The organism is Collinsella sp. TF07-1, assembly GCF_003437235.1.
In the GTDB taxonomy this organism is placed as follows: domain Bacteria; phylum Actinomycetota; class Coriobacteriia; order Coriobacteriales; family Coriobacteriaceae; genus Collinsella.
Genome location: NZ_QSRV01000021.1, coordinates 1 through 40,899 on the forward strand (window position 1 = coordinate 1; position 40,899 = coordinate 40,899).

40 protein-coding genes, 2 pseudogenes and 1 riboswitch are annotated in these 40,899 nt (G+C 61.0%); of the genes and pseudogenes, 12 read left to right on the forward strand and 30 right to left on the reverse strand.

Annotated features, from left to right (window positions below; translation table 11 throughout):
- Window positions 1–79 precede the first annotated feature (79 nt).
- A complete protein-coding gene (gene dpaL, locus DXC67_RS08040) occupies window positions 80–1,294 on the reverse strand; it encodes a diaminopropionate ammonia-lyase (protein ID WP_117583046.1) in 1,215 nt (404 codons plus the stop codon).
- Between the two features lie 277 nt (window positions 1,295–1,571).
- Between dpaL and DXC67_RS08045 the strand changes: the two genes are divergently transcribed.
- Both DXC67_RS08045 and DXC67_RS08050 read left to right on the forward strand, forming a co-directional pair.
- Entirely contained in the window at window positions 1,572–2,225 is a 654-nt protein-coding gene (locus tag DXC67_RS08045) for a transcriptional regulator (RefSeq protein ID WP_022094290.1), read from the forward strand.
- A 123-nt stretch (window positions 2,226–2,348) separates the two neighbouring features.
- On the forward strand, window positions 2,349–3,323 hold the full coding sequence (locus DXC67_RS08050) for a hypothetical protein (RefSeq protein WP_089573551.1): 975 nt from the start codon (window positions 2,349–2,351) through the stop codon (window positions 3,321–3,323).
- 37 nt (window positions 3,324–3,360) lie between these two features.
- Here the strand turns inward: DXC67_RS08050 and DXC67_RS08055 are convergent, their stop codons facing one another.
- Window positions 3,361–4,683 carry an ATP-binding protein gene (locus DXC67_RS08055; protein ID WP_117635330.1) on the reverse strand — a complete coding sequence of 441 codons (1,323 nt, stop codon included), beginning with the start codon at window positions 4,681–4,683 and terminating at the stop codon, window positions 3,361–3,363.
- A gap of 269 nt (window positions 4,684–4,952) precedes the next feature.
- Window positions 4,953–5,043, forward strand: a riboswitch (SAM riboswitch).
- Window positions 5,044–5,051: 8 nt separating this feature from the next.
- Here DXC67_RS08055 and DXC67_RS08060 point away from each other — a divergent pair.
- From DXC67_RS08060 to DXC67_RS08075, 4 genes are all read left to right on the forward strand, one after another.
- Entirely contained in the window at window positions 5,052–5,474 is a 423-nt protein-coding gene (locus tag DXC67_RS08060; RefSeq protein ID WP_117564170.1) for a hypothetical protein, read from the forward strand.
- Between the two features lie 572 nt (window positions 5,475–6,046).
- Complete coding sequence (locus tag DXC67_RS08065) at window positions 6,047–6,502, forward strand: helix-turn-helix transcriptional regulator (RefSeq protein WP_117564169.1); 456 nt, start codon at window positions 6,047–6,049, stop codon at window positions 6,500–6,502.
- A gap of 12 nt (window positions 6,503–6,514) precedes the next feature.
- A complete protein-coding gene (locus tag DXC67_RS08070) occupies window positions 6,515–7,033 on the forward strand; it encodes a hypothetical protein (protein WP_117638016.1) in 519 nt (172 codons plus the stop codon).
- Between the two features lie 59 nt (window positions 7,034–7,092).
- The gene (locus DXC67_RS08075; protein WP_117564167.1) at window positions 7,093–7,311 is read left to right on the forward strand and encodes a hypothetical protein; all 219 of its coding nucleotides are present in this window, start codon (window positions 7,093–7,095) and stop codon (window positions 7,309–7,311) included.
- Between the two features lie 537 nt (window positions 7,312–7,848).
- Here DXC67_RS08075 and xdh read toward each other — a convergent pair.
- From xdh to DXC67_RS08100, 5 genes are all read right to left on the reverse strand, one after another.
- Window positions 7,849–10,626 carry a selenium-dependent xanthine dehydrogenase gene (gene xdh, locus DXC67_RS08080; protein ID WP_117638017.1) on the reverse strand — a complete coding sequence of 926 codons (2,778 nt, stop codon included), beginning with the start codon at window positions 10,624–10,626 and terminating at the stop codon, window positions 7,849–7,851.
- 12 nt (window positions 10,627–10,638) lie between these two features.
- Entirely contained in the window at window positions 10,639–11,118 is a 480-nt protein-coding gene (locus DXC67_RS08085; protein ID WP_055252516.1) for a 4Fe-4S binding protein, read from the reverse strand.
- An 11-nt stretch (window positions 11,119–11,129) separates the two neighbouring features.
- Entirely contained in the window at window positions 11,130–14,129 is a 3,000-nt protein-coding gene (ygfK, locus tag DXC67_RS08090) for a putative selenate reductase subunit YgfK (RefSeq protein WP_117638018.1), read from the reverse strand.
- Between the two features lie 148 nt (window positions 14,130–14,277).
- Window positions 14,278–15,633, reverse strand: coding sequence for a putative aminohydrolase SsnA (ssnA, locus tag DXC67_RS08095; protein WP_117564164.1), 1,356 nt, complete (start codon window positions 15,631–15,633; stop codon window positions 14,278–14,280).
- Between the two features lie 195 nt (window positions 15,634–15,828).
- A complete protein-coding gene (locus DXC67_RS08100) occupies window positions 15,829–17,223 on the reverse strand; it encodes a uracil-xanthine permease family protein (RefSeq protein ID WP_117638019.1) in 1,395 nt (464 codons plus the stop codon).
- A gap of 351 nt (window positions 17,224–17,574) precedes the next feature.
- Between DXC67_RS08100 and DXC67_RS08105 the strand changes: the two genes are divergently transcribed.
- Window positions 17,575–18,231, forward strand: coding sequence for a transcriptional regulator (locus DXC67_RS08105; RefSeq protein WP_233502309.1), 657 nt, complete (start codon window positions 17,575–17,577; stop codon window positions 18,229–18,231).
- 122 nt (window positions 18,232–18,353) lie between these two features.
- On the opposite strand, the gene DXC67_RS08110 is transcribed toward DXC67_RS08105, so the two are convergent.
- Window positions 18,354–18,731, reverse strand: coding sequence for a RidA family protein (locus DXC67_RS08110; RefSeq protein WP_089572469.1), 378 nt, complete (start codon window positions 18,729–18,731; stop codon window positions 18,354–18,356).
- A gap of 375 nt (window positions 18,732–19,106) precedes the next feature.
- Here DXC67_RS08110 and DXC67_RS08115 point away from each other — a divergent pair, with 375 nt between their 5' ends.
- Together DXC67_RS08115 and DXC67_RS08120 are read left to right on the forward strand one after the other, a co-directional pair.
- Window positions 19,107–21,599: a U32 family peptidase gene (locus DXC67_RS08115; protein ID WP_117638020.1), complete on the forward strand. Its 2,493-nt coding sequence runs from the start codon at window positions 19,107–19,109 to the stop codon at window positions 21,597–21,599.
- Window positions 21,600–21,614: 15 nt separating this feature from the next.
- Window positions 21,615–22,274 carry an RluA family pseudouridine synthase gene (locus DXC67_RS08120; protein ID WP_233503210.1) on the forward strand — a complete coding sequence of 220 codons (660 nt, stop codon included), beginning with the start codon at window positions 21,615–21,617 and terminating at the stop codon, window positions 22,272–22,274.
- Between the two features lie 430 nt (window positions 22,275–22,704).
- On the opposite strand, the gene DXC67_RS08125 is transcribed toward DXC67_RS08120, so the two are convergent.
- Together DXC67_RS08125 and DXC67_RS08130 are read right to left on the reverse strand one after the other, a co-directional pair.
- Complete coding sequence (locus DXC67_RS08125) at window positions 22,705–23,451, reverse strand: DeoR/GlpR family DNA-binding transcription regulator (protein WP_117638021.1); 747 nt, start codon at window positions 23,449–23,451, stop codon at window positions 22,705–22,707.
- 3 nt (window positions 23,452–23,454) lie between these two features.
- Window positions 23,455–24,534, reverse strand: coding sequence for a Gfo/Idh/MocA family protein (locus DXC67_RS08130; RefSeq protein ID WP_117638022.1), 1,080 nt, complete (start codon window positions 24,532–24,534; stop codon window positions 23,455–23,457).
- A gap of 658 nt (window positions 24,535–25,192) precedes the next feature.
- Here DXC67_RS08130 and DXC67_RS08135 point away from each other — a divergent pair.
- Window positions 25,193–25,429, forward strand: a complete 237-nt coding sequence (locus tag DXC67_RS08135) for a hypothetical protein (protein ID WP_089572473.1) — start codon at window positions 25,193–25,195, stop codon at window positions 25,427–25,429.
- Between the two features lie 116 nt (window positions 25,430–25,545).
- On the opposite strand, the gene DXC67_RS08140 is transcribed toward DXC67_RS08135, so the two are convergent.
- From DXC67_RS08140 to DXC67_RS08175, 8 genes are all read right to left on the reverse strand, one after another.
- Window positions 25,546–26,430: an ROK family protein gene (locus tag DXC67_RS08140; RefSeq protein WP_199410693.1), complete on the reverse strand. Its 885-nt coding sequence runs from the start codon at window positions 26,428–26,430 to the stop codon at window positions 25,546–25,548.
- A 79-nt stretch (window positions 26,431–26,509) separates the two neighbouring features.
- The gene (locus DXC67_RS08145) at window positions 26,510–27,634 is read right to left on the reverse strand and encodes a glycoside hydrolase family 172 protein (RefSeq protein WP_172676343.1); all 1,125 of its coding nucleotides are present in this window, start codon (window positions 27,632–27,634) and stop codon (window positions 26,510–26,512) included.
- Window positions 27,635–27,646: 12 nt separating this feature from the next.
- Window positions 27,647–28,045: a PTS sugar transporter subunit IIA gene (locus tag DXC67_RS08150; RefSeq protein ID WP_117638023.1), complete on the reverse strand. Its 399-nt coding sequence runs from the start codon at window positions 28,043–28,045 to the stop codon at window positions 27,647–27,649.
- 26 nt (window positions 28,046–28,071) lie between these two features.
- Window positions 28,072–28,905, reverse strand: coding sequence for a PTS system mannose/fructose/sorbose family transporter subunit IID (locus DXC67_RS08155; protein ID WP_117638024.1), 834 nt, complete (start codon window positions 28,903–28,905; stop codon window positions 28,072–28,074).
- 2 nt (window positions 28,906–28,907) lie between these two features.
- On the reverse strand, window positions 28,908–29,693 hold the full coding sequence (locus DXC67_RS08160) for a PTS sugar transporter subunit IIC (protein ID WP_089572477.1): 786 nt from the start codon (window positions 29,691–29,693) through the stop codon (window positions 28,908–28,910).
- Window positions 29,694–29,702: 9 nt separating this feature from the next.
- Window positions 29,703–30,176, reverse strand: a complete 474-nt coding sequence (locus tag DXC67_RS08165; RefSeq protein ID WP_089572478.1) for a PTS sugar transporter subunit IIB — start codon at window positions 30,174–30,176, stop codon at window positions 29,703–29,705.
- A gap of 123 nt (window positions 30,177–30,299) precedes the next feature.
- Window positions 30,300–33,041, reverse strand: coding sequence for a PRD domain-containing protein (locus tag DXC67_RS08170; protein WP_117638025.1), 2,742 nt, complete (start codon window positions 33,039–33,041; stop codon window positions 30,300–30,302).
- 227 nt (window positions 33,042–33,268) lie between these two features.
- Entirely contained in the window at window positions 33,269–33,586 is a 318-nt protein-coding gene (locus DXC67_RS08175; RefSeq protein ID WP_197032764.1) for a hypothetical protein, read from the reverse strand.
- Between DXC67_RS08175 and DXC67_RS10665 the strand changes: the two are divergent.
- Together DXC67_RS10665 and DXC67_RS10670 are read left to right on the forward strand one after the other, a co-directional pair.
- A pseudogene (locus DXC67_RS10665) lies at window positions 33,543–33,650 on the forward strand (hypothetical protein); the annotation flags it as partial. The gene DXC67_RS08175 and the pseudogene DXC67_RS10665 overlap by 44 nt on opposite strands.
- Before the next feature lie 292 nt (window positions 33,651–33,942).
- Window positions 33,943–34,044 (forward strand): IS3 family transposase, encoded by a 102-nt coding sequence (locus tag DXC67_RS10670; protein WP_231501554.1) that lies wholly within the window; start codon window positions 33,943–33,945, stop codon window positions 34,042–34,044.
- 767 nt (window positions 34,045–34,811) lie between these two features.
- On the opposite strand, the gene rplX is transcribed toward DXC67_RS10670, so the two are convergent.
- The 12 genes and pseudogenes from rplX to rplC form a co-directional block, all read right to left on the reverse strand.
- Window positions 34,812–35,117, reverse strand: a complete 306-nt coding sequence (rplX, locus tag DXC67_RS08185; protein ID WP_006235043.1) for a 50S ribosomal protein L24 — start codon at window positions 35,115–35,117, stop codon at window positions 34,812–34,814.
- 13 nt (window positions 35,118–35,130) lie between these two features.
- A complete protein-coding gene (rplN, locus tag DXC67_RS08190; RefSeq protein WP_006235041.1) occupies window positions 35,131–35,499 on the reverse strand; it encodes a 50S ribosomal protein L14 in 369 nt (122 codons plus the stop codon).
- Between the two features lie 118 nt (window positions 35,500–35,617).
- Window positions 35,618–35,878 carry a 30S ribosomal protein S17 gene (gene rpsQ, locus DXC67_RS08195; RefSeq protein ID WP_006235040.1) on the reverse strand — a complete coding sequence of 87 codons (261 nt, stop codon included), beginning with the start codon at window positions 35,876–35,878 and terminating at the stop codon, window positions 35,618–35,620.
- Window positions 35,879–35,894: 16 nt separating this feature from the next.
- On the reverse strand, window positions 35,895–36,110 hold the full coding sequence (rpmC, locus tag DXC67_RS08200) for a 50S ribosomal protein L29 (protein ID WP_006235039.1): 216 nt from the start codon (window positions 36,108–36,110) through the stop codon (window positions 35,895–35,897).
- Window positions 36,111–36,217: 107 nt separating this feature from the next.
- Window positions 36,218–36,613, reverse strand: a pseudogene (gene rplP, locus DXC67_RS08205) (50S ribosomal protein L16); the annotation flags it as partial.
- Window positions 36,613–37,323: a 30S ribosomal protein S3 gene (gene rpsC, locus DXC67_RS08210; RefSeq protein WP_117638027.1), complete on the reverse strand. Its 711-nt coding sequence runs from the start codon at window positions 37,321–37,323 to the stop codon at window positions 36,613–36,615. The pseudogene rplP and the gene rpsC, both read right to left, overlap by 1 nt.
- A gap of 6 nt (window positions 37,324–37,329) precedes the next feature.
- Window positions 37,330–37,701, reverse strand: a complete 372-nt coding sequence (gene rplV, locus DXC67_RS08215; protein WP_006235036.1) for a 50S ribosomal protein L22 — start codon at window positions 37,699–37,701, stop codon at window positions 37,330–37,332.
- Window positions 37,702–37,715: 14 nt separating this feature from the next.
- Entirely contained in the window at window positions 37,716–37,976 is a 261-nt protein-coding gene (gene rpsS / locus DXC67_RS08220) for a 30S ribosomal protein S19 (protein WP_006235035.1), read from the reverse strand.
- 32 nt (window positions 37,977–38,008) lie between these two features.
- Window positions 38,009–38,839: a 50S ribosomal protein L2 gene (gene rplB, locus DXC67_RS08225; RefSeq protein ID WP_117638028.1), complete on the reverse strand. Its 831-nt coding sequence runs from the start codon at window positions 38,837–38,839 to the stop codon at window positions 38,009–38,011.
- A gap of 179 nt (window positions 38,840–39,018) precedes the next feature.
- On the reverse strand, window positions 39,019–39,306 hold the full coding sequence (gene rplW / locus DXC67_RS08230; RefSeq protein WP_022094197.1) for a 50S ribosomal protein L23: 288 nt from the start codon (window positions 39,304–39,306) through the stop codon (window positions 39,019–39,021).
- Window positions 39,307–39,933 carry a 50S ribosomal protein L4 gene (gene rplD, locus DXC67_RS08235; protein ID WP_006235032.1) on the reverse strand — a complete coding sequence of 209 codons (627 nt, stop codon included), beginning with the start codon at window positions 39,931–39,933 and terminating at the stop codon, window positions 39,307–39,309.
- Window positions 39,934–39,979: 46 nt separating this feature from the next.
- Complete coding sequence (rplC, locus tag DXC67_RS08240; RefSeq protein ID WP_035137484.1) at window positions 39,980–40,600, reverse strand: 50S ribosomal protein L3; 621 nt, start codon at window positions 40,598–40,600, stop codon at window positions 39,980–39,982.
- Window positions 40,601–40,899 lie beyond the last annotated feature (299 nt).

A 40,899-nucleotide genomic window follows, 5' to 3' on the forward strand; every position in this document is an offset into this window, starting at 1 on the left:
CTTAATGTGCTCTCCGTGCGAGCAGGACTGTCCGAGCAGGGAGTAAAGTCCTCCGGCTGCCTCCGGACAGGTCAGTCTGCTAGCAGGTCGGATACTCGCCTTCCCAGACGATGCGACGGTACTGATCCGGATCGGTGTCGCCCTCGGTGGAGAAGCAGAGCACGGAGCTCGTCTTGTCCAGGCCGATGAGCTCCTTGAGCTCGGCGTACTCGGGATCGAGCATGAGGGTCTCGACCAGGCCGGTGGTCACTGCGCCGGACTCGCCGGAGATGACGCGCGGGTCGCCCTTCTCGGGAGCGCCCAGGGTGCGCATGCCGCGAGCGGTGACCCAGTCGGGGCAGGACACGAAGGCGGTGGTGTGGTTGCGCAGGATATCCCAGCCCAGAATGTTGGGCTCGCCGCAGCACAGGCCGGCCATGATGGAGGGCATGTCGCCGTCCACGATGCGCGGATCGCCGTCGCCGGCGGCAGCGCCCTTGTACAGGCAGGCGGCAGGTGCGCACTCGACCACGACGAAGGTGGGCGGGTTATCGGGATACAGGTTGGTGAAGTAGCCCACCACGGCGCCGGCGAGCGAGCCTACGCCAGCCTGGACAAAGACGTGCGTCGGGCGGTTGATGGCCATCTCGCGCAGCTGCTCGGCAGCCTCGGAAGCCATGGTGCCGTAGCCCTCCATGATCCAAGACGGGATTTTCTCGTAGCCCTCCCAGGCGGTGTCCTGAACGATGACGCCGCGCTCGCAGGCGTCGGCCTCGGCGGCGGCCATGCGCACGCACTCGTCGTAGTTGACCTCTTCGATGGTCACCGTGGCGCCCTCGGCGGCGATGTTATCGAAGCGGGGCTTGGTAGAACCCTTGGGCATGTGCACGACGGCCTTCTGGCCCAGCTTGTTGGCAGCCCACGCCACGCCGCGGCCATGGTTGCCATCGGTGGCGGTAAAGAAGGTAGCCTGGCCAAAGTCCTCGGCCAGCTGATCGGAGGTCAGGTAATCGAAGGTGCAGTCGGCAACGTCCTTGCCGGTCTCGTCGGCAATATAGTTGGCCATGGCAAACGAGCCGCCCAGGACCTTAAAGGCGTTGAGGCCAAAGCGATAGCTCTCGTCCTTAACGCACAGGTTGGACAGGCCCAGGCGCGCGGCCTGGCCGTCCAGGCGGGCAAGCGGAGTAACGGTGTACTGGGGGAACGACTGGTGGAAGGCGCGGGCCTTCTTCACGTGGTCGAGGCTCATGATTCCCAAGTGCTTGTCATCGCTCTTGGGCATCGTGTTGCCCGCCCACTGGATCTTATCGGCCATACGGTGAACTCCTTAAGTTCTCTCTTGCCGGCCCCCGCATACGCGTTTCAGCCCGATCCCATTCACACGGCTGAACTTTTATGTGGATGCCAAACAAAAAGTTTGTTAGCACTGTTCTATCACACTTTTTGATTGGAAAACCTAACAAATTGTTTGTTGCCGTAATCGGTACCTTTTCGCCGCCGAACGGTCACATAACACAGCGACGATTTCGTTATTTGCGAACAAGTGGGGTTTATGGCACAGTGAGCCCAAACTAATTTTTAGGAAGGCACCCATGACCCCCGCACAGATTGAGTTCTACAAGCGCCTTGCACACGGCCTGGCGCTCCAATTTGGCCCCAACTGCGAAGTCGTCGTCCACGATCTGGAGACCGAGGACGTGGACCACTCCATCGTGGTGATCGAAAACGGCCACGTCAGCGGGCGCAAACTGGGTGACGGCCCCAGCCATATTGTGTTTGAGTCCATGCACGAGGGCACCACCGACGTGCACGACCGCGAGCCGTACCTCACCAAAACCACCGACGGCAAGCTGCTCAAGTCCTCGACCATCTTTATCCGCAACGACGAGGGCAAGCCCGTCGGCATTTTGGGCATCAACTTTGACATTACGCTCATGAAGGCTTTTGAGCGCTCGCTCGATGCCTTTACCGGCACCGGCGGCACGGGCTACACCGAGCCCGAGCCCATTACCAAGAACATCGGCGACCTGCTCGAGGACCTGCTGCACGAGTGCGAGCAGTTTGTGGGCAAGCCCGCGGCGCTCATGACCAAAGACGAGCGCATTCGTGCCATCGGCTACCTCGACCGTCGCGGCGCCTTCCTCATTTCCAAGTCGAGCGAGCGCGCCTGCGAGTTCTTTGGCATCTCCAAATACAGCTTCTATAGCTACCTCAATGAGGCCAAGGCGGCAGCAGGCGACAAGTAGGCACTCACCTGGATTGCCCCTCCCCTTTTGGGCGCGAGTTCTGGAAAGCATGAATCCAAGACCGAGCCGCTTGGAAAGTTCCATATAATCGATGTCATTAGTATTTCGAAAGGGTGGAACAGAATGGCGTTGAGCAAGGCATCATGCACCGGTCGCGGATTGATTCCGGCAATTGGTGGACATGTGCACCGCATGTTCGATGAGGGTGAAGACGACCTGTTTTCGCTGAGCCTTGACGACGTGATGAATGATCGCCCGTGGACCGCCGACGAACTCATGGGCGGCGGGGCTCGTCCGTCAAGCCTCAATCCCGCACTTGCGCCTAAGCCCGCATCTGCGCCGACTCCTGCGCAGTCGCCTGTTTCGACGCCCGCACTCACTTCGGCGACCACGCCCGCTCCCCGCCCCGCAAGCGACCCGTCCGAAACGGCGGCATTTCTCGCTGCAGCGACGCAGGGCAAATCGGCCGACAGCACCGTTATGTACAGCGCCCAGCAGTTGCCTGTTCCTGCGGCACGCAAGCCTCCGGTCACAAGGCTCGATGAGCCCGTTGCCCATCAGGTTGCCTACGATTCCTGGGCTGCAACCGATCTGGATGAGACCTCTACCGGCATGCCGGCGCTCGACGTTCCAGTTAACCCGCTTTTTGCCGCCAACACGAGTGCCGCGGACTATGAGAGCGGTACGGCATTTTCCGATTATTCCGATGGCTATGCTGGCAACGGTCGCATCGAGACCGAGGATTATGGCACCGCATCGAGCGATTATCTCAACGATCCGTACGCTGCCACGCCTGCACCGGAATATGACCCGGAGGCCGCGTCCGCGCCGGTGTATACCAAAAGCACAGGCGAAGAACGCTTCGCCGATTATTACGCCGAGGAAAAGGCGCTGCGTTTCTCGGAATTTCCGCAGGCAGTCAAGGTTGCCTTTATCGCCATTGTCATTGCCCTGCTCGGTGTCATTGCGTTTGAGGGATTCCGGCTGTTCTCCGGCCCCACCCAAGCGGAGTCGGAGACCCAGCAAAAAGAGGACGATAACGAGTATCTGGACATCAACACCCTCAAGGGCGACCCCAACGACGGGGACGACGAGTAGCGAGGGCTAAGGGAGGGTCGGAAGAGTCGGCGGCACGTTACGGCTCCAAAAGCCCTGCCATAAAGATGGGCAGATACAGCACGTCACCATCGCGGTGAAGATTACATTCCGCAAGTACCAGGGCGCGATCGATTCCGTAGCCCTTCGTTGCCAGTGCGTTATCGAGCGCCGCGTGGGACTTAAAACTCTTGCCCGATTTGACCTCGATGGCGAGCACTTCCCCATCGAACGTCTCTTCCACAAAATCGAGCTCACCGACCTTTTTGGACGTAAAGTAGCGCAATCTAAATCCGTGGGCTTTGAGCTCTTGGGCAACGAAGCCCTCGAATGCCGCCCCCATATTCATGCCAAAGGGGCCTTCTGCCTCCCCATCAAAAACGCCTTGGGCGACCCTTTTGGAATACGACGACATAAGCATTCCGGTGTCCAAGTAAAACAGCTTAAACAGATTTCGTTGCTCCCCCAATAAAAGGGGTGCCACGGGCGCCGTTACGTTATACACAGGAAGCGCGACACCCGCCTCCGATAGCCAGAGGAAATGATCTGTCACCTGCGAAAAACGTTTGACACCGTTAATCGATGACAGTTTGAATCGCTTGTTTTTGGAACCGGCCTCGCTGGGAATCAGATCATAGATATCGCGAATAACCAAGCGCAGCTCGGGCGGAGCGTACTTTGCGATGTCATCGCGATACAGGGCGTGAAGATCGCGGTGGATGTTTCGAACCTCGTCGACATTGCGCGTCGCCAAGAAGGAATTGACCGCGTCGGGCATGCCTCCCACCACCACATACTGATGGAACAGATCGAGCAAGCGGTCATACAGATAGCCGGGAAGCTCCCCCTCATTCTTTAGACAGCCCCTGAGCATGTCAAACACGCTGGCACCAACGCCATTTGCCCAGCAAAACTCCTCAAAGTCGAGCGGGTACATCTGGACCTGCTCGACATACCCCACCGGCAGGGAATCGATGCCCTCGAGCTCAACGCCAAGGAGCGATCCGGTAAGGATGTATCGAAAGTCGCCGCGCTGGACCAGATATTTGATAAACGTCACCACGTTGGGGCATCGCTGCACCTCGTCGATAACCACAACGGTCTTGTTCGCAACCATCGGCTGCGTTGCAGCAATAGACATACGCATAAGCAGATCATCCGCACTTTTCGCCGCCAAAAACGAATCGCGCACGGACGCGTCGGCGATAAGGTCGAACGTCACGACATTTTCGAACGATTCATTTGCAAAGACGTTGACCAAATATGACTTTCCTACCTGTCGGGCGCCCTTGACCAAAAGAGCCTTGTTAGGCGACGAGGCAAGCCAAGATTCAAACTGTGCTTTCGCTTTTCTCTGTAGCATAAGCGCACCCCTTATTACGTGCTGTTTTAGCACTAGGATACACTTTTCCGTGGTTGCTAGATGCTCATTTCGACACTTTTTCGAGATTTTGAAGTGTGTATTACGACACTTTTCCGTACTTTTACACGGGATATTTCGACACTTTTTCGGATTTAAGCCTAACAGCAGCCGGCGAAATCAAGCGCCGTCTGCACATCATTTCGCAGGCGGCGCTTGATTTGTGTCCGCGCGCGCTGATAGACTCCATCGTGCCAGCAAGGAGCGGGCGCGTTTTATCCAGAGTCGGGGTAGAGAGTTGGCTCCACGATCCCGACGCCAACCGGCCAAGAGGCACGGTGGCCCTGCCAACATCGATGAAAGGAGTCCGTATGGACAATTTCTCCGTGCGCAGTGAGCGCAACTTCCACAACCTGGTAGCCAAGCCAAAACGAATGCATCTTCTGGACAAGCCGAACGGCTATGCCTCGGCCATGGTCAAGAGCAGCCTCTCCCACCAGATGCGCTTTACCGTGCAGGTGCTCGAGGAAGAGCTCTGCGTTGCCGGCGACCCGCACGTGCTACAGATCAAGCTGCTCGGAGACGACTCGCGCGAGTCGTCCAGCTGGAAGCTCTTTGCCGACGGCTCGTGCGTCGCAAGCGGCTCGGGTGACTTTGCCCGTGAGTGCTTCTGCGAGGGCGCCGAGGTGTTTTTGGACTTGTGTCGTGATGCCGTCGAGGCTGCCAAGCTGCACCAGTGGAGCCAGAGGGAGTATGAGCTGCTGAGTGCCGCGCGCGGGATTGCGGGGGTGTAAACAGGCGGAGCGCTCCTGAAGCCTTATTCCACACGATCGGGTGTACTCATCTGCAACTCGACTTGCTACCAGATGGTGCAATCACGTTCCACGTCGGTTAAGCCAGACCCCGGCCGGTCGTTGGCAAGTGAAACAACATCTCCCACCCATAGGCCTCTAAGACCGACCGTCCACTATAATCCAAGCGGTTAGCGTCTCCCAAAATCGCCATGGACACGTCTTCCAAGATGCCCTCTCAACTGTGCAGAAATAACAGCCGCCCATACGGTCGATGTGCTCCTTGCACGTCTCGCTGACCACGCAACGATGGAAAACAGGTTCCTGGACGGATGACCCCTGAGGGGATGCATGAAATCGGCATCGAGGCCATCGTCTGTCGAACAATACCTGCCCATACCTTTAAAACATGAGAACAAGACGCCGGCGTCGGTATCGTTTTCAATTCAGTTTAAAACTGAGGAGATTCAGGAGCCAACCGAATAAACTAAGACTCACTTAGTAATTGCTAAATTTCTGACTGGGTATATAATATCTGACAGTAATAAGGATTCTTTACTATATGTGAGGCAGAAATGACTTCAACGGATGATGAACTAGTCAGCAGGCTCCAAGCTCACCTGTCAACCATTCGCAAGGCGGCGGGCTGGAGTGGCGAACGGCTTGCGAACGAACTAGGCATAACAAAGCAAACCGTCAGCAGCCTTGAGACGGGTAAAACGCAGATGACGAAGATGCACTATCTCGCCATCAGGGCGGTATTCAACAACGAAATCGCCGTCAGCGGAAACGAGGATCTGGCAAAAATAATTCAGCTATTCGTTGACCAACCAGTAGCACCCAAACTAGAGAAGATGCAAAATGCCCTTAAAGAAGGGGATGAGAAGGGGACACAACAAGAGGCAGCTACTAAGCAGAGCGCCATAGTTGGAGCAACCGCTCTCACCGCCGCCCTAATCCCCGCTTCATCGGCATTGATTCCGGCATTGGGCTCTCTTGCATATCAACTTGCAAAATCAATCAAGAAATGAGGTGTACAGAAATTGGAGTCGGAAAACACTGATCTGCCCGCAAAGAACAAAGGCCTCGTGTGGCTCGAGCAGCACAAAGTCCAGATTGGCATCGGTGTATTTGTGGCAATCAGTTCAATCGTTAGCATTACGATTGCCGCGAAAACGGGCCATACGCCTAAATTCAAAACTATTTGCAACGGCGCAGACAAAGGTGTTGCCACGATTGCTAAGGCAGCAGAAAAGGCCTCCTTGCCAGTGGTCAACCTTACCGGAGTCAAGAAGACTGCAACGGGACTCGGACATGACTTGCTTCTTTCGAATCAGGCAGTTAACAAGCGTCTCGTCTCCAGCGGAATGATGACAAAAGAGCCCTGGGGTTACAAGCTCACAGAAGTCGGCAAACTCTTTGGGAAAGAAACAGTCAAAGTAACGCGCGCCGGTTATACCTTCTCAAATATCGAATGGGATGAAGCGGTTGTCCCGTTTGTTTTTACTTCCGACGAACTTGCGAGCATTAACGCCAAAAAACTCACATTGCGCAAGTCATAGCCCAGTAGTCAAATCTGATACACCGTGCGCCCCGCGTACGCAAACGAAAAGGAGACACCATGGTCATATACAGAACTCAAGAATGGAACGGATACGGAAAGCAAAACTACTACTGGAATGAATACCGCCGTGAGGGCGACACGGTTGTCAAATACAAGTGTAATAGGCGCAAGTTCTTCGATGGGGACGAAAGCAACTGGGAAGAAAGCGAGCATGAAGAAGATTCGTGGAGCATTGACGATCCCAATATGCCCGATTGGCTGAACGGCTACCTCTAATAACTATTAACTAGCAGCCCTTGAAAGCCCCACTTCCCACAGGGAACGTGGGGCTTGATATTGCCCTCCTGTCCGAAAGCACTTTCCATCTCAGCTTTCAATCTAGGCAACCACAATGGTATGGGCCATGGCCGTCAGTTCACCAATCTCAATAAACCTGTCTTTTGTAATGCGATTGACCAATGCGCCGACTCTCTGGTCGGTCGCATCGACATCACAAGCGATGCGCAGCCCGGGAGAGCCGCCAAAAGCAGCTGCTTGCCTGATGCACAAAAGCGCAGAAACCCGCATCCCGAATATGGTGGGATGCGGGCACGGACAATCGTGTGTCCCATTCCAGGCGCGGATTCTGGGATGCAATCTCCGCCGAGGGCTCCAAGGGGAAAGCGCATCCCATTCTGAGCGCCTATTCCGGGACACAGTTTCCGCTCCAAACAAAAGGCTCCGGCTCGCGATGGAGCCGGGGCCAAAGGCGCAGCATATACAGTTGATGTTGAGCGCGAACAGCCCGTCAGCAATGGGCGTCCGCGTTCTACCCTACCCGCGGTGACGGGCGCGGCTGTACGGCGTATCCACCATGGGCAGATCTGGACGCAACTTGCCGTCAAACGCGCGGTAGGCGTTCTGCACGGCGGGCGCCGTGGGGATCGTTGCGATCTCGCCGATGCCCTTGCCGCCGTATGCCACGGGCAGCAGCTCGTCCTTCTCCACGTAAATGGCGTGGATATCCGGGATCTCGGGCGCACGGAACAGCCCGAGCGTGCCGTACCTTGCCTGGGGCACGCAGTCCTTGAGCGGCCAATCCTCGGTAAGCGCATAGCCCATACCCATGAGCACGCCGCCTTCGATCTGACCCTGGATGGAGATGGGGTTGACCACCTTGCCGGAATCGTGCGCGGCATAGACCTCGCTTACGCGACCATCATCGTCCAAAATGACCACATGCGTCGCGAAGCCGTAGCAGATGTGGCTCTTGGGGTTGGGAACGTCGGCACCCAGCTTGTCGGTTGGCTCCAGGTACACGTAGCCAAACTCGCATCCCTCGAGCGCCTTGATGGCGGCCGTGGGATCCTGAGGATGCATGCCCTGGCCGGCGACGAGTTCCTGCGTGCGCAGCTGATAGGCGCGACCGTCGTCGTACTCGATCTTGACGCCGTCGCCATGCGCACTCACGGGAGTATCGGGTGCAGGCTTGCCGGCCTCGATGCCAACCATGGCATCGCGCAGCAGGAAGGCGGCACCGCGCACGGCCTCGCCGGTCACGACCGTCTGACGCGAGCCAGACGTGGTGCCGGAGTCGGGAGCGTTTTCGGTGGAGCACTCGCCGTTGGCAATGCAGCTCAGCGGCAGACCGCAGGCCTCGGCAACGTCCTGCAAAAAGACCGTGTTGCAGCCCTGGCCGATGTCGGACGTGGCGGCGTAGACCACGGCGCGGCCATCCTCGACGCGAATCTTGCAGCGGCCGGCATCGGGCAGGCCCACGCCCACACCGGCGTTCTTCATGGCGCAGGCGATACCGGCGTGTCCGGGATGCGCATAGTAGGCATCCTTGACCTCAAGCAGCGTCTCCTTAAGCGCCGTTGAGCAGTCGGCAATCTGACCGTTGGGCAAAACCTCGCCCGGCTCGATGGCGTTGCGGTAGCGAATCTCCCACGGATCCAGGCCGACCTTCTCTGCCAGCAGGTCGATGAGGCTCTCGAGTGCAAACTCGGACTGGCAAACGCCAAAGCCGCGGTACGCGCCGGCAGGCGGGTTGTTGGTGTAGTAGCCAAAGCCGCGAATGTCGGTGTTCTGGTACTTGTAGGGACCGACGGCATGCGTGCAGGCGCGCTCGAGCACCGGGCCGCACAGCGATGCGTAGGCACCGGTATCAAAGTTGATCTCGCAGTCCAGGCCGGTAAAGTTGCCCTCGGCGTCGCAACCCAGTGTAAAGGTGCCGTCCATGGCATGGCGCTTGGGATGGAAAGCGAGCGACTCGGCACGCGTGAGCTTGCACTTCACAGGACGTTGGAGCTTATAGGCAGCAAGCGCGGCCAGGTGCTGGATCGAAACGTCCTCCTTACCGCCAAAGCCGCCGCCCACGAGCATGGTCTCGACGACCACGCGCTCGGGCTCGTTGTCCCAGCCAAACATGTGGGCGCACTCTTTGCGCGTGTCGTAGGCACCCTGGTCGGTCGACTGCACCTTGACGCCGTTCTTGTACGGGAAGGCAACGGCGCACTCGGGCTCCAAGAAGGCATGCTCGGTAAAGGGCGTGGTAAAGCGCTGCGTCACGGTGAACGCGCTCTCTGCCAGCGCCTTGGCGGCGTCGCCGCGCGTCACGTGACGGCTCTGGCACACGTTGTCCTTGAGCTCCACCGTGTTGCCAAAGGCAAAGAAGCTGTCGTGCAGACGCGGGGCGTCGGCAGCCCTGGCCTCGACAATGTTGCGCACGGGCTTCAGCGGCTCGTAATCGATCTTTACGAGCTTCTTGGCCTTCTCGAGCGTCGCCTCGTCCTCGGCAACCACCAGCACGATGGCGTCACCCACGCAGCGGGTGATATCGCCCTGGGCGATCATGACGTCCCAATCCTGGATAAGGTGGCCGACCTGGTTGACCGGCACATCCTCGGCGCGCAGGATGCCCACCACACCGGGCAGGGCCTCGGCCTTGGAGGTGTCGATGGAAAGCACACGGGCGCGCGGATACTTGGAGCGCACGGCGCTGGCATAGGTCAGGCCCGGCTGATCGAGCTCGTCGATGTCATCGGGGTACTTGCCCTCGCCGAGCACCTTCTTGCGCACGTCGATACGGAAGGCGCGCTTGCCCACGCCGTAGTCGTCGCCGCGCTCCAGGTCCTCGTCGATCTGCTTTTCGCCGCGGAGCACCGCAGCTGCCAGCGAAATGCCCTCGATGATCTTCTTGTAGCCGGTGCAGCGGCAGACGTTACCGCGGATGGCGTACTTGATCTGCTCCTCGGTGGGCTCGGGATCCTCGGCTATGAGCGCGGCACCCGCCATGACCATGCCGGGGATGCAAAAACCGCACTGCACGGCACCCACGGCGCCAAAGGCGTACACAAAGGCCTCGCGCACGTCCTCGGGCAGGCCCTCGACGGTCACGATGTTGCGGCCGGCGGCAAGGGCGGTGGTCAGCACGCACGCCTTGACGGCCGCACCGTCCACGTGGATGGTGCAGGTACCGCACGCGCCCTCGGAGCAGCCGTCCTTGGCGGAGTGAATGTGCAGGTCGTCGCGCAGGTAGCGCAGCAACGGTTTGTTTTGGGTCGTCGTGCGCTCGACGCCGTTAACGGTAAAAGTGAATTCCTGTGCCATGGTGATTCCCTTCTACACGCCGGCGGCTATGCCGGTGCGGTCGTGGATGGCGCCATGCGGGCAGACGACGGCGCACATGCCGCACGACAGACAATCCGCGCCATCAATATGGGCGCAGTTGTCCTCGATGCGGATAGCGCCGGCAGGGCACTTTTTGGCGCACATGCCGCAACCGATGCAGCTCGTGTCGCAGATCTTGCGGGCGATGGCGCCCTTATCGGTGTTGTTGCAGCGCACCAGGATGTTCTGGTAGCCGGGAACGAAGGCAATCACGCGCTGCGGGCACGCCATGCCGCACAGGCCACAGCCCGTACACTTGGAGCGATCCACGCGGGCGATGCCATCGACCAGCGCAATGGCGCCGTGGGGGCAGGCCGTGACGCAGGCGCCACAGCCAATGCAGCCTTCGCTGCAGCGGGCGTCGCCGCCTGCGGAAGCACAGCCGCTTCCGCAGGCAACGTAGGCCACGTTATGTTGAATGGATTTGGCCATAAGAGACTCGCCTATTTCTTAAGAAGGTACGGATAGCTGTCGCGCACGGCCTTGATGGTCAGGCGGACGGCCTCGGGCAGACCGGTGTTGACGGCATCGACCGAGACGGTACGGACCGTGCCGGCAACACGGACCTTAAAGTGATCCTCGTCCACGGCCAGGAAGCCCTCGTTCTCGGAGTTCTCCATGTCCTGCTCGCTCCAAAACAGGGTGAGCTTGTCTTTGTAGGGACGACCCTCCTGGTAGGGGCAGAACACGGCGCAGTTGCCGCACTCGTTGCACATGCCATCGACATGTACCACCTGATGCTTGGCCAGGCCCGGCACCTTAATAGCAACGTTGGCGCGGTTGGGGCACACGTCGCAGCAAACCTCGCACACCGAACCGCAGCCCAGGCAGCGGGTCTTGGTGCAGTTGCGCTTGTCGCGGCACAGCGACCCCTTGCGCTCGTAGCAGGTGTCCTCGCGGCCGGCCTGCTCGTTGCAGTCGGCGTACTTGTTAAAGTCCACGCCGGCGATGGCACGGGCGACCTCGGCGGCGTCGGCAATAGCCTCGACCACGGTGGCAGGACCGCGGCGGCAGTCGCCCGCAGCCCAGACGCCCTCGACGCCGGTGGAGGTGGCGGCAAGGCGACCGCGACGGTCGTGCTCGACGCCCGCGGCATCGTACAGGCTGGCATCGATGCCCTCGCCCACGGCGCAGATCACCGTGGTGGCGGAAAGCTCGACGGTCTCGCCCGTGGCGACGGGGCTGCGACGGCCGCTTGCATCCGGCTCGCCAAGCTCCATAACATCGCAGGTCAGCACGGCACCGTTGAGCGCCTTGGGCGCCAGCAGCTCGCAGAACTCAACGCCGTCGGCAAGAGCAAGATCGAGCTCTTCCTCGTCGGCGGGCATCTGCTTCTTGGTGCGGCGATACACCAGGCGCACGTTCTTCACACCTGCCAGGCGTTTGGCCACGCGGGCAGCGTCCATGGCGGTGTTGCCGGCGCCAATGACCACGACGTCCTCGCCCAGCTCGAGCTTCTCGCCCTTCTTGGCGGCCTCGAGGAACTCCAACACATCGAGCTCGGCGCCCTCGCCCAGGCCCGCAGAGCCGGGCATCCAGGCACCGGTGGCCACGACCACGTCGGTAAAGCCCTGGGCCTTGAGCTCGTCAATGGACTCCACGCGGGCGTTGAGCTGAACCTTGGCGCCAAAGGCCAGGCAGAGCTCGGCATCGTGGGAGATATCGTCGCTGGCGATACGGAACTCGGGGATTACGTGACGGACCACGCCGCCGAGCGAGTCGCGGGCCTCGAAGATGGTGACGGGCACGCCGGCGCGCGTCAGGAAGAACGCCGTCGCCAGGCCGGCCGGGCCGCCGCCGATAACGGCAACGTTGCGCTCGGCGTCGTTGGCGATGGCCTGGGCGCGCAGCTTGGGCAGCACGGTGGTCATGGCCTCGCGGGCGGCCTTGAGCTTGCTGGCGCGAATCTGGGCGCCCTCGGGCTCGTAGAAGGCACGCTCGCAGGCACGGCCGCAGGGATGCGGGCAGATGGTACCGGTAATGAACGGCAGGGCGTTGCGCTCGATGATGATGTTAAGCGCGTCCTCGTAGCGGCCCTCGTCAACAGCCGCCAGGTAGGCGGGAATATCCTGCTGGATGGGGCAGCTCGTGCGGCACGGCGTGGTAAAGCAGTCGGAAAGCGGGCTCTTGCCGGCGACCTTGCGGTCGGGCAGCGGGCGCAGCGGCTTCTTGTAGAGCGGGTTGGTGAGCGAGTCGGCCTGGATCGCGGTCACGGCCTCGAGCGAGACACCCGCGAACGGCTTGCCGTCCAGGTCGGCAAACTCGCCGGCCATCTGGCTAAAGCGCTCGTAGCCACCGGGCTTGAGCACGTCAGTCGCCAGGGTGACGGGCCAAATGCCGGCGTCATACAGGGCACGGATGTTGTAGACCGTGGCGCCGCCGGAGTAGCTGATGCGCAGCTTGCCATCGAACTGCTCGGTAATGCGACGGGCGGCCTCGATGGTCAGCGAGAACAGCGAACGGCCCGACATGTACATCTCGGTGGAGGGCAGCTCGTTCCTCGTCACGTCGACGGGGAAGGTGTTGGTGAGCTTGACGCCAAACTCCAGGCCGCGCTCGGCGCACAGGGCAATCAGGCGCTCGAACATGGGCACGGCGTCAGCCCACTGCAGGTCCTCGCGGAAGTGCGTGTCATCGAAGACGATGTAGTCAAAGCCCAGCTCGTTCAGGCGCTGGCGGGCAAACTCATAGCCCAGCAGCGTGGGGTTGCACTTGATGTAGGTGTTGAGGCCCTTCTCGGTGATCAGATAGGTCGCGATGCGCTCGATCTCCGCTGGCGGGCAACCGTGCAGGGTAGACTCGGTGATAGAGTTGGAGACGCGCGCCGGGATGGACTCGACAAACGCGGCGTCGACATGCTCAAACTTGTCCAGGTTGGCGAGCGCCCATGCGCGGCACTCATTCCAGACGTCAGAGCCGCTGGCGTCCTTCATACCCTCGATGTAGGCGTCGACCTTGGGGCTCTTAATACCCTCGAGGTCATAACCCACGGACATGTTGAAGACAAAGCCGTCCGGGCTGCCCAGACCGTACTCGCGAGCGATCAGGTGGCAGGCAAACCATGCCTTCACGTACTCGGCAAAGGCCTGCGGAACCTCGAGCTCGGTCGACCATTCGCAGTTGTAGCACTCGTCCTGAGCCACGATGCAGGGCTTGTTCACACACTTGGAGAGCTCCTCGCCGTCCATAACCTGGACGGTCTTGAGCTCAAAGAAACGAGAACCGGCCACGTAGGATGCCACGATGTTCTGGGCAAGCTGCGTGTTGGGGCCGGCAGCCGGGCCAAACGGGGTCTCGATGCGCTCGTCAAAAATGGGAAGCGCGCCCTCCTGGTTGGTCGTGACCATCTTGCGCACGCCAAAGATGGCGTCCTGGGTCTTATGCTCCTCGATGATCCAGTTCATCAGCTGCGAAAACGGGATCGGCCTCATGATGTCGCTCATAGTGAGTTCCTCTCTGTAACGCCCGGCGAGACCGCGCGGCGGGCGCAAATACGGTGTAGCGCTAGCACAGCGCCAGCGACCCCGCGGAGGTCGCCTATACGCGCGTCGGATGCGGCGAAACATCCGGCGCGCGTGAATCTACTTGTAACTAGTAGGCGCGATCGTTGAGCGTGCTCCAGAGCTTTTTGGACTCAGCCATGGTCCACGCGTTGATCTTGTCCTCATCGATACCGACAAACTCGCGATCCTTGTACAGGACGCGGCCATTGATGATGGTGGTACGGCAGTTTTTACCCATCATGCCAAAGAGCATGTGGCCGTCGATGTTCTCCTCGCTCAGCGGCGTAAAGGGCTTGTAGTCCATAACGATGACGTCGGCGGCAGCGCCGGCCTCGAGCACGCCGAGCTTGCGATCGAAGTACTTGCTCGCCATCTTGGCGTTGTTCTCAAAGAGCATCGTCATGGCCTCGCACCAGCCCACGTTGGGCATGGCGGCGTTGTGGCGCTGAATGATCAGGAAGACCTTGAGGCTCTCGAGCATATCGTGGGTGTAGGCGTCGGTGCCCATGCACACGGGGATGCCGCGGCGGAAGAACTCGAGCACGGGGGCGCAGCCCACGGCGTTGCCCATATTGGATTCGGGGTTGTTGACGAGCCAGGTGCCAGACTCCTTGACGATATCCATCTCGGCAGGCGTCACGTGGATGCAGTGGCCGAGCATGGTGTCGGGACCCAGAAGGTTATGCTGCAGCAAGCGCTCGACGGGGCTGATGCCGCCGCGGTTGAGGCGGGAGTCCCACACGTCATTCATGCCCTCACACACATGGATGTGGAAGCCGGTCAGGCCGTTGTTGGCCTCGGCCATCTTGTCCATGGTCTCGTCCGAAAGCGTAAAGGTGGCGTGACCGCCAAACATGGCGGCGATCATGTGGTTGTCGTTATCGCGACGCTCCTTGGCGGCCCACTGGGCAAATTCGGCGTTCTCGGCAATGGCCTGGTCGCATTTTTCCTGACCGCGGCGGTCGGAGACCTCGTAGCACAGGCACGAACGCATGCCCAGCTCCTGCGCGGCATCCTTAATGGCAAAGAGGCTGCCCGGAATCTCGCAGAAGCTCGCGTGGTGATCGAAGATCGTGGTGACGCCATCGCGGATGGAGTCCAGAATCGTGGCATAGGCGCTGGCCTTGGTGCCGTCGAGCGTCAGGTTGTCGTCGATCTTCCACCACTGCTGCTCAAGATTCTCCAGGAAGTTGGTGGGGTTGCAGCCCTTAATGGCAAGGCCGCGAGCCAGACCCGAGTAGATGTGGGTGTGGCAGTTAATGAGTCCGGGCATGATGAGGTTGCCCTGGGCGTCGACGTACTCGGCATCCGGGTACTTGGCCTTGAGCTCGCACTCGGGGCCCACTTCGACGATCGTATCTCCGTCAATGGCGACCGCACCGTTGGGAATGAACGGGGTCTGAGCGTTGCGGGTAAAAACGGAACCGTTAGCGACCAGAAGCATGAATGCTCCCTTCAACATCAGAGGCGGGGTTTGACACCTCTGACATGGCGGAGTGCGAAGCGCCGGCCTACACCGGAAACGGGCCCTCTCCCGTCAACGCTTCACCAAAGGGACAAACCCTTTGAAGTGCGGCTTGACGCCGCATGACGTCGGCGGACGAGGCGATGCGTCCGCCGACGAATAGCACCGAATTGGTTACTTCTTGCTCTCGGGCAAGACCAGATCCACGGCAGCGTCCTTGGCAGCATCGATGTGCTGAGCCACGACCGGCGTCTGCGGAAGAATCAGGTTAAGGACGATGGCCATGATGGCGGTGGGGGTTACGGCATTGGAGCCGATGACGGTGGACACCCAGGCGGGCATACCCTCGCCGGCAAGGCAACCGCTGGCCATCCAGATACCCAGGCCAAAGACGACGGAGGTACCGACGATGGTGGTAGTGCGCTGCGTGAGGCCCTCGCGGGTGAACATGCGCACGCCGTTCATGGTAATGGTGCCAAAGACGCCGACGGTCGCGCCGCCGATGACGGGCTGCGGGATAGCGGAAAGGACGGCAGAGAGCTGCGGGAACAGACCGGCGATGGCAAAGACGGCCGCGATGATCACAAAGACCCACTTGTTGACGACCTTGTTGGAGCAGATGATGCCCACGTTCTGGCCAAGGGCGCTGGTGGGAAGACCGCCCAGCAGGCCGCCGACCATAGAGGTGAGGCCCTGGGACACGATAGCGCCGGAGAGCTCGCGCTCGGTGGGCATACGGTCGATGGAGCCCAGGCAGGCGGCGGAGACGTCGCCGATAACCTGGATGGCAACCATGGGGAACACGACGGCGAGGGTAATGCAGACCTCGGGATCAAACTCGAGCGCATAGGGCATGAGCTTGGGAAGGGCGAAGACCTGAGCGGTGGCGACGCTTGAGAAGTCGATCATGCCAAAGGGGATGGAGACGATCATGCCAACGATCATGCCAAAGAACACGGATCCCAGCTTGAGCGTGCCCTTGCCAAAGTTGGCGAGCGCAAAGACCACGGCGAAGGTGATAAGAGCGACGCACCAGGCCTGCGGGGTGCCCCACAGTGGCGTACCCATACCGCCGGCCATATACTTGACGGCCGTGGGATACAGCGAAACGCCGATGGAGAAGATGACCGTACCGGTCACGACGGGTGGGAACAGCCACTTAATCTTGCTGTAGGCCAGACCAAAGAGGACCGCGACGGCACCGCCGACAATCTCGCCGCCCAACAGCGCGCCAAAGCTAAAGCCCGAGGTGCCCATGGCCTGCAGGGCCGGGAGGAACGCGAACGAAACGCCCATGACGATGGGCAGGCCGCCGCCGATGCGACGGAAGGGGGCAAAGGCCTGAAGGGCCGTGTCGATCGCCGAAAGAATGAGCGCGACCTGGATGATGTCGGTGCTCTGCTGGCTATTAAAGCCGTAGACGCCGGCCATGATGACAGCCGGGGTGATGATGCCGGCAAACGATGCCAGTACGTGCTGAAGGGCACACGGGATCATTTCCTTAACGGGAGGCATGCCTTCACGAGTGAACAGGGCTTCAGTGCCGTTCGTAACCGTCTCCTGGGTCATTTGACCACCAATCCTCGAAATAGTTGTTTTCGCATCTAACGCCCTATTGTGACGCAGTGCGGGGTTGAGGTTGTGCCTTCGTTGCATATCGTATTAAAGATGATTCTCATTCTCAATAATAATTTTTTGTTATCAGACTATTCTTCAGCTGAGATAATGCATTTCCGCAGGTCAGGAAAGTGTCTGGTCAAAATAGCATCTAACTTTTCTTTTGGTCAACCGTTTACCGCCAAAATCATACCGTTCGTCTGCATTACGTCATGTACCTGCGGATATACGAGATGATGAGCAGCGTGTTACCATGAGAAAAAATTGTTATGAAACTTCCGCTTTCACCCAAAGGAGTTGCCCGTGAACGAGACCGTACGTCGCTTTTTGCCGATGGTCGATTTCCTGGAGCAGATACTCGGCAAAAACAGCGAGATCGTGCTGCACGATTTCTCGGATCCCGACCACGCCATCGTCGATATTCGCAACGGCATCGTGAGCGGCCGTAAGGTCGGCGGTCCCGCCACCGATCTGGCGCTCAAGATCATGCACGACCCAAAGTATCGCGACCTGCCGTTTATTACGGGCTATGAGGGGCGCGGTGCCGGTGGCAAGACGTTGGAGTCAGCGACGTACTTTATCCGCGAGGATAAAGAGATCGTCGGCATGCTCTGCGTCAACACCGATCTCTCGACCGTGCGCTCCATCAACGCCATGGCACAGCAGCTCATGGCCTGCTTCGACGCGGCGCCGACGCGCACGGAGCCCGCCCCTATCGAGGTCGAAAGCCTTTCGGAGTCCACACAGGAGCTCATCGACCGCAGCATTGCCGAGTTGCTGAGCGCGCGCGGGCTGGATGTAGCGTCGCTTGGCCAGAGCGACCGCGTGGACGTCATTCGCCACCTCAACGGCAACGGCGTGTTTATGCTCAAGGGCGCCGTGGCCTGCGCCGCCACCGCGCTGGGCATCTCGGAGCCCAGCGTCTACCGCTACCTGCAAAAAGTTCGCAAGGAGGGCTAAACGTGATCCCTTGGGGACGAAGGGAAACGGATCATTTTTGTCGCATCGCTTGACAAAAGACCCTGCAGCTCGCACGCGCTGCAGGGTCTTTTTGCATGTCATGTTTAGTTGTTACCAACACCTTAGAGAGCGGCGACAACCTCGATCTCGACCAGACCGCCAGCCGGAAGAGCGGCAACCTGGAAAGCGCTGCGCGCGGGGAACGGGGCCTCGAACTTGGAGGCGTAGATCTCGTTTACGGCAGCGAAGTCGGCAATGTCAGCCAGGTAGACTGTGGTCTTGACGACATCGGCAAAGGTGGCGCCGGCAGCGGTCAGCAGGGCCTCGACATTAGCAAGGGACTGCTTAGCCTGGGCCTCGACACCCTCGGGCAGCTTGCCGGTCGCGGGATCGATGCCCAGCTGGCCGGACAGAAACACCATGTTGCCAGTCTGGATACCGGGGGAATACGGGCCGATGGCTGCGGGTGCGTTATCGGAAGACACGACGGTCTTGCTCATGTTTTTCTCCTTACAAGTAAAAGGGAACGGGAGCGCGGCGTTCACACCGGGAGGCACAGTTCGGTCTGAACACCGCGCTTGATTGGGATAGTACTCAAGGTTTCCGCGCGATGCAAGATTATTATCACGTTGCGAGAATATTTTATCGCCCAACGGCGTCTGTCGGCCTCTGAACGGCGCGACCGGACGGTGAAGCTCAAAACGATCCGTTCCCTCCGTCCCCAGCCGATCAGGTGATCCATAGGGGACGGAGAGAAACGGTTCATTTTTGCTGCAAGGGCTGCTGAAGACTTTATCCTGCTTGGACCACAGGGCTCGTCCGCCGCAACAGCACCACTATACTTTTGAATATCTGAGCATTTTGAAAGGCAGGATATGACCGCAACCGCCAGTCGAACCACCAACCGCAGACCCGAGCTTTTGGCGCCCGCCGGAGGGCCCGAGCCCTTTGCCGCCGCACTCGCCGCCGGGGCAGACGCCATCTACTGCGGCATGGGCAGCTTCAACGCCCGCCGCAAGGCCACCAACTTTACCGACGAGGCCTTTGAGCAAGCCTGCCGCGCCGCGCATCTAGCCGGGTCGCGCGTCTACGTCACGGTCAACATCGTCATCAAGCAGTCCGAGATGGGCGATGCGTTGCAACTCATCCACCGCTGCTCCACGTTGGGCGCCGACGCCTTTATCATCCAGGACTGGGGCCTGTTCTTTGAGGTCAAGCGCACGATGCCCGGCATCGAGACGCACATCTCAACCCAAGCAAACATCCACGACGACCGCGGAACCCTTTGGTGCCGCGAGCAGGGCGCCGACCGCGTGACTCTCTCGCGCGAGCTTTCCATCGACGAAATTGCCACCATTCACGACGCCGCGCCCGATGTGGACCTTGAGGTCTTTAGCCACGGCGCCATCTGCTTTTGCTACTCGGGCCTGTGCCTGCTTTCGAGCTTTGCCATGGCGGGGCGATCGGCCAACCGCGGCATGTGCGCCCAGCCCTGCCGCCTGCCCTACGAGCTGATCGACGAGAACGGACGTACGCTCTCCCCTGCCGGACGCGAGCGCGCTCTATGCCCGCGCGACACCAACACTTCGCAGCTCGTTCGCCGTCTGTATGACGCCGGCGCCGCATCGCTCAAGCTCGAGGGCCGCATGAAGGCGCCCGATTACGTGTACTCCATCGTCGATGTGTATCGTCATCAAATCGATGACATGCTGGCCGGGGTCGCCGTTGATAAGCACGAGGACGCCGCTCGCCAGCGTCAACTCAAGCGCTGCTTTAACCGCGACTTTACGCACGCCTATCAGGACGGCACCTCGGGCGACGAGATGATGAGCTATGAGCGTTCCAACAACCGCGGCCAGATCGTGGGCACGGTGCTGGGCAGCCGCCCGGCCAACCGCGATGTGCGCGGCCTCAAGCCCGACGACCGCCGTCGCCGCGCCGCCATCGCCCGCATTGAGCTGTTTGAGCCCGTGGGCAAGGGCGACCTGCTGGAGCTTCGCCACGATAACGAGTTTGACCAGTTCCTAACCACTATTGCCGCCGATGATGCCGCCGCCGGTGACATCATCGAATGTCGCGTGCCCCGCAGCATGCCCGAGGGCTGCCGCGTCCGCGTGATTCGCAGTCAGCGTGCCATCGACGCCGCCGGCGCCGCGCTCAAGCGCGATGTGCTGCGCCGCCGAGCTGTTGATGTGTCCGTCGTGGCGCGTCTGGGCGAGCCGTTTACTGTCACTCTCACCTGCTGTGACAACCCCGTGCTCACCGCCACCGCCACGGGCTTCACCGTCGAGGCCGCCAAGACCCGCGCCGTCGAGGCGGCAGACCTGGTTGAGCATGTGGGCCGCATGGGCTCCTCGCCCTTTGAGGCAGCGAGCTTTGACGTTTCGCTCGACGCCGGCTGCGGTATGGGCTTCTCCGCCGTGCATAAGGTGCGCGCCGCCGCTTGCAAGGCGCTGGAAGAGGCCATTCTGGCACCCTACGAGGAGCGCGCGAAAACGCTCGAGTTGCCGGTGCTCGACAAATGTACGCGCCCTATGCCCGAGCACTACCGCGATGAGCCGCAGATCTGCGCCACCGTCACGTCGCTCGACGCCGCCGAGGCCGCTCGTGCCGAAGGCGCCACGCGCATCTACATGACCACCGACGTACTCGATGCGGCCGAGCTCTCCCCTGCCGATGCATTTGAGCAGGGTATCGTGCCCGTACTCGACGAGGTCTGCCGCGCCGCCGACCACGAGCGCGTCGATCCCTTGATCAATGCCGGAGCCACCGTCGCCGTCGGCAATATCTCCGAGCTTGCCCTGGCCGCCCAGGTTGGCGCCACGGCCGAAATTCGCTCTTGCCTGCCGGTTCACAACACGCCCTGCATGGAAGCGCTTGCCGAGCGCGGAGCCGGTGCGTTTTGGCTCTCGCCCGAGATCACGCTCGACGAGATTGTCTCGCTCGGCGCCGCCGCGCCCGCGGCTCTGGGCATCACCGTCTTTGGCCGCCCGCGCGTCATGACAAGCGAGCATTGCATTCTGCAGGTTGCCAACGGCTGCATCCACGATTGTGCCAACTGCCGTCTGCGTGCCCGCAAGCTCTCGCTCAAGAATATCGACGGAAAGGTCATGCCCGTCCGCACCGACATCCATGGCCGCTCTCGCTTGTACGACGCCTACCCCATCGACCTTACGCCGCAGGTACCACAGCTGCTCGATGCCGGCGTGCGTCGTCTTATGGTGGACGGCACGCTGCTCGAGGCCGATGAGATTGGCCGTGCCGTCGCCCGCGTCCGTCGCGCCGTCGAGGCCGCGCAGGCCGGCCGCAAGCCCGCCGCCCGCCTACGCGGGGCGACCTCGGGCTGCATGTTTGTGGGAATCAGCTAACCGAAAGGCTTACACGTGAACGAAGAACCTCAAGTCCTCTACTGCGACGCCTGGCTCATGGCCATCGACAAGCCCGCCGGCATGATCGTCCACGGCGACGGCACCGGCGAGCGCACGCTCACCGACTACGCCAGCGACCTGCTGCTGGCGATGGGCGACGGCTTTGCCGCGACCGACATGCAGCCGCTCAACCGCTTGGACCGTGACACCACCGGCGTGGTGCTGTTCTCACTCGACAAGCAGACGCAGCCCGCCTTTGACCAGATGATCATCGACCACGCGTTCGAAAAGCACTACCTGGCGCTCGCCGAGGGCAAGATCGACTGGAACGAAAAGCTCATCGACAAGCCCATCGCCCGCGACCGCCACGATAGTCGAAAGATGCGCGTCGGCGCCAGCGGCAAGCCGTCTCAAACACGCGTAAAGGTGCTCAAGCGTCTTAAGAGCCGTCGAGGCCTGCCCACGCGCTCGTATATCGATGTCGAGTTGCTCACCGGCCGCAAGCACCAAATCCGTGTGCATCTGGCGAGCGAGCGTCATCCCCTGGTAGGCGACGAGCTCTACGGCACGCCGCGTCCCTGCGGCCTCATGCTCCACGCCCACAGCGTGTCCTTTACGCACCCCGTAACCGGCGAGCACATTCACATCGAAGCCCCCTGCCCCTGGGAGCCCTAAACCACCACAAAGGGGACAGGCACCTTTGTGGTGGTTTTGCCGCGATGGCTCTGCCGGATTCCCAAACATCTCGATCTGTAACAGCTAAAGCCCATTTTGCGGTCCATCTGTTACAGATCGAGACATTCGAATCCCCTCAAGGGAATAATCTCAATCTGTAACAGTAACTCGGCAAAATCAGTCCCAGATGTTACAGATTGAGACAAAGGGACGGCGCGGTTCGTAAGTATCTCGATCTGTAACACCTAGCCCACTTTTAACGGTCCAGTTGTTACAGACTTAGACAAACCGGCAGACAACGAAAGCGGCGACGCCCGTGATGGACGTTGCCGCTTTTCTATTGAGAAAACTACTCGGTTTTCGTTACTAACCACCACAATGGGGCACAGGCACCTTTGTGGTGGTTTTGGCCTTAGCCCGTCCCCTGCTGTTAGACCGTGATGACGTTGTCCATTGCCCGGTACTTGGCGGGGACCTCGCCTGCGGTAATAATCGTTGCGTCGCGGAAGTCCGCAAACTTGACGGGCGCCACCATGCCAAATTTGCTGGCGTCCGAGATTACGAAGCGTTTGGCCGTATGACGCATCGAGATGCGCTTTACTTGGGCCTCCTCGATATCGGGCGCCGTGAAGCCCTGCTCGGCGGCGATGCCATTAGAGCCCCAAAAGCCACAGTTGAAGTTGTAGCGATCTAAGGTTGCCAAGGCATCGGGGCCAACGAGCGCCTCGGTCTCGGGTTTGAGCTCGCCGCCCAGCACCACGGTACGCATACCCCGCAAAGCAAGGCGCTGAGCATGGAGCACGGAATCGGTCACGTAGGTGACATCTTCAAGGTGGGGAAGATGCTCGATGAGCCTGAGCGTCGTCGAGCCCGAGTCGATGTATACAAAGCTCTCAGGCTCCACAAGCGCCGCCGCACGGGCGCAGATACGCTCCTTGTCATCGTTATGGAGGTCGCTGCGCTCATTAAGCGTTAGGTCGCGCGTCACGTGCGCGCGCTCCAGACTTGTCGCGCCTCCGTGCACCTTGGCGATACGGTGTGCTCGGTCGAGCGTCTGCAGGTCGCGCCGAATGGTAGACGCCGTCACGCCCAGGGCTTCGGCAAGCTCCGGCACGGTAACCGAGCCGGTCTGCTGAACCATCGACACGATCGCGTTGAGCCTATCTTCCGCTAGCATCGCTTACTCCTCCTCGGGGTACACGACTCCCCAGTCGGCGCGTAGCTTGGTCATCAGCTCCATAACATCAGAAGCATAGCCCAGAAGCTCACGCTTAGAGTCGTCGCCGGCAACGGCCTTCTCAAGATCGGCCATCTCATAGCAAAGGGCGTAAGCCTCAGTGCCGGCGTGGACCTCCTCGCGGTGGCCGTCCGCAGTCCACACGATGGTCGCGTGATCGGCGCGCGGATACTCGTTGACCTCGATATAGCACTTATCGAAGCTAATAATCGAGCGCTTGGGTTGCTTGGAGTGGAGCGTGAGGCTCACAACACCCAGCTGCTGCTCGGCATTACGGCAGACGATGCCGCCCGCAACGTCAACACCGGTCTCACAGGTGTTGCCTAGAGACACGACCTCGGCGGGCTGGCTGGCCATAAAGAGACGCATGACGGACAGGGCATACACGCCAATATCGAGCATGGCACCGCCAGCAAGGTTGCGGTTGTAGAAGCGATTGGTCAGATCGCCGTACTCCTTGTAGCTACCAAAGTTGAGCTGAGCGAGGTTCATGCGGCCGAACTCGCCGGCATCCATGCGGCGACGCAGCTCTTGATACAAGGGCATGTGGAGCACCGTGGTAGCGTCCATAAGGACCACGTTGTGCTCGGCGGCAATGGCACGGGCCTCATCGAGTTCAGCGGAATTGAGGGTAATGGCCTTCTCGCAGAGCACGTGCTTGCCGGCTGCCAGGGCAGCGCGCAGATAGGTGATATGAGTGTTGTGCGGGGTAGTGATGTAGACGGCGTCGATGCCAGGATCGGCGTAGAGGTCCTCAACCGTGTCGTAGACCTTCTCGATGCCATACTGCTCGGCAAAAGCCTGAGCCTTGGACAGCGTACGGTTGGCGACGCCCGCAAGCTTGCGACCGGCAAGAGCAAGGGACTGAGCCATCTGGTTGGCGATAACGCCGCAACCGATGACGGCCCAATGGAGCTCGGGAGCCGTAAAAATATCGTCGGGGAACGGCTTGTCCTGGACCGAAGCGAACGCTGCTTTGGCGGCTGCCGCGGCGTCGAGCGGAGCCTGCTTGGAATCTGCCATTATGTGCCTCCTGTGTCATAGAACGCCTTGCTTTCTGACAGCTCTATATTCGCACAAACACGCGCTTCTGTGCGCGTTTTTGCGTATCTCACCGCTAAACGGTCATTGTTGTCCCGAAAACGGCGCATCTATACGCATATTCACGCAATCCCACGCACGCAAATACGCACAAATGCGAACCGGTCATTGCTCAGAGACAGGGGCTTATGCTTAGAACTCAAAAGACAGGATGATCCGCTTCGCCTCGTCGCTCATGGCGCGCTGCAGCTCTAAGGACCGTCCCAAACTGCCGACAGAAAAGGAACGTTCCAAACTGCAGACAGAAAAGGAACGTTCCAAACTGCAGACAGAAAAAGAACGTCCCCAGGCGCCGGCATTTCAAGAGTACTCATTTAAGTCTGTCCCCAATGAGTGGGAGTAATCAGAGACCCTTTGCAAGGGAGGCCGGACGTGGCCTTCCTCGTTTTTATTCATGGACTTTAGTCCGTGCCGCGCGGCACGCGCGGCATAGAAAGCCACCCGCTCAGCGGGTGGAGGCCAATTTCCGCTACGCGACAAAAACCTTCCCCCTAGCATGAGGATTGTTCAGGTCATCATACTAGGGGGAGGTGATTGCTGTGGCCCAGAAAGCCAACAGCCTCGCGTACACGAAATGGCTGTGCAAGCACCGCATCGCACCGAGGTCAAGCTCATCGCCGCCATCGTCGAGAAGCACCCCAAGGTGCGCTTTGCCGCGAGCCGTACCTCGGCCCACGCCGACCTCTACGACCGCATGGAGCAGGCCCTGTGCGAGCGCGTGGCCAACGCGGTGGAGGTCGTCCGCTCCGACATCAGCCCCGCGCTTCTTGTCCACACCGGTCCAAACCTCGTGGGTGTGGCGGTCCAGGGACTCTAGCGGAGGCGGGGCGTCCTGCCCCAAAAACAAATGCAATAGACGAGCACTTCTTGCCGCTCAATTGGCAAGAAGCGCTCGTCTTTTCTTAACGCGTTGTATGGCGGAGAGAGCGCAAGCTACGCGAGCGCCCTTCTTGCCAGCTCGGCCGCGCCGAGGATTCCTTGGTCGCCGCCGCAGCCCGGGGCGCAGATGTAGCTCTCCATGTCCTTAAGCTCGGCGGTCTGGATGTAGCCACCCAGATATTCGAGGGTCTTCTTGCGGACGATGCCGTAGAGCTGCTCCTGATGCATCACGCCGCCGCCGAGGACGATGCGGCGAGGCGAGTACATGAGCACGAGGTTCGCACACATCTGCCCCAGATAATCCCCCTCGAGCGCCCACACCTCATCGTTGTCCGCGAGCTCGGCCGCGGGCTTTCCCCAGCGCGCGGCGATGGCGGGGCCGGAGGCGAGCCCCTCGAGACAGCTCGCGTGGCTCGGGCAGACGCAGCGTCCCTCCTCGGTGGGACGGGTCCTTACCAGCATGTGACCGGCCTCGGGGTGCAGCATGCCGTGAAGGAGTCTGCCCGCGCACATGACGCCCGCGCCCACGCCGGTGCCGATGGTCACGTAGACGGCGTCCTCGAGCCCCTTGCAGCAGCCGAAGACCACTTCGCCGAGGCAGGCAACGTTCACGTCCGTGTCGTAGGCCACCGGAATCCCGAGGGCGTCGGCGAACGCGGCGCGAAGACCATGGCCTCGCCACGCGAGCTTGGGCGTCTGGAGGATGGAGCCGTAGCGCTCATCGTTGGGGTTGACGCAGGTCGGGCCGAAGGCGCCGATGCCCAACGCGTCCACATCGCGGGCGGTGAACCACTCGATCATCTGCGGGACGGTCTCGGCGGGCGTAAGCGTCGGGGTCTCCATACGGTCGAGGACCTCGCCGTCGCCGGACACCACGGCACAGACCATCTTGGTCCCGCCGGCTTCGAGGGCGCCGAGCCTCATTTGCTTTTCGCTCATGTGATCCTCCTTACAAAGGGACGCCCGCAGTCATGGTCAACCGCGGGCGCCCATAACGTTGGCTTGTTTCGAGGCGACCCTACCTGGGCACGCGGTCCTGCCTTGCGGCAAACGGGGCGAGCACGGCGTGCGGCTCGCTTTGGTACCAGTAGGCGACGGTGGAGATGTCGTCCTCGCGCTCGTAGAGCTTGATGTCGTCGTTGCCGAGGTCCTGGAACGTCACGCGCAGGTCCTCCTTGAACGAGATCGGGTCGGGAAGGTGCCACCTGTAGAGGCCGTGCCTGGGCAGCGCGTCGTCGTTAGTCGCGAGCATCGGATTCGGGTTCGGCTTGCCCGCGCTGAAGCGGTCGCGCGTGGCGTCGCGCGTCGAGCGGTACGGGTAGCCGGCGAACAGCGTGTTGAAGCACTGCGCCTCGGGCAGCGCGTGGGGCGGCCTGTCGAGGAAGGCCCAGGCACCGCCGAAGTAGTCCTCGGCTCCCGTCGAGGTGACCGTGGGGAACTCCTCGTCGCCGTCGAGGAAGAACTTCATCTCGCCCTCGCCCCACCAATAGCGCTCCAGGGCGCACAGGGCCATGTAGGTGCCGACGTAGTAGCCCTTGCCGCGCACGCCGTCGAGCACGGTGTAGTCGACGCCCCTGCGGGTGCTGCGCTCGCGGTTAAAGCGGGCGTGGAAGTACATGGCGTCGTCCGGCACGTCGGTGAGCGCGTAGTTGAACGTGTAGAAGATGTACTTAATGAACCCGGGGTGCTCGCTCGTAAGCGTGACCTTGGCGTGCTTCCTGAAGGGCATCTCGAAGTAGCAGTTCATGCCGCCCGTCGGGTTCACGCAGATGGGCATCGAGTTGACGATGGCGCGCTCACCGAAGCCGTTGCAGAAGAAGTCGCCGACAGGGCACTCGACCGAGGGGGTCTCCTCGTCGTCCCAGTAGAAGCGCAGCACGAGGTCACGCATGACGAAGCTGCCGGCGGCGGTCTTGTCGGGGACGGTCATCCAGATGTGGCGGATGATGCCGGGTCCCTCGATGTCCGCGAGCGTGATGGTCTCGCCGGACTCAAGGGGCACGCAGCACGAGCCCTTGCGGCCGACGCCGAGGTGGCTGGCCGACATGGCGGCGCGGCCCTTCTCGCCCGTGATGTTCTCGGGGGTGATGGCGCGGCTTTCCTCACCGCCGTGCATCCACACGTCCTTAAGGAACTCTCTCATCGTCGACCTCCTCTATTCGTCGTCGTCGCGCTCGGCGGAACTGGCACCGTTCACGTAGATGATCTGCTGGCGCGCCTCGTTGACGAGGGCGTCGAAGTCGAGTTTCTCGTCGGGGCGCGCGAGCGCGACCGTCATGGCGAGCGGGAGGTTGACACCCGCGATCACGTGGATCCGGTCGGAGGCGAAGCGGGAAAAGCGCTGGTTCACGCTGCCGCCGTACGCGTCGGTGAGGACGACGACCTCGTCAGTGCCCGAAAGAGCCGCCTCGACCGCCGCGTCGAGCCCCTCGCCGTTGTCGTTCACGTAGGCGCACACGGCGTTGACGGCGTCGCCCTTACCCGTAAGGAACTCGAGGGTGTCCTTGAAGCCCTGGGCGAGAAGGGAATGGCTCGCCACAACTATCTTTCTCATTGATTCACCAATCTCTTGGGTCGAAGCTAGGCGAGGATGCCGGCGGCGGAGGCGACCATCGCGAGGACGATCACCACGAGGATGAGGGCCGTCATGCTCGCGTTCTTCTTGGTAAGAAGGTAATACGCGCTTCCCGTGATGGCGGCGGGGATCATGGCAGGCAGGATCTTGTCGAGCAGCGGCTGAATCTCCATCGCGACGTCGCCGAAGCTGAAGCTAATCGGGCAGGTGACGCCGATGACCGAGGCGATGAGGCAGCCGACCACGGTGAGGCCGAGCACGGAGGCGGCGGCAGTGAGGTTGGGAAGCTTCTCGCTGAAGTCGGTGACGAGCTTCACGCCCTGCTTGTAGCCGAACTCGAGGGCGTGCATGCGGACCCAGAAGATGGCCAGGATGAGCGCGAACCAGATGCCGGCTCCCACGGGGTTGCCCTCGATGGCCATGTAGGCGGCGATGGAGCCCATGATGGTCGGGATCATGGTCATGAGCAGGGAGTCGCCGACGCCGGCGAGCGGTCCCATGGTGCCGATCTTCAGGTCTTGGACGGCGTCCGCCGCCGCTAGGCCGTCGCGCTCCTCCATGGCCACGCAGGCGCCAAGGATGATGGCGGCGAGCCAAGGCTGGGTGTTGTAGTAGCGGAAGTTGTTGTTGAGCGCTTGCTTATAGTCCTCGTCGTTCGTGTAGATCTTCCTCAGGACCGGCGAGAGGGCGTAGGCGACTGAGGCGCCCTGCTGGGTCTGGTAGTTGAAGGTGCACACGCTCATGAGCCAGCGCCAGTTCGCGTTGCGCAGGTCCTTCTTGGTGACCTTGTAGCCGGAGGGCTTGCCCTCGGCGACGGCGGTGATGTTCTCGTTTTCCATGGTTACTCATCCTCTCCGATGAAGGCGTCTGCGGAAGCGTGGGCGGCGAGCTCGGTGTCCCTCTCGGCACGCTGGTAGAACGCAATCGCGAGGGCAACGCCGACGATGGCGGCGCCGATGATGGGCACGTTCAGGAAGGCCGAGAGGAAGAAGCCGGCGAGCAGGTACTGGAAGTACTTGGCGGTTGGCATGTAGCGGAGCAGCATGGCGATACCGACGGCCGGGAGCATCTTGCCGGCGAGGGTGAGGCCGGAGAGGAACCACTGGGGCATGACCTCGAGGAGCCAGTTGACGGCGGGCTGGCCGAGCGTCACGGAGACAAAGACGGGCAGGGCGGCGCACAGGCCGAAGAGCGCGGGGCAGACCCACAGGATGGCGTTCATCTGATTGAACTTACCCTCGTTGCAGAACTTCTGGGACTTCTCGACGACAAAGCCGTTGAGGATCTTGGCGACGACGTCGAGCTGGATGCCGAGCATGCCGACCGGCAGGCCGATGGCGAGGCCCGTGTCGGAGCCCAGGGTCACGCCGTAGGCGGTGGCGATGATGGCCATCGTGCCGTAGTCGGGAATGGAGGAGCCGCCGAAGCCCGCGACGCCGAGCTGCATGAGCTGAATGGTGCCGCCGATGACAAGGCCGGTCTTCCAGTCGCCCATGACGACTCCGGTGATGAGGCCCCAGAAAACGGCGTAATTGACGAAGATCATCGGGATGCCGTAGTAGTCCACGTGCTTGATGAAGGCCAGCAGGGTCAAAAGGACGACCTGCAGGATAGTGAAGTTGACCATATTTCCCCCTTAGATGAGGTCTGCGACGGAGACGGGCTTGTCGGCGGGCACGAACTGGGCCGTCACCTTGACGCCACGGGCGATGAGCGCCTTGTAGCTCTGGACGTTCTCGGCGGAGGCGTAGGCGCGCTGGGTGAGCTGGATGCCGTCCTCCTTGACGAGCGAGCCGCCGACGACCAGCGACGGGAGCTCGACGCCCGACTCGACCAGGCGAAGCATCGTCTCGGGCTCCTTGGCGATGACGAAGACCTTCTCGCGGTCGTACTTGCCCGCGGCGAAGTTCTTGAGCGCGGTCTGCTCGGAGATGATCGAAACGGCCATGCCCGCGGGGCGCGCCATCCTCATGGTGGACTTCAGGACCTCGTCGCCGGCGACCTTGTCGTCGATGACCATGACTCGGGTCGCGCCCGACACCGGGGCCCACTGCGTCACGATGATGCCGTGAAGCAGGCGATTGTCGATTCGTGCCATAACAACACTCATGTTTGCTCCTATCAAATGAAGTTTTACGTTCGGTACTGCCTCGGCGCTATCCGGATTCGCGCCGGGCAAGGGGTTATCGGATTATTGAGGACGCGCGGTCAGCTTGCGGCGGCGCGGGGAAGGTCACTCGTCGAGCAGGAGGTCCGAGGAGCCGAGGCGCTCTTCTCGCGCCGGGGCGGCGCTCACGCTTATGTAGTCGAAGACATATGCGATCTCGCTTACGGGAACCTCTACGCGATAGCGCGTCGAGATGCTCGAGAAGCTCTGCCTGAAGGACTCGATGAAATCGGCGCGTTCCTCCTCGAAGCGGTCCTGGCCAACGTAGGTCTCAATGGGGTTTCTGGTAACAAGGCGCTCGACGAGACAGCAGAGGTGAACGTAGAGCCCAATGATGGCGTTGCTGCCGATCTTCTCGCCTGTCCTGCGCTGAAGCTCGTGCACGGCGCTCTCGATCTCATGGAATAGCCGCTCCGGGTCGAGGATGGTGATGGAGCGGATGACGTTCTGCAGCGTCATGTTCGAGAGCAGCTTCTCGTGGAAAGAAGAGAGCTCGGAAGCGTCAAGCCACCTGCCGAACACGACATCAACCTTAGAGGCGGACGCCGTCGACATGATGTCCTCGAGGGCGACGAAGGGGACGGAGGCGACCCCGGGGTCTCCCGTGCCGATGACGGCGCAGACGCGGTGCTCGGAGAAAACGGCGTCGTTCGACCCGTTCGCGACGAGCTGCTTGAAGGGCCTCGTGAGCAGGCGCGCGCCTATGGTGCGCGGGAGGCTCTGCGAGACGAGCTGGCGTATCCTCTCCGCGGCGTCGACCCCGGACTCGGAGCAGAAGACGATGGCGTCCTCACGGTTGACGCGCTCGATCACCTTGCAGTGCGTCACGCACGCGGCGGTCGCATCGCCAAGAACCTCGGCGATGGACTTGCCGCCGAGCAGCCCGACCCCGATCTCGAGCGCAAGACCGGTAGAGACGTTGTTCACCACGCCGATAGTGGAGTCGGTAACGTTCTCGAGGGCCTTATAGGCCTCCTCCAAGGAGCCCATGTCGACGAGGAACACGACCCCGGTGCAGTAGGAATGGCGGTCGACGAGGCGCTGGAGCGGACCGACGATGTCCTTCAGCTGCTGGTCGTAGGGCATGTCGACAGCCTCGTACACATGCATGCCGAGCATACGGTTCGCCGCGTCGGCGATGCTCGTCGCCGTTGAGTAGCCGTGGGACAGGATGACGCAGAGCGTCCGAAGGGCCTTCGCATCGCGAGACTCCGATGCGACGCACAGCGTCAGAAGCGTCTTCGTGAAGTGATCGAGCGAGATTCCCAGCGCCCCTTCCACGTCTGCGGCGACCTGATCGGAGACACTCGAGGCAAACGGCAATTCGGAGGTCACGGCACCGAGGAGATGGGAGATTTGCTCCGCACAGGCAGACTTTCGCTTAGCCAGGCCGATACCCGGCCACAACTGCAGGCAAATCTCCTGGGCCAGTAGAAAAGCGACCTTCCTCGAAAGCTCGATGCCATAAGAAGAGCCTGCGTCGGCAAGGACCGCGCCCACGACGCGCTCGAAGGCGCGCGACCTCGAGGAGGCGACGCCGTGGTCGAAGATCAAGTGATCCTCAACGCCGCGCACAGCGGAGACAGCTTGCGAGACAAGCTCGGAGACAGAGAGCTCCCCGGCGCAGAATCGCTCATCGAGGGAGCACAGGGCATCGAGCGCCTGCTCGACCGGCCCTGTGCTCTCGGCGGCATCCAGAGACGCGTCGATCAGAACGCCATCGTCGGGCTGTTGATCGATCTGCGCGGAGGAGAGGAGCCCGCTGGGAAGAAGATACGGGCGAACGACGACGTAGTCGCCCTCGCGATTGAGGAACGCTTTGGCGCAGCAGTTCGTCACGCAGGCGCGCAAGCCGGCGATGTTATCGGAAAAGTCCGCGTTCACGAGGCAACGGTATGCGCCGCGGCTGATCTTCACATCAGAACCGATTCGGCACCCCTCGCTGCGCAGGAAGCTCAAGATGAGATCCTCGCGCTCCTCGGGGGTCCGCTCCTTGAGTGAGGGGACGCGGGCACAGATGGGCATTTTGCTGTAGGCCGAGGAAACCTTCAGGTCATCGGCGGATAGCGTCGTCGAAAGAACGAGGCGAGCGCGCGGCGCATCCTGGGAGGCATCGAGCCCGAGGGCCGTCGCAAGGCAGTGCTCCATCGCAGAGGGAGAGAGTGCCTCGATGCCGTTGACAAAGACCACACCCCCGCGCGCATTCGCGATCGACTCGTCAAGAAGCCCGTTGAACGAGGCGGCGTCCGGGACCCCGGCGCAGTCGATGCGCACATAGGAGGAGTCGCGGGACAGCAAGCCCTGGTTCTTGCCGTACTCGTACACAAGGCGAGAAAGGAAAGACTTACCGACACCCACGCCGCCGCTCAAGAGGATGGGCAGGCCAAACGGAGGGTACTGAACCGCAGCCTTGCACTGCTCGACAACGGAGCTGAGGCTCATGTCGAAGCCCACGGCACGCGCGAAGTCGCGGTGATCGGCGATTCCCGTCGCCTGGATGAGGTCGGCGAGCGAGGCGTACTCGCTTGCAGAGAGCTTTACCTGAAAACGCTTCTGGAACGCGCGGCGATGAAAATAACGGACAGGCCTGCCCGCCACCTTAACCACAAGACCGGCGCGAACAAGGTCGTTGAGGTACTGGCTCGCCAGGCTCCTGGAGATGATGAGTGTCTCGGCGATGTCGGAGGTGGACAGACGGGCAAGGTCGTCGAGCGAGACGGCAGAGGTGAGGGCCTCGAGATGCTCGAGAATCCTGTCCCTCATGTCGACGGGTTTCTTTGCCAAGCTGTCCTGTGTGGTCTTGTCCATGACTTCTTACCTCCTCGTACAAGGAGTATAAGGGGAGAACAGAGAACGGAAGGGGGCGCGTGGGGGAATCAACAGCTCCGAGGAAAAGTCCACCACTTGAGGGGCAGAAAACAACGGCCATTGAACATTCAGGGCCGACGCTCAACACTTCGGCTCGACACTTCGCTTTGGAAAGGGCCCCGGCGCGCCGGGGTCCCAACATAAAGAAGGGCCCCGGCGCGCAGGGCCTAAAGCTTAACCATGCGCGCGGCGATGCGGGCGCAGTCGCAGGCGGCCTTCTTCTCGAAGGTGTTGTAGTCGACGACCCGGCCCTCGGCGCAGGGCTTGTCGCTGATGGCGCGCACGACGACGAGGGGCACGCCGTTGAGATAGGCGGCCTGCGCGATGGTGCAGCCCTCCATCTCGCAGCACAGGTCGCCGAAGATCGCGAGGATTCGCTCCTTCTGTTCCGCGGGCGAGACAAACTGGTCGCCGGAGACGACGCGGCCCTTGAGGACCTTAATGTCGGGGGCGACGGCGGCCGCGGCGGCGCACGCCGCCAGCAAGGGCCGGAGCGGATCGCGCAAGATCAAGGCGTCGCCCGGGAGGTCGGGCGTTACCGTCAGCCGGCGCCGCGTCTGCCGCATCATGAGGGAGAACGGCCTGGCCGGCGCATACGGCAGGAAAAGGTTCAAGGTGCACCCCGGGGCGATCAACGAGGCCGACGTGTCGAACGTCGTCGCGCGCGGCTTCGGCGGCAGGGCGCCGTACACCCATATATGCAGCGACTTGGCCTGCGTGCGCGTCGGGGCGTCGTGGAACTACGTCTGCCTGCTCGTCGACCTCTGCAACGGGGAAATCGTCGGCCACTCCGAAGGATCGAGGAGGGACGCGCGAGCTCCGAGCCAAGCTCTTGGATTACGTGCACTGGTACAACAACTTCAGGATCCACTCGACGCTGGGCTACATGTCGCCGGTCGAGTTCAGGGAGGCGGGGCCGTCCCTCCCGGAATCGTCCAAATAAGTGTTGCCAATCCATAGCCAATCCAGCCATCATCTTCGCGAAGGCGGACGTCAGGAAAAGCTCGGCTTGAGCTCGGTCGGACGCGGTCTGTGGGGCATCATTCAGGCTCAGGGGGTCTCCTTGTCTTCTTCGGTCGCAACCTGAATGATAGGGACGGCCCCTTCTCTCTTTCCCCTTCGTTTTCGACGCGTCACCCTCTCGGCGGGCTTAAGGCCCGCGCTCGCGGGTGCAGGGGCTACGCCCAAACCCCAAAAACGTAACGCCGTGCTCGAAGCGTTTCCGGACGTCAGCGTAATCTCAAATCCCGTTCGTCAACTCATGGGCAAGCCACCTGAGACTACTCATTTCTCCTACTGGCAATGAAGACCTGCGACCTGCAGTTTTGCAAACTGCTTGAAAGCCACCTGCGTTGATTCACTTCCTATTGCAGCTGGCGGCTTGCACGCGAAAAGGCATTTAAGTTTCAAAACGGGCGTTTTCGGCGCTATCGAGCCTCCAAAGGCATCCCGTCGCGCCCTTTGGGACAAAAACAAAAACTCAAAGCCCTGAGTTCGAAAATAGTTTTTGGAGTTGTCCCGACTTTTGTCCCCGAAGCCGACGAAACGCGACAGGGTGTCACCTGGCGGCACTCGATTCGAGACGGCACCGAAAACTGGATGCAACCGGAATGACAGGACGGCAGAACCGAAGCCATCGAGTGGGGATAGAAAAAGGCCCGGGTGCCGTGGCATCCGGGCCTTTGCTAGCAACTTGATGTTGCGGGCAGCTTAGAACTTGTGGCCGCACTTCTTGCAGACGCGCAGCTTGTTCTTGCCGTCCTTCTCGTGACCGACGCGGGTAACCTTACCGCACTCGGGGCAGACGAGATTGACGTTGGAGGCGTCGATGGGAGCCTCCTGCGAAACGATGCCGCCCTGCTGGTTGGCAGCGTTGGGCTTGACGGCCTTCTTGACGACCGAAACGCCCTCGACAACGACCTTGTTCTCGGCGGGGAGAGCACGCAGGACAACGCCCTGCTTGCCGCGATCCTTACCAGAGAGAACCTGGACCTTATCGCCCTTCTTGATATACATATATCTCCCCTAACTACAGGGTCTCGGGAGCGAGCGAGACGATCTTCATGTACTTCTTGTCACGAAGCTCGCGAGCGACGGGCCCGAAGATACGGGTGCCGACGGGCGAACCATCGTTGTTGATGACAACGCAGGCGTTCTCATCAAAGCGAATGTAGGAGCCATCCTTGCGGCGGATCTCCTTAACGGTGCGAACGACGACGCAACGGACAACGTCCTTCTTCTTGACGTTGGCGCCAGGGGTAGCCTCCTGGACAGCACCGATGAACACATCGCCGATGCCTGCATAACGACGCTTGGAACCGCCAAGCACCTTGATGCAGCGAATCTTGCGAGCGCCGGAGTTGTCGGCGACGTTCAGCATGGTTTGCATCTGAATCATGGTAGATGTTCCTCCGAACTAAGAACCGAAGAGAGGTGCGCAGCCTTTATACGGCCCGTGGTATGCAAGCCAGGCATACGCACATCTTCGGAAACGTACAAGTCGTAAGAGCGACTGCTTATTTAGCGCGCTCGACGACCTCGATGAGGCGCCAACGCTTCATCTTGGACATAGGACGGGTCTCCATAACGCGGACGGTGTCGCCCACGCCAGCCGTGCACTCCTCGTCGTGAGCGTGCAGCTTCTTGGAGCTGGTCATCATCTTGCCGTACTTGGGGTGACGCTTGCGCTCGGTGATGGTGACAACAATGGTCTTGGCACCGGAGACGGAGGTAACGACACCCGTACGGACCTTACGCGAGTTACGCGAATCAGTCATGTTCTCTCCTTAGGTCCTACTCGGCGACAGCGGACTTCTCCGCTGCGATCTCGCGGGCGCGCTGCTCCGTGAGGACGCGAGCGATGTCCTTCTTCACGGTGTTGACGCGAGCGGTGTTGTCCAGCTGGCTGGTGGCCATCTGGAAACGAAGGTTAAAGAGCTCGGCGCGCATTTCCTTCAGCTTCTCAACGAGCTGAGCGTCCGAGAGCTCACGAATCTCTGCGGGCTTCATTAGTTCTCCTCCTTGGCGGCGGCGGCGTCCTCAGCAGCCCACTTGGCCTCGAGAGCGGCCTCCTCAGCCATCTCCTTCTCGATGCGCTGCTCAGCGTTCTTGGCAGCAACAATCTTGGTCTTGATGGGAAGCTTGTGCTGTGCAAGACGCAGAGCCTCGCGAGCGACCTCCTCGGGCACGCCCTTGACCTCGAACATGATGCGGCCGGGCTTGACGACGGCCACCCACTCCTCGGGGTTACCCTTACCAGAACCCATGCGAGTCTCGGCAGGCTTCTTGGTGATGGGCTTATCGGGGAAGATCGTGATGTAGACACGACCGCCACGCTTCATGTAGCGGGTCATGGCAATACGAGCGGCCTCGATCTGACGGTTGGTGATCCAATGGGCCTCGAGAGCCTGGATACCAAACTCGCCGAAATGCAGCTCGGTATTACCCTTGGCCTGGCCCTTCATGGAGCCACGCTGCACCTTGCGGTGAAGAATACGCTTAGGGGCAAGCACTACTGACCCCTCCTCTCGGAGTTACGACGACGAGGACGGGAAGAGCCCTCGAGTGCAGGGTTGGGAACAGGCTGGCCCGGGAGCTTCTCGCCCAGGTAGATCCAGACCTTCACGCCGCAAGCGCCCATGGTGGTGCTGGCGACAGCCGTGCCGTAGTCGATCTTGGCACGGAGGGTGTGCAGAGGCACGCGACCCTCGCGGTACCACTCACGACGGCCCATCTCGGCACCGCCGAGACGACCGGAGCACTGGATACGGATGCCCTTAGCGCCGGCCTTGCGGGCAGACTGGACAGCCTTGCGCATAGCGCGACGGAAGGCAACGCGGCCCTCGAGCTGCTCGGCGATAGACTGAGCAACGAGGTTGGCGTCGAGCTCGGGGCGCTTGATCTCGACAACGTCGACGGAGAGCTGGCCCTTGGAGACGCCAGCGACCTTCTCGAGCTCGATGCGGAGGGTATCGATCTCGGCACCCTTCTTACCGATGACAACGCCGGGGCGAGCGGTGAGGATGATGACCTTCACCTTGTCGCCAGCGCGCTCGATCTCGACGCGGGAGACAGCTGCGCGGGAAAGACGCTTCTCGAGGTACTTGCGGATCTCGAGATCGTTACCGAGGGTCTTAGCGTAATCCTTCTCTGCGAACCAGCGGGAGCGCCAGTTCTCGGTGATGCCAAGACGGAAGCCGGTGGGGTAGACTTTCTGACCCATACAGCTTTACGCCTCCTTTCGAGGAGCAACGACGACGGTGATGTGGGAAGTACGCTTCAGAATGCGAGAAGCGGAACCCTTGGCGCGGGGACGGATGCGCTTAAGCGTCGGACCCTCGTCAACATAGGCAGCGGCGACAACCAGGTTGTCGGCACGCAGACCGTTGTTGTTCTCGGCGTTCGCAACGGCGGAACGGAGAACCTTCTCGACATCCACGGCGACGGCGCGGTCGCAGAAGTGGAGGATGTCGAAGGCCTGAGCGACAGGCTTGCGGCGGATCAGATCGACCACCAGGCGGGCCTTGCTGGGGGAAACACGCACGTACTTAGCGACGGCGCGAACCTCGGTGGCCTCAGTTTCAATAGACTTAGTTGCCATTTACGGTTAACCCCCTATTTGGCCTTGTGGCCACGGAACGTACGAGTCGGCGCGAACTCGCCGAGCTTGTGACCAACCATGGACTCGGTAACATACACGGGCACATGCTTGCGGCCGTCGTGGACGGCGATGGTGTGACCAACCATCTCGGGGAAGATGGTGGACGCGCGGGACCAGGTCTTCACGACGTCCTTCTTGCCAGCCTCGTTCATCGCGGTGATACGCGAGAGAAGGCGAGTCTCCACGAACGGGCCCTTTTTGAGACTTCTGCTCATAAGTGCTTTCTCCTAAAACTCGGTATCCGAAATTACTTCTTACGGCGACGAATAATGTGCTGGTTCGAGACCTTCTTCTTCTTGCGCGTACGAAGGCCCTTCGTCGGCTTACCCCAGGGGGTAACGGAGGGACGACCAGAGGTGTGGTTCTTGCCCTCGCCACCGCCGTGCGGGTGGTCGACAGGGTTCATGACGGTACCGCGGACGGTCGGGCGCACGTTCATGTGACGCTTACGACCGGCCTTGCCGATGACGATGTTGGCGTGATCGGCGTTGCCGACCTCACCGACGGTGGCGCGGCAGGTAACGAGGATGCGGCGCATCTCGGAGGAAGGCATACGGACGATAGCGTACTTGCCCTCCTTACCCATCAGCTGGCAGGAGTTACCGGCGGAACGAGCGATAGCGGCGCCCTTGCCCGGCTGGAACTCGACGGCGTGGATGAGCGTACCGACGGGGATATCGGCGAGGGGCAGAGCGTTGCCCGGCTTGATGTCGGCTTCAGAACCGGACATGATGGTCTGACCGACCTCGAGGCCCTTGGGGGCCAGGATGTAGCGCTTCTCACCGTCAGCGTAGTGCAGCAGAGCGATGCGAGCGGAACGGTTCGGATCGTACTCGATCGTGGCAACCTTGGCGGGCACGCCGTCCTTGTTGCGCTTGAAGTCGATCACGCGGTAACGACGCTTCACGCCGCCGCCCTGGTGGCGGGTGGTGATGCGGCCGTTGTTGTTACGACCGGCCTTCTTGGGCAGGGGCTCGAGAAGAGACTTCTCGGGCTTGGTGCAGGTGATCTCGGAGAAGTCGGAGATCGTCTGCCAACGCCTACCAGCGGAGGTCGGCTTAAGGTGCTTTACAGCCATTACAATCCCTTTCAATAGGAATCCGTTAGCCATCGCAGACAGGGATTCGAGGTTCTGCCTCGGGTGCGATGACACCGGACGTATACACGGTTCCGGGCGTGTCCATTTTATACGCCCAAAACCTTGAGCTCCCGCCTCCCCTATTTGGGAGGCATGAGCTCACTCAACAGCAGCGAGTCTTAGGCCTGGTTGCCAAAGACCTCGATGGTGTCGCCCTCGGCCAGCGTGACGATGGCCTTCTTCCAAGAACGGGTCTTGCCGGCGACATAGCGCACGCGCTTGGTCTTGGGCTTGACCGTCAGGGTGTTCACGCGAACGACCTTGACGCCGAAGATCTCCTCGACAGCGTCCTTGATCTGATACTTGTTAGCATCCTTGGCGACCTCGAACGTGTACTTGTTCAGCTCCATGCCGGAGAAGGAGCGCTCGGACACGATCGGACGGATGATGATCTCGTGGGCGGTCATTTATGCAAGCACCTCCCCGAAGTGAGCGGCGATGTCGGCGGGCATCAGCACAGCGTTGTTGTTGACGAGATCGTAGGTGTTGGCCTCGTCGGCAGTGATGATGAACGTCTTGGGAATGTTGCGGAACGACAGGTAGGCGTTGACGTCCTCATCGCGAACGATGATGGTCAGACGCTTGCCCTCAAGGCCAAGAGCCTTGAGCATGGCAACGGCAGCCTTGGTGGAAGGCTTCTCGAAGCCGTAGTCGTCGACGAGCACGAGCTCGCCATCGGCCAGCTTGGCGGACAGCGCGGAGCGCATAGCCAGCTTGACCTCCTTGTTGTTCATACGCTTAGCGTAGGAACGGGGCTTGGGGGCGAAGACAACGCCACCGTGACGCCACTGGGCAGCACGGATGGAACCCTGGCGGGCACGGCCGGTGCCCTTCTGACGCCAAGGCTTCTTGCCGCCACCGGAAACCTCAGAGCGGCCCTTAGCGGACTGGGTGCCCTGACGCCAAGAGGCCATCTGGCACTTGACGATGTGGTGCATAACGTGGATGTTCGGCTCGATGCCGTACACCTCAGCGGCGAGCTCGGCCTCGGCGACCTTCTTGCCCTCGCTGTTCTTTACTTCAAACTTTGCCATTTAAGTGTTCTCCTTGGTATGACGCTGGGCTAAATGGGCTGGGCCCTTAGGCCATACGGATGGCGACGAGACCATTCTTGGCACCCGGGACAGCGCCCTTGACCAAGATGAGGTTCTGCTCGGCATCGATGCGGACAACGGAAAGGTTCTTGACGGTAACGCGCTCGTTACCCATGTGACCGGCCATCTTGACACCCTTGAGGACGCGCGCAGGATAGGCGCACTGACCGATAGAACCGGGGTGACGCTGGAAGTGAGAACCATGCGTCATAGGACCGCGGCGCTGACCCCAGCGCTTGATGCGACCCTGGAAGCCCTTACCCTTGGAGGTACCGATGACGTCGACCTTCTCGACATCAGCGAAATCAGCGACGGTGACGACCTCGCCGACCTTGTGCTCCTCGCCGTTCTCGACGCGGACCTCACGAAGGAAGCGGACAGGCTCGACGCCAGCCTTGGCGAAGTGACCAGCCATGGGCTTGTTCACGTTCTTGGCCTTGATGTCGCCGAAACCGATCTGGACGGCGTCATAGCCGTCGGTTGCCTGAGTTTTAACCTGCGAGACAGCGCAGGGGCCAGCCTGGATGACCGTGACGGGAACGACGTTATCGTCCTCGTCCCAAACCTGGGTCATGCCAATCTTGCGGCCGAGAATCATGCTGATCAAGATATGATCCCAACTCTCGCGTGGTCTTGGGACAATGCGTACACCACCGAGCGTACGCCCCTAGAGGACCACTACTTACACGACGTGCTCCCCAGCCTTGTATTTCGCCCGGACTACCTGACAACCCTATTAAGCAGGCATTTTGTCCAGCCAGAATACTCCCCTGGTTTCACACAGCTGTTTAGTATACACGGCTGCGGGCGTATCCATTGAGATTCATATTTCACTCACATTGTTTACGCAGGTACCTTGATTCTCATTTTCATTGCAACAGCCTCAGGACTCAGCGCAACGCGTTG

Coding starts and splice junctions, on each gene's coding strand:
- DXC67_RS08050 (WP_089573551.1), top strand. CDS start 2,349: ATGGCGTTGAGCAAGGCATCATGCACCGGTCGCGGATTGATTCCGGCA.
- DXC67_RS08055 (WP_117635330.1), bottom strand. CDS start 4,683: ATGCTACAGAGAAAAGCGAAAGCACAGTTTGAATCTTGGCTTGCCTCG.
- ssnA (WP_117564164.1), bottom strand. CDS start 15,633: ATGCTTCTGGTCGCTAACGGTTCCGTTTTTACCCGCAACGCTCAGACC.
- rplN (WP_006235041.1), bottom strand. CDS start 35,499: ATGATTCAGATGCAAACCATGCTGAACGTCGCCGACAACTCCGGCGCT.
- xdh (WP_117638017.1), bottom strand. CDS start 10,626: ATGGCACAGGAATTCACTTTTACCGTTAACGGCGTCGAGCGCACGACG.
- DXC67_RS08110 (WP_089572469.1), bottom strand. CDS start 18,731: ATGAGCAAGACCGTCGTGTCTTCCGATAACGCACCCGCAGCCATCGGC.
- rplV (WP_006235036.1), bottom strand. CDS start 37,701: ATGGCAACTAAGTCTATTGAAACTGAGGCCACCGAGGTTCGCGCCGTC.
- DXC67_RS08060 (WP_117564170.1), top strand. CDS start 5,052: ATGGACAATTTCTCCGTGCGCAGTGAGCGCAACTTCCACAACCTGGTA.
- DXC67_RS08165 (WP_089572478.1), bottom strand. CDS start 30,176: ATGAGTGTTGTTATGGCACGAATCGACAATCGCCTGCTTCACGGCATC.
- rpsS (WP_006235035.1), bottom strand. CDS start 37,976: ATGAGCAGAAGTCTCAAAAAGGGCCCGTTCGTGGAGACTCGCCTTCTC.
- DXC67_RS08160 (WP_089572477.1), bottom strand. CDS start 29,693: ATGGTCAACTTCACTATCCTGCAGGTCGTCCTTTTGACCCTGCTGGCC.
- DXC67_RS08100 (WP_117638019.1), bottom strand. CDS start 17,223: ATGACCCAGGAGACGGTTACGAACGGCACTGAAGCCCTGTTCACTCGT.
- DXC67_RS08115 (WP_117638020.1), top strand. CDS start 19,107: ATGACCGCAACCGCCAGTCGAACCACCAACCGCAGACCCGAGCTTTTG.
- DXC67_RS08085 (WP_055252516.1), bottom strand. CDS start 11,118: ATGGCCAAATCCATTCAACATAACGTGGCCTACGTTGCCTGCGGAAGC.
- DXC67_RS08125 (WP_117638021.1), bottom strand. CDS start 23,451: ATGCTAGCGGAAGATAGGCTCAACGCGATCGTGTCGATGGTTCAGCAG.
- rpsC (WP_117638027.1), bottom strand. CDS start 37,323: ATGGGTCAGAAAGTCTACCCCACCGGCTTCCGTCTTGGCATCACCGAG.
- DXC67_RS08150 (WP_117638023.1), bottom strand. CDS start 28,045: ATGAGAAAGATAGTTGTGGCGAGCCATTCCCTTCTCGCCCAGGGCTTC.
- rplW (WP_022094197.1), bottom strand. CDS start 39,306: ATGACCGCCCACGAGATCATCATCCGTCCGATCGTGTCCGAGCGCTCC.
- dpaL (WP_117583046.1), bottom strand. CDS start 1,294: ATGGCCGATAAGATCCAGTGGGCGGGCAACACGATGCCCAAGAGCGAT.
- DXC67_RS08145 (WP_172676343.1), bottom strand. CDS start 27,634: ATGAGAGAGTTCCTTAAGGACGTGTGGATGCACGGCGGTGAGGAAAGC.
- ygfK (WP_117638018.1), bottom strand. CDS start 14,129: ATGAGCGACATCATGAGGCCGATCCCGTTTTCGCAGCTGATGAACTGG.
- rpsQ (WP_006235040.1), bottom strand. CDS start 35,878: ATGACTGATTCGCGTAACTCGCGTAAGGTCCGTACGGGTGTCGTTACC.
- rplD (WP_006235032.1), bottom strand. CDS start 39,933: ATGGCAAAGTTTGAAGTAAAGAACAGCGAGGGCAAGAAGGTCGCCGAG.
- DXC67_RS08140 (WP_199410693.1), bottom strand. CDS start 26,430: ATGAGCGAAAAGCAAATGAGGCTCGGCGCCCTCGAAGCCGGCGGGACC.
- DXC67_RS08045 (WP_022094290.1), top strand. CDS start 1,572: ATGACCCCCGCACAGATTGAGTTCTACAAGCGCCTTGCACACGGCCTG.
- DXC67_RS08065 (WP_117564169.1), top strand. CDS start 6,047: ATGACTTCAACGGATGATGAACTAGTCAGCAGGCTCCAAGCTCACCTG.
- rpmC (WP_006235039.1), bottom strand. CDS start 36,110: ATGAAGCCCGCAGAGATTCGTGAGCTCTCGGACGCTCAGCTCGTTGAG.
- DXC67_RS08170 (WP_117638025.1), bottom strand. CDS start 33,041: ATGGACAAGACCACACAGGACAGCTTGGCAAAGAAACCCGTCGACATG.
- DXC67_RS08155 (WP_117638024.1), bottom strand. CDS start 28,905: ATGGAAAACGAGAACATCACCGCCGTCGCCGAGGGCAAGCCCTCCGGC.
- rplX (WP_006235043.1), bottom strand. CDS start 35,117: ATGTATATCAAGAAGGGCGATAAGGTCCAGGTTCTCTCTGGTAAGGAT.
- DXC67_RS08075 (WP_117564167.1), top strand. CDS start 7,093: ATGGTCATATACAGAACTCAAGAATGGAACGGATACGGAAAGCAAAAC.
- DXC67_RS08130 (WP_117638022.1), bottom strand. CDS start 24,534: ATGGCAGATTCCAAGCAGGCTCCGCTCGACGCCGCGGCAGCCGCCAAA.
- rplB (WP_117638028.1), bottom strand. CDS start 38,839: ATGGCTGTAAAGCACCTTAAGCCGACCTCCGCTGGTAGGCGTTGGCAG.